Origin of the sequence: Cellvibrio sp. BR (assembly GCF_000263355.1) — a bacterium.
GTDB lineage: Bacteria > Pseudomonadota > Gammaproteobacteria > Pseudomonadales > Cellvibrionaceae > Cellvibrio.
The window spans coordinates 702,509-760,179 of sequence record NZ_JH668201.1; the positions used below are offsets into that span (position 1 = coordinate 702,509).

The following is a 57,671-nucleotide window of genomic DNA, read 5'->3' on the forward strand; positions in this document are numbered from 1 at the left end:
TCAATGCATAACGCGCCATAACATCGACCAACCAATAGGACGGCTGTTCCTGTCTGACATCAATAGGTTCACCCGTTGTACTGACGCTGGCAGCGATGCTGGAGTTGTAATAGGAATCGCTCTGCCACCGCGCACTGGCGCCCAGGGTTAGGCCATCCCAAGTATCCGTAAAGGTATAGCTGTGGGTAATCTTGAACATTTCATTCGGGATGTACGTCTGACGCGGGTTGCCCTCCTTATCTTCTGCTTCGTTATGGGTATAGCCACCACTGATCTTCCATTGTTCGCTCAAGGCGCCGGCAATCTCAATCTCATAACCGTCGGTCTTAATACCATCGATACTTTCGTAGATATAACTGCCATTGGGCAGTCTCCCCAAGTTGGCATATTCAGAAACATTGTCTTTATTGGCGCGATACACCGCCGCAGAAATATTTAAATCATTGTCGAAAAACGCCAGCTTGATACCGGCTTCGGTATTAGTACCCTCGGTAGGTTCCAATATGTTTCCATCCGCACCGTATTGACTGACCGGTAAGAAAATACCGGTGTAGCTAGTGTAAACCGACATAACATCACTCAAGTCATACACTAGTCCGGCATAGGGCGTGACAACATTATTTTCAGAACTACGCTTGGTCGCAGCACTGCCAATCAGATCGGTGTTTTTATAACTCCAGTCGCTTACACGACCACCCACCATTACCTTCAAAGGGTCGGCAAGGTTAAAGCGCACAGTCCCAAAGGTGCCCGATTGAGTGCCCTCTTCAAGGTTGCCGTAACGACGGTGTGATTGTGAGTAATCAGGTGCTGGTGGCGTACTTTCAACATAAAAATTGAGCGACTCGACGTAAGTCGTCGACATATACATAGTGAATTCATTACTGCTGTAGCTGTGCCCTAAAACCACATCGTGATCGCGTTCAAAAAGGACAAAATCACCGTTGACCATCAGATTAAAACTCTGGGTATCGGATTCGCGATCCGATTGCAGTGATGTCGGCCGGGGCGACCAGGGATCAACAAAGGCGCCAGTAACCTTATCGACAAAGGAACCGAAGTTTGCGTTGCTTACGTCTTGCGATGCAGTCGCGTAGCGATAGTTACTTTTGACTGTCCAGCCGTTGCCAAAATCGTGCCTTAGCTCTGGCATCACGCTGCTTTGTTTGATGTTGCGGTGCGCCCATGGCTGGCCAGTGGAGTAAGAAACCTCGTGGTCGATCAGCGTGCCGTCAGTATAAAACGCCGGATTGGAGCTCCAGTTATAAACACCACTGGCGTTGACTTCTGTGTTATCGGCCAATAGCGCGACGGTGGTTTGCTCTGAAAGATCGGCTTCGATAACGCCGTAAATCACCGATTTATCGCGCGTGTAACGGTCAATATAGGAATCGCCATCGAGATAAGCGCCTACAATACGGCCACGCACACTGCCGGACTCGTTTAAAGCGCCCGATATATCGCCCTCGGTGCGATAGTTATCCCAACTTCCGCCCGATACAGAAACAGAGGATTTGAAGTCGCTCGTCGGGCGCTTGCGGATCATATTCACCGTCGCTGACGGCTCACCCTGCCCACCTAAAATACCGGCTGCACCTTTTAATACCTCAATACGCTCAGCAATCACCGGATCAATACTCTGGCTCAGGTCGCCGGAATAAGTTGAATTGGCGGGGGTGGTGATCATGCCATCCACTTGCACGCCGGTATCCAACTGGAAACCGCGCACGAATACCATGCTGTACTCAGAGGCATCGCCCACTTTGCTAACACCGGGAACATGATCAAGCACCTGCTCCATGTCCACCAACGCTTTGTCTTCAATCATCTGGCTGGTCATGATGGTGACAGTTTGCGGGGTCTCACGCAGGCTCATCTCAAGCCCGGTTGCACCGTTCATAGAGCGCGTGGTGTAACTACCGGTCACCATCACCTCTTCAATTGATACGTTACCAGTGCCAGATTTTTTGCTGCCTTTAAGCAACGGTTCGGCTTGCACGTCTGCATCAGCCGCAAGACCCGTGAAGCTAAAACCCAAGCCGAACAGCGTAGCTACTGCCTGCGCCAGTATGCGTTTCGTAAACATTAATGGAGATCCTTATAGCGGGGGGAGAGAAGTTTGTTGGCACGTTTTTCCTTGACGGGGGAAAATCTCGCGACCTAAAATGCGAATGCTAATTATTATCATTATGTTTAACGAAAATATCAACTTCTCTCTCAGGCTCTAAAACCCCCATGAATAAGATTCACTTTCCGTTTTCATTACGAGTAAATACTGTCGCCAAGCATCCATCCAACCGCCATCTAGCAATGACCACTCTCGCATTAACCTTGGGTTTGCCCGCCGGAGCACTTGGGGCTGAAGCTCAGGCTACCGACTTGCCGATGCAACTGGCAGCCGCCAGCCCGGATGTCGAGGAGGTTCAAGTTGACGGCCGCAACCAGGAACGAAAAACCGCTACTCGCCTTCCCTTTGCCCTGCGCGAACTACCGCAATCAATCAGTGAAATATCACAAGAAATGATTGAGCTGACCTCCATGACCGACATGAATGACCTGATGATGAATGTCACCGGTGTCAACGTCACACTCTACGACACCCAGCGCCCACTGTACTTTGCGCGCGGTTTCCAAATCACCGATTTTCAGGTTGATGGCATCCCCACCTACAGCGGCTCTACCAACCAGGAATACGACACGGCACTTTATGAGCGAGTGGAAGTAATTCGCGGTGCCAATGGCCTGCTCTCAGGGGTTGGCACGCCCTCGGCCACTGTGAATCTGGTGCGCAAACGTCCGGGTAAAACGCTGGATGCATCAGCATCTGCCAGTGTGGGCTCATGGGATCGCCAGCGCGGCGTTGTGGATGTCTCAACGCCACTGACCAGCGACGGAAAATTGCGCAGCCGGGTTGTTGTCGCCTATCAGGATTCCGACAGTTTTCGCGACCGCTATCGCGAAGACAAAACTGCGGTATTGGGTGTTGTAGAGGGCGATATTGGTGAAAAAACCACGGTTGCTGTGGGCTATCAAAATCAGGACAACAACCCCGAAGGCACTATTTGGGGAACCATCCCACTGTTCGCGGCTGACGGCTCCAAAGCCAAGCTGCCCGTATCGACCAGTTTTGCCCCCGAGTGGACAACCTGGCAGCGTGAATCCAGCACCTTGTTTGCCGATGTAGAGCACAATTTCAATGAGGACTGGAAACTGCGCTTTGCAGTAAACCGCACTGAAGGCGACGTATTTAGCTTGCGGGTTTATGCCCAAGGTTTCCCTGACCGTGAAACCGGAGAAGGCGTGCGACTGTTAGCCGGTGTTGGCGCCGGTGACGACACCCGTGACAGCATCGATCTTTACCTCACCGGTGATTACCACTGGCTGGGGCGCGAGCACACCTTGATCGTTGGCGCCAATAGTTATGAGATGGAATCCAATACACCCGGTTATACGTCGGTTGCCTCCTGGAGTTATCTGGTACCCGATGCCTGGAACTACGATGGCAAGGCACCGCAGCCCACCTATTCCCGAACAGGCGCATTCCGTATCGCCACAACGGAACAAATGGGTGTTTATACCGCCAACCGTTTTAGCCTTACGGATTCACTCTCTGCCGTAATCGGCGCCCGTGTCACCTCCTGGGAGACAGGAACAGACAACTACAATACCACCGGTGCTTATGTGAATAAGACCGGCACATTTGAGGTCGACAATGAACTGACATCTTATGCAGGGCTGGTGTATGACTTGAGCAAACAATTTTCGCTCTACACCAGCTACACCGATATTTTTAATCCGCAGAACTACAAGGATAAGGACAACAATTTGCTTGAGCCGGTACTTGGCAGCAACGCCGAACTGGGTGTGAAAGGTGAGTTTTTTGATGGCAAGCTGCTCGCATCTACCGCGGTGTTCAAAACCAAACAGGACAACTACGCCGTGCGCGATATGACCCAGCCGGAAAATTCACTGCCGGATGGCAGCTCAGCCTATGTGGGGGTTAATGGCACCGAAAGCGAAGGCATTGAATTGAGCCTGAGCGGGAACCTCAGCGCACAGTGGGTGATTAACGCTGGCTATACCTACGTAGATACCAAGCGCCACACCAATGATCGCATCTGGACCAACCTGCCTGAACACTCGGTGCAATTGTCCAGCCACTACCATTTCTCGGGCGCATTGGCACCGCTGGTTTTGGGTGGCGGCGTTAACTGGCAAAGCGAAACCATCGGCTACGGTGTAACTCATCCGACTCGTACGGATGCAACATTCACCCAGGATTCCTACTTACTTACCAACCTCTATGCCACGTGGAATTTCAACGAAAGCTGGACGGCCTCGCTGAGCGCAACTAACGTGTTCGACGAAATCTATTGGGCAAATATTGATTACGCAAACTACGGCGAGCCGAGAAATGTGTCACTCACCGTGAAGTGGAAGTTGTGATTCTTTGCGGCTTAAACCGCTCAACACTTAATCAGTAAAACATCGCTCACTTAAACATCAGCCACACAAAACACCACCCTCACAAAACCAAAAGGCCCGTAATGGGCCTTTTGGTTTAAGCCAATCATATGGCTCATCTTCAATCCGGATGTTGTGCACACGCAAAAATGTTTAACGGCTCGGCCACACCATCCGCAACAGCTGTGGGCGCCAGCTCAACAGCATACCAACCGACGGCGCCGCTGCCGCCAAGAACATAATCCAAACCAATACCGCCATAGATGGACGGTCGGCGATAAAACACAGCACGGCCGACAAAAATAGGCCGAGACTCCCCAACAACCTGAGCTTAATTCGCACCTGGGTGCTGGGTGCGCTTGTTCCCATCACTTGTTGCCAGTGAGCGTTCATCGCCAACGCCAGCCAGGCAAAACCAACAAGGCAACTGATGCCTGCCAATATCAATACAATCCAGGGTTCAAACATGTTTCATATCCCCAACAAGTTCCAGATCAACCTCTTGCGCAGCAATGTTAGCGACGGGTTGCTCACGTAATTTCAACTTGCGCGCGGCGTAAACCGAGAGCGCCGCGGTAGCCAGCAAACTGAGATCCACTCCCGCAACCGGCCAATAGGTGTGGGTAAACACAGTTTTGACCAAATGATCGCCAGTGGTGAGCCAGTTAAGTACAACGGCTGCAACCGCCAACAAAGCAGCGATCCAACACTGCTCGCGCCAAGCGGGGTTGCGGGCGGCGCGGGCAACGGGTGCACTGCGCCATGCCGCATGTAAAAAGGCCAGTAACCAGGCGAACCAAAAGGCATTGATTTCCCAATCGCCTTTTCCAGCCAGGTCGGCGGGTAATAGGCGATTCGCAACCAGCATGGCGAAACTGGCAATCAACATTCCTGTCACCGTAGTAACCGCCAAAGCATCCACGATACGGCTGCCCTGGCTTTGAGTTTTGGCGTGTTGCTGCTTGCGCTTCTCGACGAAGAAAATAAAACCTGTTGCGATACAAATGCAGCCCAGCAATCCACCGATGACATAAAGCCAGCGCAATAACCAATGCTCAAAGTGCTGCAAGTGCAAACCAGTTAAAAACTCATTGATTTCAGACACCACAGTGCGTGGCGGGTCCTCACGCAACACTTCGCCGGTACTGGCTTTAAAGTGAATGCCCTCACCTACCAAGGCAACCCGGTCGCTGCCCGCGCGATAGATACTGACGTAGCCATTTTGGTCGCCCAAATGATCGGCAAACAGGTAGCCCACCTCGCCTGCCATATCGCGCGCAGCCCAGCGGCGTTTCGCTTCGGCCACCATGGCATCCACCGATGCCATGGGCGCAGCAATACCCGCTGCTTCATGCGGCAACCCCGTGCGCTCCGCCTCCAATACCTCGTGCTGGTCATGCAAAGGTTTGAGCAAGGTATGCGACACAGGAAAGTAAAAGAAGCTGGCAAAAATTACCAAACCGGTAAACGCAAAAAAGAAGTGGAAAGGCAAGGCCACCACACCGGTCATATTGTGCAAATCCAGAGCGCTGCGCTGGGTGCGCTTTTTAGGGCGGAAGGTAAACAACTCCCGGAAAATTTTGCGATGCATAATCACCCCGGTCACCAGCGCCGCCAGCATCACAAAAGCCGCCAGCCCGACTATGTAGTAACCAATATTTTTCCAATGCCAGTTGAGGCTGTAATGCATGGGGTAAAACCAGCGGCTGCCAATTTTTAAGGCATCGTCGGGAATGGCCGCACCGGTGCGCGGATCGATGGTCGCCCAACCATGGACGTGCAGGTGATCGTCGGCTGGATTCAGGGGTTTATTGGGGATACTGAACTCGGCACCAATGGACAATACCGGGTCGCGGTGTGTGGTGTAGGCATAGAGCGATGCCATGGGCATAGTGTCTGGATGGGGTAAATCGCCCACTACCCGCGCTGCGGTTGCGGCCATATCGTCTGGATGTGCACGCAGTTTTTCAAACACCGGTTTAAGTAAATGATCAAACGACGGCATGGGCTGGGGTTCGAAACGGGTGTCAGGAATCGCCCAGCGGTCAATCTCACGATCAAACACCGAGAGCGCGCCAAAGAAGAAACAAATCATGAGCACAAAGCCCAGCACCAGGCCAAACCAGGTGTGTACCCATGTCATTGATAGACGAAAATTGTTAAACATTAAAATCTCCCACCATGAAAACCTCAGCCCAATAAGGTGCGTTGCAGCGCCCAAGCGGCCGAGGTCATTAATACTGCCCCACTACCCAACAAGACCCATACCCGCAGCATACTGGCGGCGGCAAACGCCCAGAGGAATAACCCCAAAAACACCAGAAACGAGAGTAGTAAAACCCCGGTCTCGGCCTCGTGAAAATCCACACCCAGCGCCACCAACCCGGCCATGCCGAGTGCGGTAAAACCCCAGGTAAATGCGTAACCGCCCAAAAGCGCCGCCGCGATACGGTTGATGGTGACCCAATACGTCGTCATAAGAAGTCTCGTCGTATAACACTGAGGTACAACACTCTGTCGCCTCACATTTCTGAAAAGTCACACATGCTTTCATAAATGATACTTATTCGCAATAAGAACCAGCAAAGAAGAAGTGTTAAGACGTGAAAGCATTAATCAAATGAGATTGATTCCCAACTTAAACCCATTAAGATGGCCCCCCTGACACCTACCCTACTGATGAGGACTTATGCAGCGCCTGCTCTTAACCACCTGTCTGTTTCTACCATTGTTGGCCACATCCCATTCGATTAATGCTCAGCCCAACGAGCTGCAAGTTGTTACCCATCGCTTGGAAACCACGGCGCTGGGCAGTGAGTTGGAGCTGAGTGGCACGCTGCGTGCCCTGCGCGATTCCACCTTGTCGGTTTCCGTTAATGCGCTAGTCAAGCGCCTGCATGTAGACCTTGGCAGCCGCGTTAAACAGGGTGATCTGCTGCTGGAGTTGGACGACAGCATCGCCAAACAGGAGCACCAGCGCGCTCTGGCGCAGCTGTCTGCCGCTGAAACTGCCGCCACTGAAGCCGCTCGCCTGCGCGATGAAGCACTGCGCTTAAAACAGCAAAGTCATATTGCCCAGAGTGAAGTGAGCGCACGTGAAAGCGCAGCCAAACTGGCAATGGCACGCTTGCAGGAAGCCCGCGCCGACGCGCGTATCGCCGCCGAACATTTAGCCAAACATCACCTCAAAGCGCCATTTGATGGGGTGATCAGTGCGCGGTGGACTGATCTGGGGCAATGGTTAAACCCGGGCGATCAAGTTTTTACCCTCGTCTCAATGGATTTATTGCGCCTGGATGTCCAGCTGCCGCAGGAACACCTGCCCAGCATCGAGCATATTCAAACCGTGCAGATCCGCCCTGATTCCCAACCCGGCCTGCAGATTCCAGCGCGGATCGACACGCTAGTGCCGGTGGGTGACGCATCGCGCAGCTTCCTGCTGCGCCTCGCGGCAACGGAGGCTTCGCCCGCACTGGTACCGGGCGCCTCTGCCCGTGCACATTTAGTGTTCAAGCAAGCGAAGACTGCTGTGTTATTGCCGCGCGATGCGGTGCTACGCAATGCCGACGGTAACTTCAGTGTCTTTGTGGTGGAAAACGGTAAAGCCAAGCGCCGCCAGATTGCGCTGGGCAACAGCGGGCGCGACGGTTATTTAGTCGAACAAGGGTTAAAAGCCGGAGAGCAGGTGGTAATTCGCGGCAACGAGCTGTTAAGTGATGAGCAATCAGTGACCATTACCGCCGCCCCAACATCCAGCGCGCAGGGCCAAAACGATGATTGAAAAACTGGTTCTTCAAGGGCGCTTGCTGAGCGTTATAGTGCTGATTGTGTGTGTACTCGGCTTGGCAGCAGCCCTGCGCATGCCGGTGCAGATGATTCCCAACCTGGATACCCGCATCATCACCGTTGAAACCGGCTGGCCGGGGGCGACACCGCAAGATATTGAAAAAGAAATCCTGCTGGAACAGGAGCGCTACCTGCGTTCGCTGCCCAACCTCAGCCGCATGGAATCCTTCGCCGAGATGGGCACAGCCGTGATCGAGTTGGAATTCCCCATCGGAGTCGAGGCCAATGAAGCGCTTATCCGGGTTTCCAATGCCCTAAGCCAGGTGCCCAACTACCCCGAAAACGTCGATCAACCGCGCCTGTACAGCGAATCCTTTTCCGAAAATGCGTTCATGTATTTCGCCGTGCTGCCGCAAGTGGGCAACCCACGCGATTTGGATATGGACATGATCAGCGATTTTATCGATGACAACCTACGCCCGCGCATGGAGCGGGTTGCCGGAGTATCGCAAGTCGAGATGAGCAACACCCTGCGCCAGATCCAGATTCAAGTCGACCCAGCGCGGATCGCCCAGCGCAACCTGAGCCTGGAGGATGTGAGCAACGCCATTCGCGCCCGTAACCGCGATGTATCCGCCGGCGACATCAACGAAGGCAAACGCCGTTACTTGCTGCGCACTACCAGCCGCTTCGATGATATTAACGACCTGCAAAACCTGATTATCACCCACAGCGATGGCAGCCATATCCGTTTAGGAGATGTCGCCGAAGTCCGCCTTGATCACTATGAGAAACGCGGCTACTCCATCGTTAACGGCGAGGAAGCACTGACCCTGGCCGTCAAACGCCAGCAGGGTTCCAACGTTATCGATATCAAACGCGCCATGCTCGCGGAGATCGACAAATTGCGCGTTGACCTGCTGGAGCCCAACGGCCTGCGCATTTTGATGATTGGCGACGATGTGCGCTACGTTGAGAGCTCCATCAGCAATGTTTTCTCCAACCTTTGCCTCGGCGCCCTGCTCGCCACTCTGGTGATGTACCTATTCCTGCGTTCGGGCCGCGCTACGCTCATCTGCTTGATGGGGATTCCGGTGTGCACTATCGCCTCCTTCATTGGGCTGGCCGCCTTTGATCGCACCATCAACGTGATCTCCCTCGCCGGTATTGCCTTTGCGATTGGTATGACGGTGGATAACAGTATTGTGGTGCTGGAAAGCATTGAACAGGCGCGGCGACGCGGGTTGGATCGTATCGAAGCCGCCGTCACCGGCGTGCGCGAGGTATGGAGCGCGGTGATTGCATCCAGCGCTACCACCATTTTGGTATTTGCGCCGGTGCTATTTGTTACCGACGAAGCGGGACAACTCTATTCCGATATCGCACTGGCTATCTCTGCCTCTATTTTTGCCTCAATGCTGTTTGCACTGTTTGTGGTGCCCGCCGCCAGTGCCGCCATCGGTGGGCGCATGGACATGGGCGAAGGCTCCAAACGCGAAGCAGCTATCCTGAAAATAACTGACTGGCTGTGCTGCACCCTCAAGCGTCGCTACCTGACGATGGCTCTGACGCTGGTCGGTAGCCTTGGTTTGGCACTGGTATTTATGCCCGCCGCCGAATACCTGCCTGAGGGCGAAGAGCCAAAAGCCTTTAGCAGTATGTTTGCGCCGCCCGGCTATAACATCGAGGAAATGCACAAGATCGGCACTGAAATTCAAACCGAATTGAATCAGGCAACTGCAGAGGACTTCACCACTGAAAACGGTGGTATTCCGCCGCTGAAATACTACTTTCTGCGGATCAGTGCCGGGCAACTCTGGCTGATGAGCGAACCGCGCGACCCCGCCGATATCGATGTCATGATGACCGCACTGGTGAACCGCTTTGAGACCTACCCCGGCATGCGCGCCTTTTCGGCCCGTGGTTCGATTATCTCCAGCAATCAGGGCGGCACCCGCGCGGTGGAGTTAAACATCACCGGCCCTGACCTGGGCGAACTCTACGACACAGCGCGCCACGTGATGCGCCGCGCGGAAGACGTATTTGAAGAACCGCGTATTGATTCATCGCCCTCATCGCTCTCACTCGACCAACCGCTGATTGAAATCCGCCCGCGCTGGGAGCGTTTGGCTGAACTCGGTTTTAGCCCGGAGGAATTCGGCTTTATTGTTGCCGCTTATAGCGATGGCGCTTTTGTGGGTGAATTTATCGATGGCGACGACAAGATCGATATGTTTTTGTTCAGCACCGCAGGCAATCGCCAACAGCTCAGCGAGCTGGCGCAAGTCCCCATCAGCACACCCAACGGGCAAGTCATGCCGCTTTCCGCGCTCGCCGAGCTGCGCGAAACAGTCGATAGCGAAGAGTTGCGCCGCGTGAATGGTCAGCGCACCGTATCGGTTTATATCATTCCTGCCGATGATGTCGCGCTGGAAACGGCGGTGGATAAAATGCGCACCGAATTAATTCCGGCCATGAAACGCGCTGGCGAATTACCCAGCCGCGTCGCGCTCAGTATTACCGGCGCTGCGGACGATCTCGCCTCCACCCGCGCCTCATTACTGAATAACTTCGCCGTCGCCCTGGTGATGATTTACCTATTGTTAGTGGCAATATTTTCGCACTGGGGATACCCGCTCCTGATTATGACGACGGTACCCTTGGGAATCGCCGGTGGCCTGGTGGGCTTGGTAGCAACCAATGCTCTGAGCGCACTGCTGGCAACTATCGGCCTGGGCGGCAGCCATCAGGCGTTCGACATGATTACCATGCTGGGTTTTGTGATTTTGTTGGGGACAGTCGTCAACAACCCCATCCTGATTGTGGAGCAAACCCGCCGCAATCTGGATGAGCGCCAACTGCCTATCGCAGAGGCAGTGCGCGAAGCCGTCGCCAGCCGCCTGCGCCCCATCCTCATGTCCACCGCCACCACCATCTTTGGGCTATTGCCACTGGTACTTATTCCCGGTGCTGGCACGGAGTTGTATCGCGGTGTCGGCATAGTTGTGCTCTGCGGCCTCACCGCTTCCATGCTGCTGACGCTGAGCTTCTTGCCGTGCTTGTTGATAGAAGTATTAAACCCGGAGGCAAGTTGGCGAGATAAATTAACTCGACTTGTGCCGCGTAAAAATGTGACAAGCAAATAAAAAAACGGGCAGAAATTTTTAAAATCTCTGCCCGTTTTTATTGGCAATTGTTTTTTATTGACAATTGCTTTTTATTGACAATTAATATGCGCGCTTCAAGCTCACAGGAATTAGTCTTCAAATACAGGTCACGCACTAAACCTGTTTTTATTGGCCTGCAATGCCTGCCTTATCACCCCGCGATCCGTCCCAAGAACAAACATAGATACCCCCTGCTCCAACCAGGCTTGGTAGTCTTCAGTGGCTCGGGGAATTGCACAAAATTGTGCTGGGCTTGATGCAACAGCCATTGCAATCTTTTTTAATGAATCTTTCACCAAGGGATGTTGTGTTTGCCAGGGCACACCAAGAGATGCAGATAAATCTGCTGCACCCTCCAGAATCACATCTACGCCATCCACACGGGCTAACTCCTGACAATTATCAACACCGTTTTTATCTTCAATCATTAACACCACACAAACACTATCGTTTACATTCTGATTGCGCATGGCAAGTTCATCAGATTGAAAATTCAAATGGCGGTGCACACTTAGCCCCCGATCACCTTCCGGCGCATAGCGACATAAGCGCACGGCCATTCGTGCCTGCTCTGCCGATTGAATACGCGGAAACACTATGCCACTGGCTCCCGCATCGAGTATGGGCAATACCAAATGGGATCGCGCCAACGGAACCCTGACCAATACAGCCAATCCGTGGCTGCGAGCGGTCACAATCATATGATCCAAGGTTTGCATATCCGTGAGGCTATGTTCCAGATCAATGATTACAAAGTCGTAGTTTGCAACAGCAATAAACTCCACTAGCAATGGTGATGGAGTAAAACAAAAAATCCCCGACAGCGGCTCTTTGTTATGAACGCGCGCGCGCAACCCACTATGCATACTCCATTACCTCTTCCACTGAAATAACCAGGGGATTGGGCAGCAATACATAACTCGCATCACTATCGGCATGTTGAAAAAATCGTGTTATCAGGTTGGCTTTGGCAATTAAGGCATCCCCTTTTAATAATCCCCCAATACGCCGTTCAACTAATTCCGAATTAACCGGTTCCGAATTAAGTAGCTTCGAATTAACGCTAGTTGAAAAACGCTCCAAGGTTTTTCGTACCATTTCCCATAACTGCTGTTCATTGAGGCCAAATCGGCAAATCTGATAAATCACTTGCCCGAGATGATTCACAAATAAACAATAATTGAGCCGCTGCCAGGTTTTATTTTCATCGTGTAACACACTGGTCAGGGCTTTTCCTTGCATTCCATGCAGCAGGCTTTGGTCCCACATTCCTTTAATTAATTTTGTACCTTCCAAATCCCGCAGTATGACACCAACAGGCCATCCACTTTCCAATTTTACAACCACATTTTGTAGATGCGGCTCGCACACAACGCCCTGCTCGAAATAGGCAGATAATAGCGGCTGCACAAGATGACTGAGATATAGCGAAAACCATTCAAGGGCAACCTGGTTGCCTTGCGAGGTACCCTTGATTGCGCCCAGGGAGTTAAAACATTTTTCTAACCAGGATTCCCCTTTATGGTTATCTCCAAATAAAGTTGCACTCAACACATTCTGAATGTTTTGTGAAAATTGAAATGGTTTGGCATCACGAAAGATGACACCGAAATGGCTACGCAAATCCGCCTGAACATTTTCATCCGCATGAGGAATATCAGCGGATAACGCAAAAGGCTCCAGTACAAATTCAAAACCCGGAAACTGCTTTTTCATACCAACCACAATAGGCGAAAGAATGTTTGTCAACTTGACCGCTGCATCAAGTTCATAATAAGCGTTCTTTCTCACACTATTGGTGATTCGCATACTCAGTGAACATTTTAAAAAATAGGGGAAATCAGCGTTATACAAGGTGCGGACGGATATGGTGGGCTTAAAATAAATACCCGAAGCGCCAAGGTATTTTACTACTCCCTCTTCAATACTTTTATGAATGGGGGCATGCTGCAATAAATAGTTAGCTTGCCAAGGGTGACAAGGCACAAGGCTCCATCCAGCAGGAATATCATGACGGGACACCTGCGCCATCTGCTCAACTAAAGGTTGTATTTCAAGCTCACTGCTGTTTGCCACCCACTGAACCTGAGGAGACAACGCAAAATAATGCAATTGGAACGCGCTGCCAAATTCCGGGCTATAACGTAAAGATTCTGTTGCAGAGAATCCTTGCCGACATTTAGGCGCAGGATGAAAGCTATGACCATAAATAAGCGCAGATTCTGACTCGATATAAGCGCTGTAGTGTTCTGCGCTGACATCAAAACAACGGGCGACACTTTGTTGAATAAACTCCGTGCTATTTTGTATTTGATCAAGCATTTCCTGCTTTACCTTAGCATTCTGGTAACGCAGGCAAAGCTCCTCTACTATCAGTGTGGATAGGCTTTTCCATGGCAATAATTCAAAAACCGAACCGGCATTAAAATCGGCAATAGACAACGCAGAGGTATAAATATAATTTCCAATCGCAGAGCGATTCGCAACCTTAACTGACAAGCGCTTTCCGAGCTGTGGAAACTTGACAAGCAACATTCCTGCAGGGCCTTTCTCAATTTTATTCGGGATAAATTCCAACAAATCATTTGGTATCGCAATTTCTCTGACATAACAATTGAGTAGCGCTAATGCCGAATAGCGGTAAGCAATCAGGTCAATGGATTCAGGGGCAAATTTATTCATGATGTGAAACTTCCATGATGGGCTGCGAAGAACTAGGGAGTGGCTGGGAAAACAAGGGGTTTTTAACCCGATTAATGCGAACAGAGGATTCATTTTGCAGTCTCCGCTTGGTATGGGCTTCTACAATCACGTACTCAGACTGGAGATTAAACAGTTGGAATTGTTTATATTGCTCAGGAAAATCGCGCTGATAACCCATAATGCAATCGTTGACTAAACACCAAAATGTTGATTCAGCAACCTGGTAGTGAAGGTCAAAAAACAATGCAACCTCTGAAAGGTTCATTGAAAAAAAAGCGCTATACAAAAAATTTTTTACATCTTCGGGCTCGCTGGCACTAATGTAAGAACTGCTATTAAGCGCAAGGTGCTGCCTGGGTGTCGAGCGCAAAATAGTTAAGCATTCACTGTGAGTTACCTGGCCTTGAATAAAACGCACACCATCATGAAAATCCTTAAAGGCTACACGGATTGGCCAGCCATCTTTATGAATAAGAATCATGTTTTGGGCGTGGGACTCCAAGGCAACACCGTGGGCATAAAGCAGCCTAATCAACGGCAGCATACTCACTGTTAATAGCTGCACCAACCACTCGTAAACCCCATAGCGGGCAACCCAATTTTGAATTACCGGTAGTGCATCACGATCCATTTCCGTCAAACCGCTGAATGGGATAGCTCGCTCATCGGCTGTTAAATAGGGGTAAAGACTTTCTCGCCACAGGCATGCGATTTGCCCAGAGGCGATAGCCTCACACGCGGATGAAAAGCTAATTGCCTTAACCTCCCTGAGAATAATTGGATTGAGCTCCTTCGCTAAATAACTATCCTCAGCAACCAAGCGATGCAGCCAGTCACTAATAACCGGTGCATTAGCAATTGTATGTTCCGCTAAACCTCTCGCGGTGGAGGTATTGACAATATTCAACGCGAGCTTTGCGTAATGCACCTCAGGGCGAACAGCATTAGCGAGCGTACGGATAGATTGTTGCGGGCGATATGTTTCAACTCCCTCCCCCAACAAAATAATATTTTTTTGATGAATATCGGCCGTATAAAGCGGCAATAATTGGTTTAACCACTGCCAGGGGTGAACCGGCATAAATACATAATCGTCGGGATTGCATCCATACCCCCTGAGCAAGGTATTAAATTGTATTAACTGATCACCTAACTGCTGCTGGTAAAAATCCAATTCGCTTAGTGAAGGCGAAGCAATCGACAAACAATTTAACTTTCTAACGGCAAGCCAAACCAACTTAATATCCGGTGAAAACTCCGGGCCATAATGAAGATTATCGACAGCATCAAAACCAATACGCGATTTATAACAAGGATGATATGGATGTGCCCTGAGCAAACCGCTTTCGATATCGTCATAGGGCATATTCCTCAGCAATCGAATAGCTTGATTATCGGCACCATATGTATATTGCTCATTGGCATAAAACAAAGCAGCCGTATCATTTGCGAGTGTATGATCTAGCTCTTGAATAAAGCGCTCCATAAACTCTGCAGCTATAGTAAAACTGCCTGCTATTTCACTGAGAAACTCACGCACGGATACAGTTTCACTAACCTGACCGGAGCATGTGCGCAATACTGGTTCAGCACTGAGCTCAACCCGCCCAAAGCTTGCCCTACGGTAGCCTTTGCAGCTATAAATCACTGGCTGTCCATTTTTGGCAACACCCTGCACGCTGAACTCAATAAGGCTGGTTGATAGTTTTTTTTCTGCATACTTAATTGTGTCTTCGTACACCAGCGCCTGTATTAATTGCTTAAACAAACGTCGCCTGCTCTGGATATATTCTTCTGTGTGAAAAAGATGGGCACTGCTTGCATCAATCAAGATTTTGGTTAAAAAATTCATTAATTACCTCTCTCTTCCACACAATGAAAAGGATTTGTCACACTTCCTGTTGCACTTGGCATCCCCATCATACGGGTTCGCTTAATCAAACAAGGCAATAAGATTTGTCGCGATGGCCACAAGTGACTATCTATAATCTCTTTGCGCAGAATGGCTTTTGACATAACCGGCAAATTCATTTCATTGAGAAGGCTTTCAATCACACATTTTAGTTGCCGCCAAAATTCAACCATAGGTATGCCGTAGGCCTGTGACAAAGCATCTGCAATTGCGCGCAAATTCACTTGAACGCCCAAGGTTAAAAAATAACTGAGCAATTGCTGTGGTGATAAACAAATCAAGGAGTTCGGTGTTGACCAATCCATCTGGTAATCAAGCAGGGGAATTTGTTGTTGCTGCAACCACGGAGGAAAGATGCGTAAGGTATCGTGGTCACGCAAGGTTAATTGTTCCACGGCGATGGAATTAAATGTAACCAGAATATTTTGCCCGTGAACTTCGGGCATCACGCCATGACTAAAGCAATGGAATGAAAACTCACAAAACAATCTGGCAATTGCGGTAAATGTATGCAGGGAAAATTCAGCTATTGAATGGTCTGTAACATGCTGACGATACAACCACTCAATGGCAGGCACCTTGCCTTTTGTAGCTACCGCAAGGGCCGACATGGGAATTAAAGCTTTACCATCAGCTTCCGGGTAACGCCGTAACAGACAAGATAGGAATCCGGATCGGTTAGATAGCTCAGACGTATTCTCTGGTAAGAAAGCCAGCCATTGGCTTTCATCACACAAATTTATTTTTCCTCTCTCCGGCATTCGCGCAATTATCGCCACCAACATTTGCTGCGCTTGATAACCGTTAAATAAATAGCGGGACGGCAGGATACGCAATGCGCCCAAACACAATAGCGCTAAGGGCAATTTGGCGTGCACTGCCGATTGGTGATTGGGAATTAGTGATCTACCGGATGCAGTGGGCAAGAAGCTTCCCAGGGATTCTGTCACCAATATTATCTGGCCATCATTAATTTCGGGATCAAACTCCTTTTTTAAATGCATTTTAAAATGCCAGGGGTGAACCGGAATAAGCGTATATTGTGTACAGTCCAGAGCAATGTTTCTGCATGCATTAGATAAAGCGTTTTGTTCTGTTTCGTTAAGCAACTGCTCTGCAATTACCATTCCTTGGAGTTGGGCATTACCTACAAGATAATTATTGTTCACTGCAACCCAGGTTAAACCAAACCCATCACTGGTTTCCGCAGAGTATTGCCGGAAATTCTCTGCACTCCACCCCTTTTTTGACTTTGCCAAGGGGTGGAATGGGCGATCACGCAGAGCCGATAATTGTTCCCAATGATGCAAGGTGACATGATGCTGCCGGCAATTTTCAATGATGATGTCGAGATATTCTGACGACCATGTCGATTGCGCCTGAGCTAAGGCCAAATTTTGCATGAAATCATCCAGCCCACTCAGGTCCGGCAAGGAATCTTCCGTGGCGTATTGCACCAGACATTTCATCAAGGCCAGTGCGTCATTAATTCCGGTTATTGTGCGCGCACCCTGCGCACAAAAAATAATTGGCCCCCGGCTTAAACGGCAGACTTGAACATCAACATCTGTGGTTACGCGCGCGACAAGGCATGCCCCGCTTTGCAGTTCATACGAATAATAATGCTCATTCTCCTGCAGCAAAAAATCAGGTAGCTCTATCGAAAAATTGAGCGCTCGGATGATTGTGAAGCGTTCCTGCAGAGCAAAAATATTTTCCATTACCAAACCGTCAAAAAGCTCTTTTAGCTTCGCTTCTGCAACGAAACTTTCTTTGTGATTTTCAACCGGATTTTCCATATGAATATTCATTGTCATTCCCATCTCATTTAAACTGCCAAGGATACATCGTACTCAGGCGTACAAACTGCAGGCGTTTTTTTGCGGATAAACTGGGGAATAAACTGCGCATCACCCTGTTGCAGAGTTGCTCGCCACTCTGCGTTATAAACCATATCCATATAGCGATCACCACGATCAGGAAAAAGAGTAGCAATACAACTGCCTTTAGGAATATGAGGAATTAATTTCTTGATTGCAGCCACCACAGAGCCTGATGAACCACCGGCAAAAATACCTTCATCCTTAACCAAATCCAGGCAACTTTCACATGACTCCAAATCACTGGCATAAATCACATCATCAATTTCTTCTTTAGCCAGCAATTCAGGCACACGACTCGCACCAATACCCGGTAAAAACCGTTTGCCAGGCTTATTACCAAACAACATTGAACCCAGTGCATCCACACCAATCACTTTTAATTCCGGATAGGCTTCACGCAATCGCCGTGCAATTCCCAATATTGTGCCGGACGTGCTGACACCCATTACCAAGTAATCTGGGCGCTCAGGTAATTGCTTTAGCAATTCTTCACCTTCACCATGGTAATGGCTTTGCCAGTTACGTACATTCGCGTACTGATTGATCCACACACCGTTTTGCTTTTCTTGTAATAGTGATTTAACACGGGCAATTCGCGTTTCCAGATATCCACCACAAGCATCACGCTCAGTCACCATTTCAATATGCGCCCCATAGAGCCTCATAATTTCCAAATTAGTTTTGGAAATATTAGGGTCAACCACACAAGTGAGTTGTAAGTGGTGCACACGAGACATCATTGCCAATGCCACACCCAAATTGCCCGAGGTGCTTTCAATTAAGTGCGCCCCCTTGGGAATACTGCCGTCACGCAACCCTTGCTCAATAATAAATTTCGCTGGCCGATCTTTAACGCTACCACCCGGATTTAATAATTCCAGCTTGGCGTAAACACGGACATCCTGGTTACCGAAAATGCAATTCAATCGGACTATAGGGGTATTTCCGATGCAATTAGCGATGGATAATGAGTTCATTATTTTATCTCCCTGGTTCGTGGGTTACTGGTTTGTGGGTTATTGGGTGTGGGTTATTAGTTCGTGGATTAATTGTTACTGGTGATTACAAACAGCATGAAACCGTAAACCTATGATTGGCTCTGCGTTATGGAGAACCTATTGCACAATGACTTAATTCGCAGCTAATTAGTTTTTTTCTTGTAAGGTCATCTGTGTCGCCCCGGAAAGTAATGTGCTTTTTGTTTGCTTCTCAGTCACACAGAAAGCAACAAACGCAGAAAGTAAAAATAAACCTGAAACCCAGTACAAAATATAAGTCACTGATACCCAGGGAATTAGTATTGCCACTAATAGCGGGCCAACAATTTGCCCAGCCAGCAAATACTGTTTTGCAAGCCCAACGCCCGCCCCCGGCAAGGCATTATTTTTATCGAGTGTCAGCGCATAAAATATGGTTTGTGCGAGCGCGGAAAAACATGCACCTTGAAAAAAACGTAATGCAACAATTAACCAAAGGTCGTGGATAAATGGCAGTACACCGATTGAAATTGCACAACCTAAAGCGGCCAGAAAAAAATTGCGCCGTGGTGAGTAGCGATCATTGGCCCTACCCCACCAGGGACTAAAAAGCATGGTGGCTGCCCAAGCTCCCGCATGGATAACACCCGCCGATGTTGCCAAGGGCAAACCCTGCACTCGACCTTCCAGAAAAAGCACAAATACATTAACCAATGCAAACGCCGCTGCTTGCGATAAACAGGCAGCAATTGCCCAATATTTCAAAGCGGTATTTTTTTGTACGATTTGACCGCTGTTATTGTCGACCAACAATTGAGAAGCACCGGATACTGGCGGTTGTTTTATTTTTATCGGTTCTTCCAGTAGCCAAGGCGCTACGATTGCAGCCATGCCAGCAAAGCTAGCGATTAGAACTAAAAATAAAGGCAGCGACCAAAAATCCATCATGGCACCACCAATTGCCGGCCCGGCTAAAGAGCCTAGTGCTGAAGCACTTTGCAATAAGCCCAGCGATTGCCCCCGCTGTGACGCCAAGCTTGCCGCACAGGAAAATGCCGTTAGCGTTAAGCTCAAACCCGCCGCGCCTAACAATAAACGCCCCATTAAAAAACCGATCATGGACTCACTCAGCGCCATTAAAAACATACTCACTGAAAACCCCGCCAGAGCCATAACCACCATAAAGCGATAGCCATACCTATCGCATGCTGCCCCCATTTTTTTTGAAAATAATATTCCGGTAATGGCTGGCGCTGCGAGTGCAACACTGGACCAATAAGGTTCGTAACCTTTACCTATGGTTTCCAAATATAAGGGCATAATCGGTACCATCGCCATAAGCCCCAATGTCGCTATACATTGGCAACTACAAATGAAGAAAAAATGTCGATGGTAATCCGACCAGAAGCGCATAATTAAATCCTTAGAATAACGACAAAGCAGTGCCGGCTGATTGGCTTCTTGCTAATTCGTAAAAATGGCGCGCACACGCAATATCATCTACTGCCATACCCATTGCATTTAATAAAATAATTTCTTCATTATTTTCACGCCCCACTTTTCTATTGGTGACTAACTCCCCCAACTCAGCGTGTAATTGCTCTTTGGAAAAACGCCCTTCAAGCACTAACTGGTTAATAATTTTCTTTTCGCGATTACACTGCTCCCAATCGTCAACCACAACTTTATCGGCGCGCTCATAAACCTCTTTATGAACATCCATAATGGATACATTACTGATGAATGCCCCTGGCTTTATCCAGTCGTATTCAATGTATGGAGAATCGGTCACCGTACAGGTTACAACCACATCGCCTTGCTTTACGGCGTGTTTGGCGGAATCCATTGCATGGAAATGAATGTGCGGATAATTTTCACCAAACTGACGGGTAAAAATTTCAGCGGCATGAGGGTTAATATCAAATAGATAAATATTTTCGATAGCAGGAAATTGTTCGATCAGTGTAACAATCTGCATTTTAGCTATGGGGCCGCAACCAACACAGGCCACGGATTTGAATCCGGTTTTTGCCAGATACCTGGCTGCGATTGCAGTGACCGCCGCGGTGCGCATACCGCTTATCAAACTCCCTTCTAAAATCGCGATGGGATAATTTGTATTTACATCATTAAGAATGATGACAGCGCTTGCACGGGGCAATCCAAATTTACGGCCATTTGCCTCTCGGCTACCCACCCATTTAATGCCCGCCGCCGGCGTATTGCCGCCAAGATAGCAAGGCATAGCAATAATGCGATCTGCAATATGATTTGCCTCAGGCCAACGCAAATAAGGTTTAATCGGCTGAACCACCTGCCCTTCAGCGTGCTGAATTAAACCCTGGGTAACGGCAGTAATGTAATGATGGCTGGATGCTGCCCCTAGCCCCACCAAATCACTTTGACTTAAATACAAAAGCGGTTCGGGTGAAATTGAAGAAACGGAAAGTAACAAGGCATTATTTTGAGCGGACATTGTTTGTCATCCTTTGAGATATTCACTTTAAACAAATGATAAGTATTTTCATTTGAGAATCTATACCCAACAAAATAATATATCAATGTGTTTTTGCGATTGAAGTGAATTTTGTCGCCCAAAAACAGATTAAAAACAAAAAAATATTTTTAATAAATAAAAATTAAATTAATTCAAACCAGCACAAGATTAATCACCGCTTCTACAACACATAGAGCGACACCGCTAATTTAATTTATGGATTTTTTAGGACCTCACATTCGTGAGCATAAGGAAATAAGAACTCACATTCGCGAGTGTAAGGAAAAGTGTATTTATGGCGCTTCGTGAAATGAAAGTAACTTACTTATTATTTTTATCATTACATAAAAAATATAAATGGCTTAACGAATTGAAGGTTTCAATTCGTTGCGTTTACTGCAGAAACATTTTCAGCTTGTATTGACGATAAGTTTGTTTTATTGAGAGGCGTAGCCAATTAAGGCTGCGCCTTTCTTGTAAAATCGATTACCAGTTATGGGTAAAGCTTAGCTTCAACACCGTTCCACTTGCAGGCAAATGACTGGTATTGCTATCGCTACGAAGAAGTTGACTGTAGAGTGGGTAGTAATAGTGGTTAAGAAGGTTTTCCACACCCATCGCAACACTGCTTTCGTCATCGATTTTCCAGCGGGAAATTAAATCGACTGTGGCATAGCCATTCGTATCCCTGCGGCTGAAACTTGCAACGCCGTTAAGTCGGTAATCTTTTCCTTGAAATGCCGTTGTTTGGAGTTTATGGCTCCAATTTTCTGAAGGCCGATACTCGACATAAGCAGTAAACTTTAACGGGGGAATACGATTGCCTGGCATGTCCTGATACTGACTGGAATTTTGTGGCAACTCCTCGCCTTTCATCCAGGTAATAGTTGAACCAATACTCCAGCGCTCGTCATCGGTAAAATAATCAATGCCGCCCTCAACACCAAAGATTCGCTCTTTGGTGCGGATCAGCCGAAGACCATTATTAAAACTTTGTACACCGCCCAAATCTGATCGGGACTCAAACACACTAAATGTTGCCAGTGAATTATCCCAGCGCCCCCGCCAACCCAATTCGGCAGTATCCGTTTTTACCGCCTGCAAATTTGAACTATTGATATTAAATGCAGGTGTTGCATTGCGAACCTGCAAACCAATATCCGGCAATTGAAAACCTTGGCTAAACGACGCATAAATTTCATGCGCCTTGGTCAAAGAAAACACCGTGCCGGCATTATATGTCCAAGCATCGTAATCGACTGAGCCGCCCACAACCGTTCCGGGATTGGCTAATTTGGATTGTGATAAGGGGATGAAGTCGTCGAAGCTTGCCTTGGCACGGTCGTATCTTGTTCCTGCTTCGATTGACCAGCGTTTATTAACGCGATGCTCCAATTGCGCAAATGCACCTGACGCATTGGTTGTCACTTCCGGCATATAAATAAGTTTTCCTGTTTTTTTGAAAACCAAGCCGCCACTTGCGTCGTAAATCACCGGATCAAAAATATCCAACGGCATATCAGTGACTTCATTGTGAAAATCGCCACCCCACACCAGTTGGGTAGTTTTGCTCTCACCAAGCGGTGATTTGATCGTCAAACGCCCGCCATAGACTTCAGAGTTTTGCATTGACTGATCAACATTCCCGCCACGCACAGCAACTCTACGCGCATCAAATGGCGCAAAGCGGGTGAAAAAATCCCGATAATAAAGTTGTGCCGCAAGTGTATTGCCCGCGATATTGCGGTGTTCGTAATCGACACCAAAAAGTGTATTCTGGACGCGATTTTGCTCTTTCAGATCAAGCCCTTTTATCGAGCGAGCGGGAACACTATTTGGTGGCAGTGAAGCAACAGATGGATCAGTGGCATAGTCAGTATCTTGCTGCACATCGTAATAACTGGCCGACAATTGCAAACGCTGATCTGCATTTATTTTAAAACCGAGTTTTGTCGCGGCACTGTAAATATTTGAATCAAACATATCGCCCTGGCTTGGCTCGGGTGCAATGCGATTTCCTTTTGCATCAAATGATCCACCTACATGACGGGCACCAAGGCTCAGGGTGTAATCCACCGCTTCACTTGCCGCTGAAATGTAATGCTGGACTTCACCACCCAATCCGGAAGTGCCAATTTTTGATAAAGGTATAACACCGGTAATTGTTGTTCGCGCCTGGGTTTCGCCTTCGGGTTTACGCGTGCGAATTGAAATAATCCCACCCGCCGCTCCACTGCCATAAATGGCGCTACTACCACGCAACACTTCTATTTGCTCCACATCGGCAAGGTTGATGTTGGCCAGGTTGCGTGAAGAACCGCGGTTAGTATTCAGCGGCACGCCATCCACTAGCACCAATGTCTCCCTGCCTCGCAATGTCTGCCCATACTCGGTGATGGTGTGGGTCGAATCGCCCATTCCTGCGATTGCTTTTCCAAGCAAGGTGGCAAGGCTGTCCGAACCTTGACGTAAAGTGTCCAGCTCTTCCTTTTCAATAAGCGTCACTGAGCGGGATGGTTCCACAACATTACTGTCGGTACGCGCGGTAACTATTACCGGAGGCAGGGCTTTCACTGCTGGCGGCGCGGGTTTAGTTTCAATGGTGTAATTGCCTTCCTCCAGTTTAACAACGCGCAAATTGGTCTCACTCAATAAGTGCGAGAACCCCTCCTCTACTGAAAATGCGCCCACCAACCCAGCGCTGTTCAGGCCCTGCAAATGATCGCTATTGAGACTTAAATTAACGCCAGACTGACCGGCAAATGCCAGCAAAGCGGATTCCAATGACCCCGCGTCAATGCGATAGGTTTTTACTTCCTGAGCAGAAATATTTTCTTGTGCCCATGCGCTGGGAACCATGGTGACATTGGCGATAGCCAAGCCAGTACAAATAACCAGGGCGGTATGGATCGCTGTATTGCGCGGAGTTAATCGGCGAGCGGGAAAAAGGGTACGGTATTCAAACATCGGTTAGATCCAAGTCAAAAGTCAGTGAACGAAGTTTTCAAAAGACATGACAGGCGAAACGCAAAAACCGGACACCCAAAATGGAATTTTTTAAAATTTATTGGCGAGGGTTGATTGTCACCCAGTAACGGGTGCGCGCATCAATGGCCACAGGCAAGGTATCGGCGAGCAAGCGGAGAACAGTGTCAGTATCCGTGAGCCGGAAAACACCTGTTACTCGCAATTCACCAACAGCGGGATTGCAATGCAGCAAGCCGGGCCGGTATCTGGCCAGCTCTTTAGTGAAATCCGCAAGGCGCATTCCTTGAGCGTAGAGAACGCCATTTCGCCAAGCACCCGCACCGGATTGAATGGGGGTTATTGCATCGATAGACCGGGCTGTGAAGTTCACTTCTTGCCCTGACTCAACAATTATTCTGGATTGACTATGGCGGGTTGTGATCTCGACCGCCCCCTCAAAGACGGACAAGCGCGTGCCTGTGTCGCTGTGCCTGACCACAAACTCCGTACCCAGAGCGCGCATTCGACCATTATCGGTTTCAACCAGAAATGGTCGGCTTGATACGTGAGTATCAGGTGCTGTTCGCACAAAAATTTCGCCGGTTTTATGCTCCAGCAGGCGCTGCACATTATCAAATTTTACATTCAGCTCTGTAGCAGTATTCAATACAACAACACTGCGATCTGCCAAGATAATTTCGCGGCGCTCACCGGTAGCCGTGCGATAAAAGTTCGTTTGATTAGCCTGGTAATACTGGACACCAAACCAAGTAGCGGCAGGAATAAACAGCGATGTGGCAACTGCGCGAAGGAACCTGCGACGGGATGCCAGCTCACGCGGTCGGTCAAGCACAGACATCGCTAATTTAGGTTCAAGGCGATTAAATTGGTCGACAAGTAACTCAGCGTTTTTCCACACACGCTGATGCTCGGCACTCTGCTCCAACCATTGCGACCATGCATTTTTCTCAGCATCCGACAGGTTTTTGCTGTGCATGCGCGCCAACCAATCGGCGGCCTCATCAATCACCCGGGAGGTAAGCTGTTCATCGCTATGATTATCCACTTTCATTGGTCAGTCACTGGCTAACATTAAACGCAAACATTGGCGGAACCCCTGCGCCATATAGCGGGTAACGGTACGCACGTTCACATGTAAACGGGCAGCAATCTCCTCATAAGTGACCCCTTCCAATTGGGACATAAGAAAGGCGGAACGAACTCTGGATGGAAGCTCGGCTAGCAGCACATCCAATTCGTGCAATGTCTCCAACACAATAACCTGCTCTTCAATAGAGGGCACCAAGGGTTCCGGTAATTGCTCAAGCGTCACCATAAACGCCCGCTCGAGCGATTGGCGCTCGTAATAATTGATCATCAATCGCTTGGCGATAGTAGTGAGATAAGCTCGTGGTTCATTGACTTCAGGGGGCTTGTTGGATTGGGATTTAACCCACACCCGGAGAAAAGTGTCATGGGCTAGATCGGCCGCCGTAGCATGATCGCCCAAACGGCGCCGAAGCCACCCTTGCAGCCAGTCATTGTGCGTTGAATACCATGCATCGAATTGCTGGTTTGATACAGCGTCAGGCGGCACTGAGGTTCTCCCATACTAACCAACAATTAAGCAGAGCAATTGTTGATAATGATTATTGTTTACCATCTTAATTAATTATCAAGACGACAACAACCACCTGTTAGCAGGGATTACTTGTCTAATCTAACGAAAGGTACTAATAGAGGCCGATCGGTGTCACCCGAAAGAACAGAGCAGCACCCTTCACCTAAATGAGCTGAAGCTTAGTGAACCTCACAAGCAAAACTGCTCGCCACCTCAATATCACCTGCTTTGTAGATAGCAACACTCGGCCAAGGACATAACGGCCTTGAACGGGTTTTGCTCCAGTCGGCAGGGAGGGATTTATTCTCAGGGTTCACTGTGGCGGTAAGGGTTGCAGGTGCCTCACCTTTTTCCACCCATGCCACCAGTGCACCAAAGGCGTCAAACTGATCTGTCGCCGGGCCGCCACTGCAATGGTTCATACCGGGCACGACAAACAAGCGTGCAAAATCTTGTGCTTGGCCCGCATAATTTTTATTGAGCTTTTCATACCATTCCACAATATCCACCGTGGTAAATACCGGGTCGCTTTGGCCGTGGTAAATAATTAGCTTGCCGTCGTTTTTGTAGAATTTTGTAAGTCGTGGATTATCCACATCGGGCGGGGTCATATATTCCATGGCAGACTTTTTAAATTTGCCGTGAGTCGCGTAAATTTTTGGAGCATCGCGGTCAAAATCAAATTCGCTTAAAAACTGCAGCAACTTCTCGGGCGTACCTTCCACTTCGGTGGCGGGTGTCGTGAACAAATAAGCGAGTGAGCCCGCGCCCATGGTGGCAATTAATGGATGGTTATTCCACGCGGGAATGGGGCTTTCAAATTTCCAAAAACGCCAATCATCATCCGCGATACCTGCGTCATACCACCAATGATTGTAAAGCGATTGACCTTTGCTGTTCTTCGGGCCACTCATCATGCGGGCGAAGGATTTTATTTGTACGTCAGTCAAACAGCTGGCCGTTTTTTGTTTATCACAGCGCAGGCTATTGATATCAAAAACATCCTGACAGTGGCGAACTTTATTGACTAAACCGTCTTTGATGCCATCCAAACCATCGCACATTTCAATGACTTTATTTGCCAACAATTTCATATCACTACGACTAAACGCGTTGCGTAATTGTGGATCAACTTGTTGAGTACTTTGTATATCCCACGCATGTTGCACCGCCGATTTTGGCAAATTAAACCCGGGGGCGCCCACTAAAATCCCATCAAACATATCACCGTAACGGCTGGCCGCGACCATGCCATGACGACCACCGTTAGAACAACCCGCCAGGTATGTGTACTCAGCCGATGCGCCATAAAACGCCTTGATAATATGATGGGCAATAGGTGTCATGGTTGCCGTTGCGGCGTAACCATAATCATCCCGCGCTTGCGGATCCAAACCAAAACGATTACCCGCCGCCAAACCATATTGCTGATTTTCTGCAGCGTTGCCCGAGTGGCCCGCATTGGTACTTAACACCGCATAACCCTGCGCGCGCGCCGAACCACCCTCTGCGGGAACCACAGTGCCGTCATTACCGCCATTCATTTGATACACAAAACGGCCGTTCCACGACAAAGGTAAACGCATTTCAAATTCAATGCCGTAATGTTTACCGTCGATACCAGTACGTGAATTGACAATACCATTCAGCTGACAAAAAGCGTCTGCTTCATTCACTGTTGCATTCTGCACAACCAAGTGCAAAGACGATGGAAACTTATACTCCATTAAAGCAGTACAATTTTTTGCAGATGTAGCAGGTGCGGCCCATGCAGGTGAAATAGATGTTGCAAACAATAAACTGACTAAGATTGCATTGCGATTAAAAGCAAAAAAGCGATGACAAAAAGAATGCTGCATGGAGATCTTCCTTTATAACTTTATAAGAATGCAAAAAATATAATTATTCATTTATATACCCATGAAAAGTAGTATAACCAATCCTGTAGAATCAATGATGTAAAAATTGCACGCGACAAAACACAATTAGATTTCTTATCACCTATCAATGGAGCAATAAATGATTCGACATATTCTGTTAATAAAATTTAAAGCCTCAGTACAATCGTCACAAATAACTGCCGTCAAAACGCTGTTTGAAACCATGCCAGATAAAATTGAAGGTGTTGTGGATGTGGAGTGGGGCCTGAACGATAGCCCTGAAGGAATGAATAAAAACTTCACCCATGCAGTATTAATGACATTTGCCGATGAAGCTGCCCGCGCGCGCTATTTACCGCACCCGCAGCACGAAGCTTTAAAGGAGGAATTTGTACCACTGCTGGACGATATTATTGTATTTGATTATCCGGTGTAACCCGCAACACCAACGACATGGCACCGGGAAGGCGCGCCATGTCGTGGTTGTCTTGAGCCTTCAAAAGCACACTATTGAGCAGATGCATCCAGCGAGTGGATGTAAGCTACAACATCTTTCAGTGCCTGCTCATCCGCCAGAGTTTTGGCAATTGCCGCCATCTGTTGACCAGCAACATCGCGTGGATCTGCACCGCGCGCTCCCGCTCGATATTTTTGCAATTGTTTTAGCAAGTACCAATCCGCCTGCCCCGCAATACGCGGTGCTCCCAGATCAGTATTGCCTTTGCCATCAGCTCCATGACAGGCCACACAGGTTGCAAAATACTGGGCCCCGCGCTGTATATCACCTTTGACCGTCGCTGGTTGTTTCACGCTGGGCAACTTCGCTACATGATGGGACAGGTGCGAAATATTGCGCATACGCTCTAGCTCCGGCTGGAGGAAATCAACAGCGGCGCGCATGGAAATACCATCCACATCCTTAAAGTGCGTACCGCGCAACCCCACCAGAAATTTCTGCAATTGCGTTTGTACATAGGCGTGGTCCAGCCCCGCTAGCGCAGGCGCGCCCAATGCAGCATCGCCACCTGCATCACCGCCGTGACAACTGGCGCAATGCTGGCGATAAAGCACAACGCCACTCTCCGGTGATGCCCACTGCCACACTTGCGGCTTGAACGCATACTGCTCGTAGTACTTGGCGTAGGTCGCCTCATCCACATTATTGTATTTAAGGGCAAGCCCTGAAGCCCGGAGCTTAAATACCATTTGCGATTCGCTATCAAACTGATCAAGTAAGCCCTGCAAAGCCTTTAGCTCTGATGCACTTGGCTCCCGGCGCAGGTCGCGCCAAACTTCCAATAACGCCGTGGCCATTAACGGCAAACGCTGATCTGGCAGGCGCTGCCAGCTGGCGATGGTTTTTGTGAGATCGCCCGATTCGCCCGCAAGCATCTTCCGAGTAAGCATGTATTCCGGCGTTTGTTCCAGTGTGGCGAAGTGTTGGAAAAAACTGCCTTTGACAGCAACATCCGCGCGATTTAGCGCCGCCCAATAATGGTCGCCATGGCGCAAGGTTGCCAGGGTAAAGGCTTGTGCCAGCCATGAGTCGGATGGCAGCTGCGTGCGCAAACGCAATAATTCTTGCGCCGCCACTTTGGATGGTTTTTGTTGTGCGACTGCAATAAGCGCCCAAAGTCGGGTTTTAGCATCTGCATCATCGAGGCTGGCAGCTGCCGCCACCAAGTCAGCGGGAGAACCGCTTTCCAACAAGGCTTTCACCGCATTTTTGCGTGTTGCAGGTGATGGGTGTTGCAATGCGCGCTTGATGGCCGCGACATTTGTTTTGTCCGCCATGGTGAACTGCCCTAAGCCTTGCAAGGTCCAGATAGCATGAATGGATTGCACATCCAAACCGATGGCATCGATTTTGGGTTCAGCCAACAAAATTTTGCGCAGCGCAGACACTGAATCAAACCGCTTTTCTTGTACCAACTTGCGCTGGGCAGTCATCCGCCAAAATAAATTGTCATTCGCCAGGGTTGCAACCAGCCCGGCGGTATCTGCCTTGCTTAAATCCAGTGGCTTATAGGCAGGCGCGCCCTTGGCCACAAGGCGATAAATGCGCCCGTGTTTGCCGTCGCGTAGCGGGTTTTCGTGCGCATTGCCTTTGCCGACTACCGCATCAAAACCGGCAGATTCTTTAGTAGGAATAGGATTATGCTGAATAATAAAGTTGTACCAGTCAGCAACCCATAGCTGGCCATCCGGCCCTACATCGGAATAAACCGGTGACAACCATTCATCGGTGCTGGTTAATAGGGAACCCTGATTGCTCGCGCGGTAGCTACTACCGTTTTCCTCCAGAAAAAACTGCCCTAACAAATGGGCGGTAGGTTCGCCAATAAACGCACTGCGGTTCCAGAAACGCTCGGGAAACGCGCGAGCTGTATAAAGGTTAAAGCCGGAACCGGCGGTGTAACGACCGTGCGAATCCACCTGCAAAAAATTGTGGGTGATTGGGAAAATTTGGGGAAAGTTATCGATTTTAGCGGCCATGCCTGGCGCCAGCTGCTCGTGCTGACCATAGACATATTTCCGCCACAGCGGCGCATGCCATGCAGGTGCATTGTTGGCAGTGGAACCAAACACTTCAAAATCCTCGCTCAACCCCAAACCCCAGGTATTGTTATTGAGCTGGGCGATAGGTTCGATGTTGCGGCCATCCACATCCATGCGATAAAGCATGTTTTGAAACTCACCTTGGGTCTCGCTGCGCCCGCCCGAGTAACCCACCGCGCCCCAGATACGATTGTCGTGACCGTAACGGAGGTTCGACGGACCAGCATGGGTATCTTCTATGCCCCAGACACTGTTTAGCACCTGACGTACATCGGCTTTGCCATCGTCATTGGTATCTTTTAAAAACAGAAAATGCGGCGCCTGGGCAACGATAAAGCCACCATTGACCGCGACTATGCCCGTGGGAATATTCAAACCATCGGCGAATACCGAACAGCGATTAGCGCGACCATCACCATCCGTGTCTTCACACATACTGATGCGATCAGAACCCTTGCCATCGGCGCGTAATTCATTGGGGTAATCCAGTGATTCCACCACAAACAGACGGCCGCGCTCATCCCAGGCAAAGGCCACAGGGTTGGCGATATCTGGCTCAGCCACAAACTGTTGCAGCTCAAAATCCTTTTCAACCATGCTCAAGGCCATGGTTTCCTGCGGTTTGAGTGGATGTTGATATTGTGGCGGCGGAGCCACTTTACGGTAGTTGGGAATAGTGCCTCTGTCCTCATACTTGGCCGTTGGCAGGGATTTGGCGAGCGCACGATTCGCCTTGCGTTTCTCGTCGCCTACGCTCCACAAAATGCCGCGAATCAGCAGATCGTGAAATTCCAACTGCCCCCAAGTCGCTTCGTCATGACCATAAGCGGTGTAAAACACGCGACCTTTGCCCTGCTCGCGCACCCAGGTCCAGGGCTCCTGGTCGCGCAGCATCAATACGGTACGTCCGTCCTCGTTGTGGTCCCGGTGTACATAGGTTTCATCCTTGGTTTCAAAGCCTTTGTAACCACGGAGCACCGGGTGATTTTCTTGCCCCGGCGCAATACGGGTAGTGAAGGTTTCCAAACCATGGCTGTGGAAACGACCACCCACCAACTTCACGTAAGCGTCTGATTTGCTGAAACAGGCGCTGGCGCTGTGTATGGGCAAAAAGGCACCGCCCTGCTCCACAAAGCGCAGCAGGCTGGCCTCTTGTGCAGGCGTAATTTGATCGTAATTGGCGTAGAGCATTACCGCATCAAATTGCGCCAAACCCTCAGCGGTCAGCTGGCTTAAATCCTCATGGTACTCCATGCGAATTTTTTCTCGGCCGAGCGATTGGTTCAACAGGGGAGCATATAAATACGACAGGTGATAGCCCGAGCCTTCACGCTTGTCATGGCCAATAAACAGTAAGTTGATGATGCCTTTTTCGCTGTTTGCCAGAGCGCTATTAAGGGGAAATACGGCGCTGGCAAGCAACAGAATCAAGGTAAACAGTCGTTGGATGGTGTAGTTATTTATAGTTTTCATAGTTATGTCTTTCAGAAAAATAGCGATTACACGATTTACTGCACGAGCGTGAATGCAGGCATGGTCATTAATGTGCCACCCGCAAGCGCAGACTCATGTGCAAGGATTCCCACACAACTGATATTGGCGGACTCTACCGCGTTGGGGTAAGCGTTATGCCCTTCCAATACTGCGCGAATAAACTGATGCACCAAATGTGGATGTGAACCACCGTGTCCGCCCCCTTGGGTAAAGCTCAGGTGCTGATTGCTGTCGGCGTCGTAAACACCACGCCCGGTAAAGTGACGGATGGACTCAGGCAACAAATGGGCGTAATCGGGCACATCTACCCATGCCGGAATTTCTGGCTCGGGTTTACCCAAGGTATGAATGACCGGCTCTTCGCCCTCGACCAGCGGCCATTCGTAGGACTTAAGCGATCCATACACGTTGAAACTCTCGCGATACTGGCGCGCGGTATCAAACAGCGAGCGATGGATTTGCGCCGCCACATCGGAATCCTGCAACTGGATATGGCAAGACTCAACCGCAAACGGCGAACCGTACACTCGCGCCAACTCATCGCGGATACGACCTGAGCCCACACAGGAGACTGCTTTGGCCAACTTGCGCTCCAGCCCCAACACCGGGCCGACACAGTGAGTGGCGTAATGCATGGGCGGCATGCCTTCCCAGTAGCTTGGCCAGCCGTTCATATCCTGCTGGTGACTGGCTTGTAAAAACTGGATTTTGCCCAGTTCCCCCCGCTCATATAGCTCTTTGACAAACAGGAATTCGCGGCTGTAAACCACGGTTTCCATCATCATGTACACCTTGCCGCTATCGCGCGAGGCCTGCACGATACGCTCGCAATCTTCCACCGAAGTCGCCATGGGCACAGTGCAGGCAACGTGTTTGCCCGCCGCCAATGCCATCAAGGTATGGCGCGCATGATCGCCAATGGGGGTATTGATGTGTACTGCATCGACATCAGGGTCGGCGAGCATCTCTTCGTAGTTGGTATAACACTTGGCCGCTATCCCAAACTGCTGTACCAGAGCCTCCATCTTTTGTTGGTTGCGCTGGCAAATAGCCACCACCTCCGCCTGCGGATGAGCCTGATAAATAGGGATAAATTCCGCCCCAAACCCCAACCCGACAAGACCAACTCTCAATTTTTTAGCCGTTAACGTCGCAGACATAGTTCGAATCTCCTGTGATACCTGTTATAGGTTTTTAAAAGTAGCGTTAAGCGCCTGCCCACCACTGGCGCAAAAACGCCTGGCCATCGCGCGCAAAGTCATCCTGAGTGTTGGCAAAGCGGCGCCAAATACACACCGCCTCTGCCAAACTGGAGGCATCCGGTGAAAAACTTTCAATGCCGATAGTGCCGTCATAACCGATCTCGATCAGCCCTGCGCGCAACCCGGCCCAGTCACTATTGCCCTCACCCGGCACACCGCGATGGCTGTCTGATACTTGCAAATGAATCAGTTTTTCACCCGCCAGAGTGATAGCGCGATGGAAATCAGTCTCCTCGATATTCATGTGAAAACTATCCAGTGAAATACCCAGATAGCGGCTGTCCGCCTGCTGCAGAAAACGTTGCGCATCCGCAACGGTATTGATCATGTCGGTTTCAAAGCGGTTGAGCGGCTCCAGCCCCAAATGCACACCACAATTGCCGGCGGTTTGCGCCAATTGTGCAAGGCTCGCGACGGATCTATCCCACTCCGCAGAGCGCAGGGATTCCGTTGCCAGGCGCGCTTTAGCGACCGGCGCGTACAGCGGGCCCACCACACAAGGCGACCCCAGCCCTTCTGCTAGCACAAGACAAGACTCAAAGTAATGAAACGCCTGTTTGCGCGAGGCGAGGCTCTCTGCACTCAGGTCACGCTCTTTGGTAACGGCGGCGCAAATCACCGCCGTTAGGCCCAAGTCCGTTAAGACCGGCTTTAGTTTTTCTACCGAGAAGTGGCTTGGGTCCTCCACTGGCAGCTCGACAAAATCGAACCCCAGCGCAGCAATTTTTTCGAGCAGTGTGATTTGCTGGTCGGTAAAGGGAGAAGTCCACAGCCAGGTACTAGCGCCAAATTTCATGGGATCAACGAACTCCTGCTTCAACAATTATTATGATGTGGCGCCATGCTAGCCTGCCCGCTCCCGCTGGCGCTTGTACCCTACCGTAATAAAATTGTACGATTCCGACATGAACCCTTTTGATGATTGGCTAACCCAGCTAGATCCACGACACTCGCCAGCAGAGCTTTTCGACTACATGCCCAACGTGATGTATTTTGTGAAAGACTGCGAAGGCCGCATCATGACTGGTAATCAGGCGTTTGCGGAACGCTGTGGTTGCCGCTCGCCGGATGAGCTTTTTGGTAAACGTGATGAGGAGCTTTTTCCGCTCTACATGGCAGAGAAATTTCGCCGCGATGACGAACTTTTACTAAAAAATGGCACATCTTTACTAAATTTAATTGAACTGTTTCCGACCCGCGAAGGACTGCCGGAATGGTTTATTACGCAAAAACTTCCGCTCTTTGAGCGCAGCGGAAAAATTCATGGACTTTGCGGCATAGTGCAAAGTTATGAGCGAATGTTGGACCACTCACAAAATCCGCTATTTCAAGTGGTTCAATATATTCGCTCACATTATGCGGAGCATTTGAGCGTCCCCGATATTGCCAAACAATTTGGTTTTTCCGAACGCCAACTTGAACGTCGTTTCGCCGACACCTTTCGCATCAGCCCTTCGCAATATTTAATTCGCTTGCGCGTGCTAATTGCCAGCGATCGCCTGAAATACACCATCGAACCTATTGCCGATATCGCCATCGACTGTGGCTTTTACGATCACAGCAATTTCATTCACCACTTCAAACGTATTTTGGGAATGACGCCGTTGGTGTATCGCAAGCGTTACCGCACTACTGGGTGATCACATCGATCTCTGCATAACCCACTCTGTTATTTGCGGAAGTATTTTGCAGAGCACGTAACAGCCCCAAGTGTAAAACTTTCCCTCTAATCCAGATTATTTCTGGGTTTGAGCCGGCTCAAAATCATGACATAACATTGAAAATCGAGGGGCGCCGCCAAGCACCAGACTGTGGGATAATGCCCAACTCTTATTTGGGCCAAGTCATCAGCGCAGCGAAACCAGTACCTTGCAGCCCGCCAACAATAGAATTATTTATATATAAATCAATTACTTAAAAGACATTTACACAATGAATGCAATAGAGCCAACAGATCAGCACACACCGATGATGCAGCAGTACTTGCGCATCAAAGCCCAGCATAAAGACGAGATAGTGTTTTATCGCATGGGGGATTTTTACGAGCTGTTTTTTGATGATGCAAAGCGCGCATCCCAAATTTTGGACATCACCCTCACCGCGCGCGGCAAGTCCAATGGCGAGCCGATTCCCATGGCGGGCATTCCGTTTCATTCCGCTGATGGCTATCTCGCCAAATTGGTGAAAGAAGGAATTTCCGTCGCCGTGTGCGAACAAATTGGCGATCCGGCCACCAGCAAAGGGCCGGTTGAGCGCAAGGTGATGCGCATTGTGACGCCGGGTACCGTGAGCGATGAAGCGTTGCTGGATTCGCGCCGCGATAATTTATTGGTGGCATTGCATCAATCCGGCGAGACGTTTGGGATCGCCTCACTGGATATGGCCAGTGGCCGCTTTCTGGTATTGGAAGTGGAAGGCTTGGAATCGGCGCTCGGAGAATTACAGCGCTTGAGCCCTGCCGAATTATTGATTAGCGATCACATCACCACACCGGCATTGGTGGAGAATCGCAAAGGCTTGCGCCGCCGCGGCCCCTGGGAATTTGATTTGGAAACCGCCGAGCGGTTGTTGATCCAACAATTCTCTACCAAAGATTTAGCGGGTTTTGGTTGCGATCATTTAACAACCGCGCTTTGCGCCGCTGGCTGCTTATTAAGTTATGCGCGTGAAACCCAACGTACCGCCCTGCCCCATGTACGGAGCCTCGCCCATGAAAACCGCGATGAAGCGGTAATTATGGATGCAGCGACACGCCGCAATTTGGAATTGGATATTAATTTAACCGGTGGCGATGAACATACATTATTTTCGGTGTTGAATCGCGCTGCAACCAGTATGGGAAGCCGCTTGCTGCGCCGCTGGTTAAATCGCCCGCTGCGCGATCTGGATTTATTGGTCGGCCGACAAGATGCGATCGCCGAGCTGCAACACAATTATGCGTTTGAAATTTTTAATGGCATTTTAAAACGTGTCGGTGATATGGAGCGCATTCTCGGTCGCCTTGCATTGCGCTCAGCGCGCCCGCGCGATTTATCGCGCTTGTTGATGTCGATTGGCACCTATCCTGAATTACAGAATGAGTTAGCTCATAAAAATTCATCGCAATTAAAAAATCTCGCGCAGCAAATTTCGACCTTTCCTGATTTGGTAGAGTTGTTATCGCGCGCGATTATTGAAAACCCGCCAGTGGTGATTCGCGATGGCGGTGTTATCGCCGAAGGTTACGATGCCGAGCTGGATGATCTGCGCAATATCAGCACGAATGCTGGCCAGTATTTATTGGATTTGGAAACACGTGAACGCGAGCGCACGGGTATCCCGACATTAAAAGTCGGCTACAACCGTGTGCACGGTTATTTTATTGAGTTGACCACGGCGCAATCGGAAAAAGCGCCTGCAGATTACATCCGTCGCCAGACGCTAAAAAATGCCGAGCGTTACATCACGCCGGAATTAAAAGAATTTGAAGATAAAGCGCTCTCCGCACAAAGCCGCGCGCTTGCGCGTGAAAAAGCACTTTATGAAGAACTGATTGATATTTTGAATGTGCAATTAGTTCCGCTGCAAGATTCCGCTGCGGCCGTTGCTGAATTGGATGTGCTTGCGACTCTGGCAGAGCGCGCCGATGCACTCGGTTTTTGCAAGCCGGAATTATCCTTGCGCGCCGGCATTAATATTATTGGCGGGCGCCATCCGGTGGTTGAGCAAGTGACATCGGCGCCTTTTGTGCCGAACGATCTGGAATTTAATCCACAGCGCCATATGCTCATCATCACCGGCCCAAATATGGGTGGTAAATCCACCTATATGCGGCAGGCAGCGTTGATCACATTGCTCGCGCACATTGGCAGCTTTGTGCCAGCGCAAAAAGCGACGATTGGTATTGTTGACCGCATCTTTACCCGTATCGGTTCAGCGGATGATTTAGCCGGTGGCCGCTCAACCTTTATGGTGGAGATGACGGAGACTGCGAATATTTTGCATAACGCTACCGAGCGCAGTTTGGTATTGATGGATGAAATCGGGCGCGGCACGAGCACCTTCGATGGTTTGTCGCTTGCGTGGGCCTGCGCAAAACATCTCGCCGAAAAAGTGCGCGCGTTTACTTTGTTCGCCACTCACTATTTTGAAATTACGACACTGCCGGAAACCGTGACAGGCATCGCCAACGTGCATTTGAATGCAACCGAGCACAAAGACAATATTGTGTTCCTGCACAAAGTACAGGAAGGGCCTGCCAGCAAAAGTTATGGTTTGCAGGTGGCAAAACTTGCAGGTATTCCCGCGCAAGTATTGGCGGAAGCGCAGCAACAGTTGCATCTGCTGGAGAATGGCGAACATCCGCATTCGATTAAATCATCTTCTTCGGTAGCAGCCCCAAGTATTACAGTGGCAGAGGCTGTACAACAAACTAATGATTTAGTTACTACACTTGTGTCGCCGTTGCAGTCAGGTCTGTTCGATGCATTGCCCAATCCGGCGCTGGCAGCACTGCATAAAATCAATCCCGATAACCTCAGCCCGCGTGAAGCGCTGGAGCAGTTGTATCGCCTGAAAGAACTCTACGCCAAGGGAAAATAGCTGTTAAAAGGAACCATTCTCAACTATCGCTTTTTGCCGCTGTTTTCGCGGCTTTTCTGCTGATTTTCGCCGGCAAAAGCCTACCCAAACCGGTGGATGCTGTTTAGAATGCGCGCTCTTGTTTGAGCGCCATTTTGTTGCGCGCGTTAACTATCGAATTCTGTTACCTGTGGGAGTCTCCTATGACGTTTGTAGTTGGGGAAAATTGCATTAAATGTAAGCACACAGACTGTGTGGAAGTATGCCCGGTAGATTGCTTCTACGAAGGCCCCAATTTTTTGGTGATTCACCCGGACGAGTGTATTGACTGCGCATTGTGTGAGCCTGAGTGCCCAGTTGGCGCCATCTTCTCAGAGGACGAATTGCCGGAAGATCAAGCGGTATTCCTGGAGTTGAACGCCGAGTTGGCGCAGGTATGGCCAAATATCACCGAGATCAAAGACTCTCCCGCTGATGCGGAAGAATGGGATGGTGTCCCCGGTAAGTTGCAATATCTGGAGCGTTAATTGGCTTTTGCTGATACACGACTTAAAAAAAAACCGCGCCAGTCGCGGTTTTTTTTCGCCCGGCAAAACTGGCTATTTAAGCGCCTGTGCTACACTCAATTTGACTTTTTAGACCAAGCAAAACCCAAGTCCAATATGAAGTAACCAATAACGAGGAACATGCTATGGGGATCAATGACAAGGCTTACAGCGAAAAGCGCGATTTTATCCGGATGAAAATCGGTGCTCCACTAAACGCTAAAATTGCCGCCGAATCAGAGGTTATTGACGGCCTATGTCTGGATTTAAGTGGCGGCGGCCTGCAAGTGGAAGCACAACAGGCGCTCGCAATAGGCACCCAGGTAGAAGTAGAAGTCTCCTCAGATCACGGCCACAACCCTACACTGAAAGCCAATGCCAAAGTGGTTCGCTCAGTGCCCTCAGACAATGGCGGGCATTTGTTGGGGTTGGAAATTATTAATATTTTGCCCTGAACGGCTTCACTGAATAAGGGTTCGATACACACCATAAAAAAACGGCTACCAAGTAGCCGTTTTTTTATTGCGAATCAACAGGTTATAAAGCGATAGCTAGAAATCACCTTCAAAATCTTCCTCGCTAAAATCCTCATCACCAAAGTCGTCCGTCACCTCGCCATTGTTAACAAGATATGCACGGCGCTGCAGGTATACATCACGAATAAATACGTAGCGATCTCCGGTGATATTTTTTTCAAGCTCCAACAGGCCAGCGCGTGCGTCAAGAATCGACAATGCTTTCACACTGATTTCGGTGCGCTCGTGGGAAATATAAGTAGTGGGGTCGGTATACCAATTGACGGGCATGCCAGCCGTATCGCGCACTGTACTCGGACCAAGCAGGGGCAATACCAAATATGGTCCCTGCCCTACACCCCAAGTGGCCAAGGTTTGGCCAAAATCTTCCGGGGTATCGGCTGGCAGGTTCATATGCTTGGCAACATCCAGCAAACCACCCAGACCCAAGGTGCTATTCACTAAAAAGCGGCCTGTATCATACCCGGCACCCTTGAGGTCGCCCTGGAGCGCGCCGTTAATAACGTTGGGTACCTCACCTATATTGGAAAATATATTGCTTACGCCCACTTCAATCGGATCGGGAGTAACGGCTTTATACCCTTTAGCCAGCGGTTTCAGGAACCAGCGATCAACGCGGTCATTAAAATTGAAAACCGCACGATTCCACCCCTGCCAAGGGTCTGGATTTTTTTCATCCTGCGCATAACAAACGGCTGAAGGTAAAAGTGTTAACAGCACAAGAGCGATTGGTTTACGGATAGGCGTCATAAAATCCCTGAGTGTCGCCACAGCGACAAAGTCAAAACAGAATTGGAGGGAAGCAGGCTGGAAACTGCTATCGAGGCGCGCCACTTTAGCGAATCGCCGGAAAGCGCTCAACTCAATTAACACTCAAGACCTACCACCCGACCTGTTGGACAACGATTACTGACAAGTGTCACGAGCAACTGCAAAAGATTAAGTGACCCCTCTTAGGTGCATTTCGCGATGCTGCCTATATTCGCCTTGGCACCACAAACAGTTCACTCCCACGCCACCAATGAAATATTTCTGCCATGTTTTCGCAACAAAAGCTTCATCGTTTTGTCGCCCAAGTTTCACATTTGTCATCAAAGATAGCGTCACCTAAGCGCTAGGGACCAAAACAGCGCAACGATTTTCCATACACCCTTGTGACAACTGAGAAGAGAGTGAACTCATGAAACTGAAGAATATTTTTGCACTGAATGTAATGGCGGCAACCTTGGCAGCCTGTGGCGGTGGCGATATTAATTTGAACCCGAGCAACACGGTGATCGACTCTAACAACACCGTTGTTGAAGGTGGCCCAGTTGCTGAAGTTAACCCTTGCGCCAAATACACCGCTGCCGGTCAAGTGTTCCAAGGTATTTTTGCTTCAGGCAACTGTACTTATGCAGCAAGCTTTGTGAGCGACTCTCGCCCTTTGACCGAAGACTTATTTATTCCAGAGTTGGCAAACAACGGCCTGCACATTTTTGAAGATAGCCTCTTTGTTGGTGAAGATGTTAACGCCAGTGCCGCCGCTTCTGGCATCCGCGTACCACAAGACGGTGAAGGCCCAACCCTCACTATTGCGGCTGGAGCCAAACTGGCGTTCTCTGCATCGGAAGATTATGTGCGTATTGCCCGTGGCTCACGCATTGTTGCAGAAGGTACCGCAGCCAAACCTATCGTATTCAGCTCAGTAACTGACCTGCGCGACAATGCGGGCACCGAAGCCGACCGCGGTCTGTGGGGCGGTGTACAAATTAACGGTAACGGCCTCACTAATAAATGTTCAGACGCAGAACGTCAGCCAAGCGGTGCAAACCCTCACAACTGTCACGCCACAGCAGAAGGTCGCCCGGCCGCTTACGGTGGTAACAACAATGCTGAAAACTCTGGCAGCTTGCGTTATGTCGTTATCAAACATGCTGGTTACGAAGTTGTAGAAGGCAGTGAATTGAATGGTTTGACTCTGAATGCTGTTGGTTCAGGCACCCGTATCGAATACGTTCAAACCTACACCACGCAAGATGATGGCTTTGAAATGTTTGGCGGTGCGGTAGACCTGAAACACGTTGTTGGCGTTAACGTGGGTGATGACACTTTTGACTTCTCTGAAGGCTGGACTGGCAATATCCAATTTGCACTTTCAGTAGCAACTTCTGGCGGAAATACCTGTGTGGAAGCCGACAACACCGGTTCAGGCCGTGGTGATGGTATAGCGCCGCTGACCAAAGGCCGTATCTCTAACCTGACCTGCTTAACCTCCAACGTAGATGCTGGCCAAGGTGATCAACCTTCATCTAAAGGCGACTCTGAAGGCCCCGTGTTCCGTGAAGGCGCTTTCTTTGAGATGTACAACTCTATCGTGACCTCAAGTGCTGATGGCATGAGCTCTAACGAGTGTCTGGAAATTATCGACTCTGAAGGCCCAGAGACCATCGCTGGCGCCAAAGCAGGCTGGTCTGTTGCTGCAAGCAACTTCATTGCCTGTACCGAAGCACTGAAACAAGGTGTCAATCCAGCCAATAGTGACTTCTCTTTAGCTACTTGGCTGAACACAGCACCTAACGCTAACAACGTAGTAGTTAACGGTTCGGTTGCTGGTACCTTGCCCGTCACCATCCTCGCAGACCTTGCTACCAACAACCGTGCTTACATTACAGCTGCTGCCTTTGCTGACGGTAATGCCGCTGGAATCAGCATTCCTGCCTACGATGTGACCCGTTTGGAAGACGAGTTTGAGGCTGGCGCAGCACCTGCTCTGGGCAGCGCCGGTAGCAGCAGCTTTTTCACCGCTGTTGATTTCATCGGTGCCGTGAAAGCCGGTAGCGACTGGACCGAAGGTTGGACTGTAGGCCTGAGCGAATAATTCAGGGGAATTGAACCGCTAGGTTGCTGGCAGTGACGAGAGGCGCCTAAGGGCGCCTCTCTTCTTGAAGCCACAGGCGTTTAGCGCCGCTCTCGTTCAGATGAACTGCATTGAAAAAGGTCAGGATCATGCAAACAAATAGTTTACGCAAACACACTTTATTTTTAGCGATTGCTGCTGCCTCTGGCTCTGCTGGCAGCCTTGCGCAGGATAACGAAAACACCGGCATGTCAGCTCCCATGCCCGCAATTGAAGCGCCGGTATTGGAAGAGATGCTAGTGACTGGGCGACTGATGAGCGGTGCCCAATCAGTGGTTGATCAACGCCTGCAAGAACCCTTCGCTGCTGACATTCTTGGCAGTGAACAAATCTCCCGCGTTGGCGATTCAAATGTTGCAACCGCCCTGCTGCGTGTACCCGGTATTACGCTGATCGACAATCAATATGTGTATGTTCGCGGTTTGGGTGAACGCTACTCCAGCGTGCTGCTAAATGGCGCCGCTGTGCCCTCCCCAGAATTAACGCGCAATGTGTTGCCCTTGGATGGCATTCCCGCATCCATCGTGCGCACCCTCAAAGTACAAAAATCCTACTCACCCGACCTACCCGCGCATTTTGGCGGTGGTAATGTGGATATCCGCACCAAAAGCATTCCCGATGAGCTGGTCTTTGAACTCTCCGTCGGTACCGGCATGAACAGCGAAAGCAGCGATGACGGTCTTTCTTACCGCAGCGGCGGATCAACCAGCGGTTTACCAAAAGCAATTGATCAAGCACTCGATATCTATCAGGGTAAAGTCAACGTCAACGGTATTGTCGACATCATCGACACCAACGGCGGCTCACCGACTGCAGAACAATTGACCCAAGCGCGCACTATTAACCGCGAATTAATGCTCAACCTCGATCGCAATATCGAAATCGAAAAGAAATCTATCCCCGTCGACGTCAGCACCAGTGTTGCCTTGGGCAACGCGTGGGACATCGACGATGACTGGAGTATCGGCGCGATGCTGAACGCCAGTTACGATAATGAAACCCGCAATAAAAACCAGCGCCGCCAAGCTATCGGCGACCCGGACCAAATCTATTCTGAAACAGAGCGTACCGTTGAAGAACGCAGTGACCTGGTCGCAGTTAACTTGGGTATCGACTACCAGGGTATGCACAATCTGGAAATGAATGGCTACAAGATTGATAACCGCGAAGATGAAGCGCAGATTGAAACCGGTCACGATGCCAGCAACCGCGCGCAAGACGGTCGTCAAACCGTTGATTACATCACTCGCTATGAGGAGCGCTCACTGGAAGTGTTGCAGTTCTTGGGCGAACACAAACTGGATCAACTCAGCGGCGGCCTGCTGGGTGACGTAATGGTTGATTGGGTGTATTCAGATTCCAGCGCAGAAACCGACATCCCAGGTAAGGCTGCCGTCAAGGGCCTCAATAACATTGACGCGCTCACCGGCGAAGTGACCAATACCCAAATACTGGCTACCTCATCTGCTGCCACCTATTCATTCTTATCACTGGCTGACGATGTAGAAAACTATGGTTTTGATGTTGCTGTGCCGCTGTTGTTCGACAATACCGAAATCACGTTTTCAGGTGGTTATAACTACAACGACAAAGTGCGCGAATACTACGGCTACACCGCTAACATCAACGCCATTGGAGTTTCCTCCAGCGTATTGCAAGGCACACCGGGCAACGTACTGACCGATGCCAAGCTCACTGATTTGAATTCACCGTTTGAATTTACGGTAGGCGGTGGCTTGGGCACCGAAAGTTATATCGCTGCACAAATGACTGACGCGGCTTACGGTATGTTTGACTTGAAATGGAATGAAACCATTCGTGTCACCGGTGGTGCGCGTTACGAGGATTTCCGCCAAGCCTTGTTGCCGGTTGATTTGCTCGATTACAGCGGCGAGAGCATCGACAAAATCATCGATGAAATTCAGGAAGACGACCAGAAGTTTGCCCTGCGCGATGATGGTTGGTATCCATCATTGGCTGTAACCTACATGAACTCCGGTTTTATGGGTGCGCAGGACTTTCAAGTTCGCGCCAGCTTTGCTCAAACACTGGTTCGCCCGGATTTACGTGAAGTCTCGGATGTTTACTACATAGACCCGGAGCTGGGCATTCAGGTACAAGGTAATTCGCGTCTGCAAACATCAGATATAGATCATTTTGATTTACGCAGCGAATGGGTATACGACAATGGCGATAACTTTACCTTGTCGCTGTTTTACAAAGACATCACCAATCCGATTGAACAAAGCCGCGTTCCCGGTTCGGACGATTCAATTTTGCTGACCTTTTACAACGCCGTCTCCGGTGAAATCACCGGCCTGGAATTTGAAGGCTTGAAAGAATTAGGCGCGGGCTTTTTTGTGACCGGTAACCTGACCTTGACCGATTCCGAAATTATTTCACCAGAAGGTGGTGGCTTCACCAATATCAAACGTCAAATGACCGGCCAATCTGATTATATGTTTAACGGTCAGCTGGGTTTTGATTCGGATGACGGCATGCACACAGTCGCCCTAGCCTACAACCTCTTTGGCGAGCGTGTTTACTACGCCTCCAACAACAATGGTCACGACGATGCGTTTGAACAACCGTTTAATTCACTCAATATTGTCTACTCGTTTTATCCCACAGAGTTGTTCACTACCAAGTTGAAAATCGACAATATTCTCGATGAAAAACGTACTTTTGAACAAACCAACTCAAATGGCAACACCGTTACCATTTTGGAACAAGACGTAGGCACCAGTGTCAGTCTGGAAGTGAAATACACTTTCTAAAACAAACGGTTGATTTTACAGGGTACAACAAAGCCACTTGCGAGTGGCTTTGTTGTTTTTAAACATCCCGCTCCAAATAACTAAAAATTTTTATATTTTTTCTGTTTACACCCAAAATTGTCACAAACTATTCACATTGGTGTGCTAGGTGCGGTGCTAATCTAACCATGAAGACGGCGATCTTGACCCACAAGGGTGCAGATAACCGCATTAATGATTCACGAGGAGCACACTATGACCAACACTATTCTTAAAAAAATGATTCGCTCACTGGTAATGTTAGCGGCTATTGCCCCATTAGCGAGCTACGCAGCTGCTTATACTCCCGCAAAATTTGGCAACGCAGAAGAAACCCTGAGCAAACAAATCACATTACCCACCTCCTTTGGTGAAGGTGTACGTACAGTTGCGGTTTACTGCCAGGCAGATGTGCTCACCAGTGGTTTAATTAACAACGTAAATTGTTATGAAAGCAGCCCTAAAGTTTCAATGCAGAAAGTAACAGAGTCAGCACTGAAATCATCAACCTTTGAACCGGCAACTATTGATGGCAAAGCGGTGCCTGTAAGAATGCAGATGCGGGTAGTTTATTCACTGGGCGGCACCCAAGCTCCTATAGTGTTGCTACCTAACCTGGGAACACTGCAAGCCAAATACGGTACCCACTACTACGCTCCGCAAGAAAGGCTCGACACTAGCGACTGGTATGCCCATTACAGTACTAAAGAGCGCGGTGATGGAAAGTTATTTTTTGCTGACGGGAAGATGACACGTGTTATGGCAAATATCGAAGCAGATGGCAAAGTGGAAACCGTAAGCACGCTGGAAGCCGCCATGCGCAAACAATCCGATGCGGCAAATATTGAAAGTGCGCTGAAAAAGTCGAAGTTTATCCCAGGCTTTGTACAAGACACTCCCACCGCTATGCACTACATCGCAGTGGTGAATTACAAAAAATAAGCAACAATCAATGCTCAACAAAAAGGCCGCACTTGTTGCGGCCTTTTTCATTTAAAAATTAATCATTAATCTAAAATCAGATTAAGAATTTACAAACAATGGTATTCCAAGCTCAATTCTATACGTCCCATAGGTAACGGACGATAGGTTTCACCCTGCACATTAAAACCCTTGCTACAACGCTCCATAACCTTTTGTAATAATTGATTTTTAGCCAGTCCAACATTCGCCCACTGCTCTACCTCAACACTCAATACTGTTTTTTCGCGAGACGCAGAAATATTTTCTTCAGCTGCAACCTTACTCGCCGCTTGCTCACCGTTCACTTCAGTGGATGTGTTGAGTACCGCACCCTCGCTGCCTTTTTTAAAGGCTTTTTGCAAAAAGCCATTTAATCCTTTATCACTATAATCACAGTCTTTTTGATTTACATTCATTGAATCGGCGGCATCAACGGCATTCGCACATTCCTCTTCAGCAAATGCCGCTGATATGCCACCAGTAGCCAGCCAGATTACTAACAGGGAGCAGCATAATTTTTTCATTGTTTAACCTCGATTTTGTATATCTTTCAAAAACAACAAAGGGTGCCGAAGCACCCTTTGTTTGAATCAAGCAAGATTTAGAATTTGTAATCCATGCCAATACCAACGTAACTATCATCGCGGAAATTATCACGATCAGCATCAGTAATTGGAGCTTCGGGAATAACATCCATCACACCATTTTGAACTTGGGTGTAATAACCATAAAGAGTCGCGCTCTTGGTCATTTTGTAGTCCACACCGATACTGGCCGCCTCGCCATCAATCCAGCGTACATCGGAATCACCGTATTGGGTTTTCAGGGCCCACTTGTCGTTGATGTTCCAAAGCGCAGAGACTAATGCTCCATCTTCATCTAGATCACGATAGCAAGGAGCTGTCGCGCCGCCGACACAAGTAACTTGTCTCTTATCGGCGTAGTCTTCTACCAAAACACCAAACTGGAACGCACCAAGGTTCAAACGACCAACCAATCGGATCAGATCAACCCCTTTAGCTTCAACGTCTTGATCCATAGCAACGCCAACGTAGAACACGGGTGATGTATAACCAAAGGATGCGGAAGCACCCGCAGTTTCTTCACCATCTTTTTTGGTAGTTCCATCATTTTCTTCCGTTACATAAGCAACCGAACCTGCAAAACCGCCACCAAAAGTTGGGGTTGTGTATTGCACAATATTGCTTGCACGAATTTCACCTTTGAAAATGTTGGTGATATCCCCTTCCAAATCATTGAACAGGTCTATTTTTTCCTGGGCAACTTTGGTGGGAGTATCAAAGTGACCACCCATAATAGTACCCGCAGTACCTTGTAAACCGAGGTAAATATTGCGCTGGCTAAAAGTGCCACCACTACCTGAACCATCATCAACTTCCGTTTGGTATTCAAACTGATAAATAACTTTCAGGCTGGAATTAACCGCTTCGCCGCCTTTAACTCCAATTCTTGAAGCGTTGCTGACTAATTCTACTCGTGTACCGTCAGCATTATTTCCGTTTGCGGTGGAGTACTCTGCTTCATCTACGCTCTGAAGTGAAACATTCGCCTTACCGTAAACAATAACGTCGGCAACTGCAGCCATTGGGAAAAGAGAGGCCACTGCAAAGGCCAGTAATGATTTTTTCATGGAGTCGTCTCCTAGAGATGATGATGTGTTCAAATCCTGAACACTGGTCGTTAGTCAAAAATGACACTTGTGTGTCACTGTTGTTGCCATTATGTGAATCTAAGATTACAGAATTATGACAGCGCGCAATAATAGCCGATTACACCACTGGGTGAACTACGCCCAGTTCGCATAACTCTTTCACAAGCGACCCAGCATCAGACGTAAATTGCTCCGGATGAGGATGAGATAACTCACCGGCAATTATTGTCAATAGTTCGCTCAAAGAAGAGCCTTGGTTAACCTGCATTAGATAAAGTAAACGCAAAGTCATGGGATTAACAGCCATAAAGCAAACTTTATCGCTGCTGTTACGGTAGACAACCAAATCTACCGGTTCAGGTAGTATCGGTTTAAAACGCGGGGAAATTTTATGGACGGGGTACTGATAATGCAATGCAATCGCCAAGGGAGACACACAAAAACTGGCGGCAAAAATATCATTTGTAGCTAATTTGTACTCTGGCAGTTGCGCTTCACTAATATCCAGTGCCAATTCAACCCATTCGTAATGCGCCAATTCACATATAAAAGGCAATTCAGGATACAAATGGGCGGACTGGGTAAGGAACTGTAAAAACTCTTCGCTGATTTCTAAAAAATAAGGGGTTTGACAGCGGTGATGTTGGATAAATTGCCGTACCAAGCCATGCCATTGCTCATCATTCAGCAATGAGCGCAATACCGGAAATACGCCGGCGACTAAATTTTCAATATTGTTGTAAATCAGATCGCGATAAATTTCCATGCGTCGCGCTTCCATCGCGGCGGGTATTGCGTATTCATCCGGTGCGCGCAAATAGCGGGCGAAATCCATTTGAGTTTGCTGAAAGGATTTCATGTTACAAACATTGTGACTGGCGCTGTTTGATGAAATCCAATTCACTCATCAATTCAGGTAAAGGTGGAATATTAAAATCGCGTTCGAGCAGGGTGGGCTTTACACCAAAGAGCGCATAACTTTTTTCAAGCAGCGCCCATACAGGGTCAATGACTGCTGTGCCGTGTGTATCTACCCGTAAATCTTCAGCCTCCTCATAATGCCCTGCGATGTGAATATACGCTGTGCGCTCACCAGGTAAACTGGCCAGAAACTCAAAGGGATCATAGCGATGATTGATACTGTTCACGTAGATATTATTAACATCCAGCAACAGCGCACAATCCGCTTTTTTAATTACCGCATTAATAAATTCACTCTCACTCATCTCTTGTTGCGGTGCGCAATAATAGGATGAATTTTCTATCGCAATACGTTGCCCCAAAATATCCTGCGCTTGCTGAATGCGTGCAGCAACATAATCGACAGCCTCTTCCGTAAATGGAATAGGCAACAAATCGTATAGCTGACCATCGTCAGAGCAATAACTTAAATGTTCGCTGTAATAACGAATACCATGTTCTTGCATCAACTTTTTTATAGCGTGCAATAGTTCGGTATTTAGCGGTGCAGGTGAACCAATAGAAAGCGATAAGCCATGGCACACAAACGGAAAACGTTCAGTATAACGGCGGAATTTTTTACCCAGACGCCCACCAAGATTAATCCAATTTTCCGGTGCAACTTCCATAAATTGGATGTCATCAGGCGTGGATTGCTCAAGGGTATCAAGCAAACTCCGGCGCAGGCCCAAACCTGCACCGGAGATGGGAGCCACATAATTTGTGGGTAACAACTGGCTCATTACTCTGCTTTTTTATCCGCGCCGCATTTACCTTCGCCGCACTTGCCTTCACCTGCAGCTTTTTTATCGGCACCGCACTTACCTTCACCGCACTTACCTTCGCCACATTTGCCTTCACCGTCTGCTTTTTTATGCTCGGCGCCGCACTTGCCCTCACCGCATTTGCCTTCACCATCGGCTTTTTTATGCTCAGCACCACACTTTGCTTCGCCGCACTTGTGCTCACCCTCGGTTTTACCCGCATGGTTATCAGCCAAGGTATAACCGGCATTGAGTGAAGTGGCGGTAAAGCTGGTATTCGCAGAAGCCAGGGGTGAAAGCGTGGCAGAAGCAGCAAATGCAACACCCATTAATGCAGACATAGAAGATATTTTGTTATTCATAAAAAGACTCCGTTGTATTAATACCTGGATAAAAGTGGCAATAACCGGAATGGACAATCACCAAATGAACTAACCAACTCTAGCGACTGGTTGCACTATAGAATCCGCTACCGCGAATTTGTTACAGATTTTTTTGGTGCACCCCTTGGTTAACCCTGAGCCACAAGCATAGCCTGCTCCCACTGTTTATCCAAACGCTTATCTGAGACCGGTATCTGGGTTTTCAGGGTCTGTGCAAAAAGCGAAATACGCAGCTCCTCGATCCACCAGCGGTAATCCAGAAGCTCGCTATTCTGCGCGAGGCGATAATCCCCCTCCTTGGCTAAATAATCCACCAGCCGCTGCCAATGGGGCCCCACCTCGGCCAATTGCAGTTTGTCTTTTTGCGGGTTGAGTGCCGCCTTTTCCAACCGCTGCTGGATCCCCCGCATATATTTGGGGTATTGGTGCAGCCACAGTGCCGGGGTTTTATATACCAAACCGGGATAAAACAACTGGGTTAATTGGTGATTGATATCGCTGATGGTGAATGCCAGCATTAGCATATTTTTTTGCTGTTTAAGCTGCTTTTTAATTTCCACCAATAACTTCAAACTGGCGATTAATTGGCTGGCGAGTTCTTGTGCTTGCAGGATGAGTTTATCCTTGACGAGATTTACCGCCACCTCAAACGCCGCGTGACTACGGGGCAAATGTTGTTGATCGGCGAGCGCTAATTGTTTAATTGCCGCCATGATTAAATCATCCGCTACCTGATCGCGATTACCAATGCCCGCTAGCGTGAGCGCAACCTCTTGCCCTTTTAATAATTCTTTCTGCAAGTATTTAACAGTTTGGTTCAGCGCTAAAAAAATCAACCGCGTTATGCCGCGCTGGGTTAAATCCAGTGCTTGCAAAGGGTTATCCAGTACCTGCAGCGCCACCGAAGTTTGTTTATCAACTAATGCAGGATAAGCGCGAATACTAATGCCACCGCGCGGCAGCTGAATAGCTTGCGGAAGTTCGGCGAAATCCCACGCAATAATTCCATCGCGTTCGATATCGGTGGCGGCCGATTGAATATTTTGTTGCACTCGCTCGCGGTATTTATCGCGCAGCGGTGTCAAGTCACGCCCACTGGCAATAATTTTTCCCTTGTCGTCCACCACGTGGATATTAAAGCGGTAGTAATCGTCCACACTGGTTTCTAACCAAGCTTCTTTGGGTATATCAACACCGGTTAGCCGTTTTAACTGCTGTGTGAGCGCTTCGCTGAGTGGTTTGTTATCAGGCGCAAGTGTGGCGAGAATTTTATCCACCACATCGGGTACCGGTACAAAATGTTTACGCAGGTTTTTGGGCAGGGATTTAATCAAACCAATACATTTTTCACGCAGCATACCCGGCACTAACCATTCCAAGCGCTGCTCTGGCACTTGATGCAAAACACTCATCGGCACATGGATGCTTACACCATCAAACGCATGATTAGGTTCAAAGTGATAGCTCAATGGAAATACCATGCCGCGCCATTCCAATTCATTGGGAAATTGGGCTTGGGTGATATCGCCCGCGCCGTGGCGCATGAGTATTTCGCGGGTGAGAAATAATAGCTTGGGTTTTTCCTGCTCCGCTTTTTTGCGCCATGCCTCAAACCCAGCAAGGTTAACTACATGAACAGGAATTCGCTCATTGTAAAAATCAAAAATCACCTGCTCATCTACCACAATATCGCGACGACGCGCTTTGGATTCCAGCTCTTCCAATTCGGCCAGTAATTGTAATTGATGCGCAAAAAAATCGGTTTCAGGATTTTTATTGCGCAGGCTTTTGCGTTTGGGGTGTTGATCGTATTGCCCTTCCACCAGCGCGGCACGAATAAACACCTCGCGGCATTGCGCAGGGTCTATATGGCTATAGCTGACGGACTTTTTCTCCACAATGGTTAAACCATAGAGCGTGATTTTTTCAAACACCATCACCTGCCCGCTACGGCTGTCGTAGTGCGGTTCAAAATGTTGGCGTTTGATTAAATGCTCGGCCGCCGCCGTGATCCACTCAGGCTCTATTTTGGCAACGGTATGCGCAAATAACTTGGAGGTTTCAATCAGTTCCGCAGCCATAATCCATTTGGGCGTTTTTTTCACTAAGGACGAACCGGGGAAAATAGAAAACTTTCGATTGCGCGCGCCTAAATATTCGCGCTCCTCGTGATTAAAACCAAGGTTGCCGAGCAAACCCGTTAACAACGCTTTATGAATGGACTCATAGTTTGCAGGCTCGCTATTCACACGAATTCCCAAATCCTTAACCGCCACGCACAATTGGTGATGCACATCGCGCCATTCACGCAAGCGTAAGTAAGAAAGGAATTCTTTCTTACACAGTTTGCGCAACTGGTTTTGTGAGAGTTCCTGCCGCTGGGTTTCAAAATAATCCCACACCCCTACAAATCCAAGAAAGTCCGAATGTTCAGCCCAAAACCGGCGATGCATTTGATCAGCCGCTTGCTGTTTTTCTGACGGGCGCTCGCGCGGATCTTGCACGGAAAGCGCACTGGCGATAATCAATAACTCACGCACACAGGACTGCTCCTGTGCGGATAACAGCATGCGCGCCAAACGTGGATCAAGCGGCAATTTGCTCAGCTGTTGCCCCACGGGTGTTAATTGATTTTTGGTGTTTACCGCATGCAACTCTTCCAGCAGTTTAAAACCATCGCTAATCAAACGATGATCCGGCGCATCAATAAAGGGAAACTTATGAATATCGCCCATACGCAATTGCAGCATTTGCAAAATAACAGCAGCGAGGTTGGTGCGCAGAATTTCTGCATCGGTAAACGCTGGGCGCGAATTAAAATCCTCCTCGCTGTACAGGCGAATACAAATACCTTCTGCGACACGACCACAGCGACCTTTGCGCTGATTGGCACTCGCTTGCGAGACGGGTTCAATCGGTAATCGCTGTACTTTAGTGCGATACGAATAGCGGCTGATACGCGCAAAACCCGGGTCAATCACATAGCGAATTCCCGGCACAGTGATCGAGGTTTCCGCCACGTTAGTCGCCAACACAATTCGGCGCCCAGTGTGCGGTGCAAATACTTTTTGCTGCTCGGCCAAACTTAAACGCGCATAAAAGGGAATCACTTCCATGTGCGCAAATTGTGCTTTGCGCAACGCTTCCGCCGCTTCGCGAATTTCGCGTTCGCCGCTCAAAAATATCAGTATGTCGCCACCACGTGCGCCTGATCCGGTTTTTTCATGCAGTTCAATTTCGTGCACCGCATCAACAATCGCGGCGTATTGATCCGGTTCGTTTTCACTCTCATCGCTGCCCTCAAATTCATAGAGTGGGCGATACCAAACTTCAACCGGATAAGTGCGGCCAGAAACCTCAATGATGGGTGCATTGTTGAAATGTTGCGAGAAGCGTTCGAGATCGATAGTCGCTGAGGTGATAATTAATTTTAAATCGGGGCGTTTCGGTAACAGTTGTTTTAAATAACCGAGCAGAAAATCGATATTCAAACTGCGCTCATGGGCTTCGTCGATAATGAGCGTGTCGTATTTATTAAGAAAAGGATCATGCTGGATTTCGGCCAACAAAATCCCGTCCGTCATGACTTTGATCAGGGTATTTTCATTGGACTGATCGCTGAAGCGAACCTGATAGCCCACCTTCTCACCGAGGGTGGTTTTTAGTTCTTCCGCAATGCGATTTGCAACTGTATTCGCTGCAATGCGACGCGGCTGGGTGTGACCAATCAAACCTTTTACACCACGACCAATTGTCAAACAAATTTTGGGGATTTGGGTGGTTTTGCCCGAACCGGTTTCACCAGCGAGCACTACCACCTGATTATTGGCAATAATCTGCGCGATTTCCTCGCGTTTTTCACAAACCGGTAAATTGGGGAACTCAATTTGTTCAGGCACCAGTGTTTTGCGGCGCTGCACAGTGGCTTGCGAGCGGGCTAATTGAGCCTGCCATTTCTCCAGCGATTCGGCGTAGGGTTTTTCCGCGCGGGCGAGTTTTTCAATTTCATTGAGGCGGCGAACCAGTTTGTACTGGTCCGGCCCCATGACATCAACAATAGATTGTTTATAACTTGACCAAATATTCGACATATTAACTCAGCGCACTGCACTTCCTGCTAGCTGACGCGACGTGGATTCAGCGCGTCAGTAAATAAGCAGTGGATAATACAGCGCTGCTGGTTAACGATTCAAACGATTGATCAGCCAGGCGCGCAATTGGCGGGATTTGAGATCATCCACCGGGGCCAACAACCCCTGTACAGCAGGTGGAATATTTTCCCGCGGGCGGTCGTTATCGCCAAAAATATAAAAATCGAACAGTGCTTTCCACGCCGCTTTTTCGCGCTCGGGCAAATCGCGAATGCTCAAAATAGCGTGTTTTAACACGTTGACGGCAGGGCCAACAAAGTCCGGCGCGGTTCGCCACCAGTAATTCACCAGCACATTCAGCGAGCTCTGCCCTTCTATATGGTGCCACCACATACTGGGAAGGTAGAGCGCATCACCCGGTTCAAGTTCCGCCACCTGCCCGGCCGCCATGGCGTCGCGAAAGCGCGGAAACTTCTCAAAGTCGGGGTTTACAAAATCTACCAGGCTAATTTGCTGCCCAGCGGGATTAAAATCCAACGGGCCCGGGTAAAGATTCTCCACTTGCTCCGGCGGAAAAACAGTAAACCGACGATTGCCCACCACATTACAGGCCAGATTATCGGGTGCATCAAAATGGCAGGAAATACGCGATTTATTGCCAATCCAGATACTCACGAGTGGATTATCTTCCTGCGGGATCTTTAAATCGTTTTGCGCACGAAAACCCGGTAAACAGACATCCACCGTAGTTGACCCTACATAAAATGTAGGCGGCAAAGCGTCATCTTTGTGGGCAAGAATATTGTCAAGCACAGTATCCAGCCGCACGCGGTCAGCCACATAATTCAGCGCCGTCATATCCTGATTGTAAAAATAATGGCCTTGAATTTCCGGCGGACCAAAAAACGCGCCTACGGTTTTACCGCTGTAAAACGGGCGCAGATAGGCGTCAGCCGCCTCGTGGGACTTCAAACCAGCCTGCACCAGAGGCCAGTCGCGCGCAATACCCTTGAGAACGAGGGGCTGGTTACCGCTGAGCAACTCTGCAGGTATATTGTTTGGGTCTATACCCTGAACTTCTTTTACTGTCGTTGGGATGTCGAGCATGGTCAATTCTTCTTGTTAGTTACAACTGGCGAATAGGTTTGATAAGCCGTTTTATCAACCGCGGTTATTGTAATAGCACAGCGAATTTGACCACTAATAGTCGCCAAACACAATTGATATGGATCATGGGCGCCCCTCGACATTAAGGGATGGCCACTATTTGCAGTAGATGAAACTGGTCAGGGTCAAACGCCCGGCAAGGGGATTAGCCGTAAAATTGAAATTAGGTGCTATGGAGGCGGAATGTAAAACATCGCCAGAATAGATAATCAGGCGATTAAAATTCGCCTCGTAGTAGGCAATCTCCTCGTAGTAGTCATTAGTCCCGCAAATGTATCGCTTTTGCCAAACGGGGTCTTGCTCTTCCTTCGCCAAAAAATCGCTGTAGAGCGGCATTCGCGTTTCATCCAAGCGCTCAAAACCGGTGGCTTTGTGGCGATATAACGAGGTTCCACCCTTGTCCGGAGTACACAAGTAATGCACAGCAGCGAGTTTAGTGGACTTGATACTATCCACATGCGGGCGCGCTTGCGGTACGCTCAGGTGCTCCGGTGGCGTCATCACCATGGAATAAATAGATTGGGAATATTCGATTTGTTCCGGCGAGAGGTTAAAGCAATCACTAATAATATCGCGCAAATGTGTGGCAAGCGCGGCAGCATAAAATTCCGGCACCTTTGACTGAATACCGGGATAAAAATCAACACCAGGGCGAAACTGGCCGTATTTCACCGCAAAACCCACCAAGGCTTCTGCTTGGTGTAAAAAATTATCCACAACCAATACCGGGCGCTTTTCATTGCCAACATGATCGATGCGATAACGGAAATTAGCGTGCAACGGCGGTAAAAAATTATCGGTCGTCATAGTATTCCGTATTGTTTCGCCTCATTATTCACACGCATCACCCCACACAGCAGCTTTACAGTAATACTGCAAATAATCATGGTGCCCTGGCATTTTTTGAACGCTGTGTTTTACCTGACTTCTGATATCACTTAAAAACGTTTTCAGCTCAGCGTCTGTCATCTCATTTGCCACCGCATGATAGCGCTCCGGCACCAACCCCTGACCCACCATTACTTGCAACCAGGATGACTCCGCAAAAAGTTTATAGGGTGATTCAACAAATAATTTCCCGGTTTCCCTAAACAAACGTATGCGATGCTCAAGCGATTCCGGGATAGGCATATTTTTACAGTAACGCCAGAATCCACTGTCTTCGCGCTCGGTTAAATGGTAATGCATTATCACAAAATCCCTGATTGTTAATATTTCTGTTTTCATCTGGTTATTATATTCATCCATATCACACGCACGAATACCATCATACGGGAACATTTGAATGAGACGGGTAATACCACGCTGGATAAGATGAATGCTTGTGGACTCCAGCGGCTCGATAAAACCACTCGCCAACCCCAAGGCCACACAATTTTTATTCCAGTGTTTGAGGCGTTGGCCCGTTTTAAATTTTATGACTCGCGGCTCTGAGATCAATTGTCCATCAATTTTTTCCAGCAACAGAGTTCTGGCGTCTTCATCACTCATATATTGGCTGCAATAAACAAAACCATTGCCAACGCGATGCTGCAACGGAATTTGCCACTGCCAGCCAGCGTGATGCGCAATCGCACGTGTATAAGGAACCGGTTCACGCACTGATTCGGTTTGCACGGCTATCGCGCTATCGCAGGGCAACCAATGCGACCAATCTTCATAACCCGTATGCAATGCCTCTTCAATCAACAAACCACGAAAGCCAGAACAGTCGATAAAAAAATCACCTTCAACGACAGTACCGGATGCGAGACGAATATTTTTGATGTACCCGGAATCGTCCAAAACCACGTTTTCTACTTTGCCTTCAATGCGGAGAGCGCCCGCATTTTCAGCGATACGACGCAAAAATTTAGCGTAAAAACCGGCATCAATATGGTAGGCATAGGTCAACGGTGGGTTCGACATATGGGCAAATTTATTGTGCAATGCAGCTGCATATTCCAGGGAATAATCACCCAATGGATCATCCACGCCAATATCCAATCCTCTGCGCCAGAAATGCTGAAAGCTCGCAGCCCACGTATCTTTGCCGGTATGACCAAAGGAGTGAATATAGCGGTCGTTTATGTTTTTCCAATTTTCAAATGAGATGCCTAACTTGATCGTACCTTTAACGAAGGTCAACAATTCCTGTTCATTTATACCCAGATAACGATTCAATAAAATCAGCGGAGGTACCGTAGCTTCTCCCACGCCGACGGTGGAGATCTCATCGGATTCAACCAATATAACCGCGACACTTTTCCCTAGCAGCTTGGCAAAGGATGCAGCAGCCATCCAGCCCGCTGTACCACCACCGACAATAACTACTTTTTTTACTTTTGTTAGATAATTCATCGCGTGTACCACAGTGCATCGATTATTGATTCTGAAGCCGGGTTTCAAGACGTGCGATTAACTTCATCACGTTGGAATGGGAAGCCAATAGCATATAGATAAACTCCAGATAACCTTTACTGTGTAACTCAGCCACAACACTCCCGTTCAATGCGCTCAACTTTTCTTCATTAATTGTATACAGGCCAGTCAAATTATTACGCTCACCGTTTTTTAAAGTGATATCAAGAGTCACCACTTCAAGCAAATCGTAATTCAATAATTCAGTGATAAAAAGTTCACTCAAATCTGTGCCATATTGAATGTATTCCAACACAGCAACCATTTTTTCCAAAAAAAGTGAGTAGCCACCGTGCGGTAAAAAAACCCGCTCACCCTGGGTTTCACTGACCCGCGGGCTATCCATATCTACATACATCATCCGGCTTGGCTGGTTATCATCTTGATCTGGCCTGGGAGGCTGTATTCCAATCAGAAATGGCCGTCTTTTTACCGATGCTGGAATATATTGTGCATCCCATCCACTATCAGACAAAAAAAGATTTTCATTTTGGCGCAAGCCAAGCAATGCCACGGTGAGAAACTTTCCAGTCTCAGGATTTTTCCGGAAGAAAATGGGATATTCATTTTGAATGGCGCGAAACTCCTGCGGAAAAGTGACTGCGGACATTTCGTTGTCGCCATAGTGCGGAGCATAGTCTCGAATAACACAGAGATTTTTATGGGCGACATTATTAAGCAATACAAAATTAGGCATACGTAATCCCCGTCATTATTTTTTCCAGTGACTCGATAAATCCAGTAAAAAAAGCCGCTGTTACCAG

The 57,671-nt window shown here is 48.8% G+C and carries 40 protein-coding genes (1 of these 40 cut by a window edge); 11 read left to right on the top strand and 29 right to left on the bottom strand.

From position 1 onward, the window contains the following. A protein-coding gene (locus O59_RS08290; RefSeq protein WP_007641475.1) for a TonB-dependent siderophore receptor crosses the window boundary here: on the bottom strand, positions 1-2,086 show its 5' portion. Its footprint begins 128 nt before the window's first position; the window shows 2,086 of its 2,214 coding nt (coding positions 1-2,086); its start codon is at positions 2,084-2,086; its stop codon lies off the left edge, out of view. Positions 2,087-2,235: 149 nt separating this feature from the next. Between O59_RS08290 and O59_RS08295 the strand changes: the two genes are divergently transcribed. After that, positions 2,236-4,446 (top strand): TonB-dependent siderophore receptor, encoded by a 2,211-nt coding sequence (locus O59_RS08295; protein ID WP_198284774.1) that lies wholly within the window; start codon positions 2,236-2,238, stop codon positions 4,444-4,446. 171 nt (positions 4,447-4,617) lie between these two features. Here the strand turns inward: O59_RS08295 and O59_RS08300 are convergent, their stop codons facing one another. The 3 genes from O59_RS08300 to O59_RS08310 are packed head-to-tail and all read right to left on the bottom strand — an operon-like array spanning position 4,618 to position 6,942. Further along, the gene (locus tag O59_RS08300) at positions 4,618-4,932 is read right to left on the bottom strand and encodes a DUF3325 domain-containing protein (protein ID WP_007641479.1); all 315 of its coding nucleotides are present in this window, start codon (positions 4,930-4,932) and stop codon (positions 4,618-4,620) included. Continuing rightward, entirely contained in the window at positions 4,925-6,631 is a 1,707-nt protein-coding gene (locus O59_RS08305) for a PepSY domain-containing protein (protein ID WP_007641480.1), read from the bottom strand. Before O59_RS08305 ends, O59_RS08300 begins: the two co-directional genes overlap by 8 nt. Before the next feature lie 23 nt (positions 6,632-6,654). After that, positions 6,655-6,942 carry a hypothetical protein gene (locus tag O59_RS08310; protein ID WP_007641482.1) on the bottom strand — a complete coding sequence of 96 codons (288 nt, stop codon included), beginning with the start codon at positions 6,940-6,942 and terminating at the stop codon, positions 6,655-6,657. A gap of 211 nt (positions 6,943-7,153) precedes the next feature. Here O59_RS08310 and O59_RS08315 point away from each other — a divergent pair, with 211 nt between their 5' ends. Beyond that, positions 7,154-8,245, top strand: coding sequence for an efflux RND transporter periplasmic adaptor subunit (locus O59_RS08315; protein WP_007641484.1), 1,092 nt, complete (start codon positions 7,154-7,156; stop codon positions 8,243-8,245). Next, complete coding sequence (locus O59_RS08320) at positions 8,238-11,396, top strand: efflux RND transporter permease subunit (protein WP_007641486.1); 3,159 nt, start codon at positions 8,238-8,240, stop codon at positions 11,394-11,396. Before O59_RS08315 ends, O59_RS08320 begins: the two co-directional genes overlap by 8 nt. A gap of 128 nt (positions 11,397-11,524) precedes the next feature. Here the strand turns inward: O59_RS08320 and O59_RS08325 are convergent, their stop codons facing one another. From O59_RS08325 to O59_RS08375, 11 genes are all read right to left on the bottom strand, one after another. Beyond that, positions 11,525-12,283 carry an HpcH/HpaI aldolase/citrate lyase family protein gene (locus O59_RS08325; RefSeq protein ID WP_007641488.1) on the bottom strand — a complete coding sequence of 253 codons (759 nt, stop codon included), beginning with the start codon at positions 12,281-12,283 and terminating at the stop codon, positions 11,525-11,527. After that, positions 12,276-14,099, bottom strand: a complete 1,824-nt coding sequence (locus O59_RS08330) for an IucA/IucC family siderophore biosynthesis protein (RefSeq protein ID WP_007641490.1) — start codon at positions 14,097-14,099, stop codon at positions 12,276-12,278. Before O59_RS08330 ends, O59_RS08325 begins: the two co-directional genes overlap by 8 nt. Beyond that, positions 14,092-15,951 (bottom strand): IucA/IucC family siderophore biosynthesis protein, encoded by a 1,860-nt coding sequence (locus O59_RS08335; protein WP_198284775.1) that lies wholly within the window; start codon positions 15,949-15,951, stop codon positions 14,092-14,094. The genes O59_RS08330 and O59_RS08335 overlap by 8 nt, the downstream gene beginning before the upstream one ends. 20 nt (positions 15,952-15,971) lie before the next feature. Then, positions 15,972-17,849: an IucA/IucC family protein gene (locus tag O59_RS08340; protein WP_040391756.1), complete on the bottom strand. Its 1,878-nt coding sequence runs from the start codon at positions 17,847-17,849 to the stop codon at positions 15,972-15,974. Between the two features lie 11 nt (positions 17,850-17,860). Continuing rightward, entirely contained in the window at positions 17,861-18,892 is a 1,032-nt protein-coding gene (gene sbnA, locus O59_RS08345; protein ID WP_050977001.1) for a 2,3-diaminopropionate biosynthesis protein SbnA, read from the bottom strand. Positions 18,893-19,060: 168 nt separating this feature from the next. Further along, a complete protein-coding gene (locus O59_RS08350; protein WP_081489673.1) occupies positions 19,061-20,305 on the bottom strand; it encodes an MFS transporter in 1,245 nt (414 codons plus the stop codon). A 10-nt stretch (positions 20,306-20,315) separates the two neighbouring features. After that, positions 20,316-21,368, bottom strand: coding sequence for a 2,3-diaminopropionate biosynthesis protein SbnB (sbnB, locus tag O59_RS08355; RefSeq protein ID WP_007641505.1), 1,053 nt, complete (start codon positions 21,366-21,368; stop codon positions 20,316-20,318). A gap of 507 nt (positions 21,369-21,875) precedes the next feature. Further along, positions 21,876-24,356: a TonB-dependent receptor gene (locus O59_RS08360; RefSeq protein WP_007641508.1), complete on the bottom strand. Its 2,481-nt coding sequence runs from the start codon at positions 24,354-24,356 to the stop codon at positions 21,876-21,878. A 97-nt stretch (positions 24,357-24,453) separates the two neighbouring features. Next, positions 24,454-25,428, bottom strand: a complete 975-nt coding sequence (locus tag O59_RS08365; protein ID WP_007641510.1) for a FecR domain-containing protein — start codon at positions 25,426-25,428, stop codon at positions 24,454-24,456. A 3-nt stretch (positions 25,429-25,431) separates the two neighbouring features. Then, positions 25,432-25,953: a sigma-70 family RNA polymerase sigma factor gene (locus O59_RS08370; RefSeq protein WP_040391758.1), complete on the bottom strand. Its 522-nt coding sequence runs from the start codon at positions 25,951-25,953 to the stop codon at positions 25,432-25,434. A gap of 203 nt (positions 25,954-26,156) precedes the next feature. Further along, positions 26,157-27,836: a tannase/feruloyl esterase family alpha/beta hydrolase gene (locus O59_RS08375; RefSeq protein WP_007641521.1), complete on the bottom strand. Its 1,680-nt coding sequence runs from the start codon at positions 27,834-27,836 to the stop codon at positions 26,157-26,159. Positions 27,837-27,996: 160 nt separating this feature from the next. On the opposite strand from O59_RS08375, the gene O59_RS08380 reads away from it, so the two are divergent. Beyond that, a complete protein-coding gene (locus O59_RS08380; RefSeq protein ID WP_007641522.1) occupies positions 27,997-28,293 on the top strand; it encodes a Dabb family protein in 297 nt (98 codons plus the stop codon). Between the two features lie 71 nt (positions 28,294-28,364). On the opposite strand, the gene O59_RS08385 is transcribed toward O59_RS08380, so the two are convergent. Genes O59_RS08385 through O59_RS08395 form a run of 3 tightly spaced genes read right to left on the bottom strand, consistent with a single transcriptional unit; the run spans position 28,365 to position 33,968 of the window. Then, the gene (locus tag O59_RS08385; RefSeq protein ID WP_007641524.1) at positions 28,365-31,889 is read right to left on the bottom strand and encodes a PVC-type heme-binding CxxCH protein; all 3,525 of its coding nucleotides are present in this window, start codon (positions 31,887-31,889) and stop codon (positions 28,365-28,367) included. Between the two features lie 35 nt (positions 31,890-31,924). After that, positions 31,925-33,070: a Gfo/Idh/MocA family protein gene (locus O59_RS08390; RefSeq protein ID WP_007641525.1), complete on the bottom strand. Its 1,146-nt coding sequence runs from the start codon at positions 33,068-33,070 to the stop codon at positions 31,925-31,927. Positions 33,071-33,116: 46 nt separating this feature from the next. Beyond that, positions 33,117-33,968 carry a sugar phosphate isomerase/epimerase gene (locus O59_RS08395; protein WP_007641526.1) on the bottom strand — a complete coding sequence of 284 codons (852 nt, stop codon included), beginning with the start codon at positions 33,966-33,968 and terminating at the stop codon, positions 33,117-33,119. A 109-nt stretch (positions 33,969-34,077) separates the two neighbouring features. On the opposite strand from O59_RS08395, the gene O59_RS08400 reads away from it, so the two are divergent. The 4 genes from O59_RS08400 (at position 34,078) to O59_RS08415 (ending at position 38,732) form a co-directional block, all read left to right on the top strand. Continuing rightward, positions 34,078-34,812: an AraC family transcriptional regulator gene (locus tag O59_RS08400; protein ID WP_007641527.1), complete on the top strand. Its 735-nt coding sequence runs from the start codon at positions 34,078-34,080 to the stop codon at positions 34,810-34,812. Positions 34,813-35,104: 292 nt separating this feature from the next. Next, entirely contained in the window at positions 35,105-37,753 is a 2,649-nt protein-coding gene (gene mutS / locus O59_RS08405) for a DNA mismatch repair protein MutS (protein WP_007641528.1), read from the top strand. 182 nt (positions 37,754-37,935) lie between these two features. After that, a complete protein-coding gene (gene fdxA, locus O59_RS08410; RefSeq protein ID WP_040391760.1) occupies positions 37,936-38,259 on the top strand; it encodes a ferredoxin FdxA in 324 nt (107 codons plus the stop codon). Between the two features lie 164 nt (positions 38,260-38,423). Further along, positions 38,424-38,732, top strand: coding sequence for a PilZ domain-containing protein (locus O59_RS08415; RefSeq protein WP_007641530.1), 309 nt, complete (start codon positions 38,424-38,426; stop codon positions 38,730-38,732). Between the two features lie 96 nt (positions 38,733-38,828). Here the strand turns inward: O59_RS08415 and O59_RS08420 are convergent, their stop codons facing one another. Beyond that, entirely contained in the window at positions 38,829-39,563 is a 735-nt protein-coding gene (locus tag O59_RS08420) for a VacJ family lipoprotein (protein ID WP_040392053.1), read from the bottom strand. Between the two features lie 430 nt (positions 39,564-39,993). Between O59_RS08420 and O59_RS08425 the strand changes: the two genes are divergently transcribed. From O59_RS08425 to O59_RS08435, 3 genes are all read left to right on the top strand, one after another. Further along, the gene (locus tag O59_RS08425) at positions 39,994-41,673 is read left to right on the top strand and encodes a hypothetical protein (protein WP_007641535.1); all 1,680 of its coding nucleotides are present in this window, start codon (positions 39,994-39,996) and stop codon (positions 41,671-41,673) included. Between the two features lie 128 nt (positions 41,674-41,801). Next, on the top strand, positions 41,802-44,489 hold the full coding sequence (locus O59_RS08430; protein ID WP_007641536.1) for a TonB-dependent receptor domain-containing protein: 2,688 nt from the start codon (positions 41,802-41,804) through the stop codon (positions 44,487-44,489). Between the two features lie 234 nt (positions 44,490-44,723). Further along, positions 44,724-45,449 carry an energy transducer TonB gene (locus tag O59_RS08435; protein ID WP_040391763.1) on the top strand — a complete coding sequence of 242 codons (726 nt, stop codon included), beginning with the start codon at positions 44,724-44,726 and terminating at the stop codon, positions 45,447-45,449. 89 nt (positions 45,450-45,538) lie between these two features. On the opposite strand, the gene O59_RS08440 is transcribed toward O59_RS08435, so the two are convergent. The 10 genes from O59_RS08440 to O59_RS08485 all read right to left on the bottom strand — a co-directional run bounded on the left by O59_RS08440 (position 45,539) and on the right by O59_RS08485 (position 57,604). Further along, the gene (locus O59_RS08440) at positions 45,539-45,994 is read right to left on the bottom strand and encodes a hypothetical protein (RefSeq protein WP_007641539.1); all 456 of its coding nucleotides are present in this window, start codon (positions 45,992-45,994) and stop codon (positions 45,539-45,541) included. A 77-nt stretch (positions 45,995-46,071) separates the two neighbouring features. Then, complete coding sequence (locus O59_RS08445; RefSeq protein ID WP_007641541.1) at positions 46,072-47,121, bottom strand: porin; 1,050 nt, start codon at positions 47,119-47,121, stop codon at positions 46,072-46,074. A 139-nt stretch (positions 47,122-47,260) separates the two neighbouring features. Beyond that, on the bottom strand, positions 47,261-48,001 hold the full coding sequence (locus O59_RS08450; RefSeq protein ID WP_007641543.1) for a DUF2063 domain-containing protein: 741 nt from the start codon (positions 47,999-48,001) through the stop codon (positions 47,261-47,263). A 1-nt stretch (position 48,002) separates the two neighbouring features. Then, positions 48,003-48,845: a DUF692 domain-containing protein gene (locus O59_RS08455; protein ID WP_007641545.1), complete on the bottom strand. Its 843-nt coding sequence runs from the start codon at positions 48,843-48,845 to the stop codon at positions 48,003-48,005. Further along, complete coding sequence (locus O59_RS08460) at positions 48,845-49,228, bottom strand: hypothetical protein (RefSeq protein WP_040391766.1); 384 nt, start codon at positions 49,226-49,228, stop codon at positions 48,845-48,847. Before O59_RS08460 ends, O59_RS08455 begins: the two co-directional genes overlap by 1 nt. 149 nt (positions 49,229-49,377) lie before the next feature. Then, on the bottom strand, positions 49,378-53,340 hold the full coding sequence (hrpA, locus tag O59_RS08465; RefSeq protein ID WP_007641549.1) for an ATP-dependent RNA helicase HrpA: 3,963 nt from the start codon (positions 53,338-53,340) through the stop codon (positions 49,378-49,380). Positions 53,341-53,430: 90 nt separating this feature from the next. Beyond that, positions 53,431-54,447, bottom strand: a complete 1,017-nt coding sequence (locus tag O59_RS08470) for a cupin-like domain-containing protein (RefSeq protein WP_007641551.1) — start codon at positions 54,445-54,447, stop codon at positions 53,431-53,433. A gap of 156 nt (positions 54,448-54,603) precedes the next feature. Further along, entirely contained in the window at positions 54,604-55,314 is a 711-nt protein-coding gene (locus O59_RS08475; RefSeq protein WP_007641553.1) for a DUF6445 family protein, read from the bottom strand. Positions 55,315-55,338: 24 nt separating this feature from the next. Beyond that, positions 55,339-56,847, bottom strand: a complete 1,509-nt coding sequence (locus tag O59_RS08480; protein ID WP_040391768.1) for a tryptophan halogenase family protein — start codon at positions 56,845-56,847, stop codon at positions 55,339-55,341. A 22-nt stretch (positions 56,848-56,869) separates the two neighbouring features. Continuing rightward, positions 56,870-57,604 (bottom strand): SapC family protein, encoded by a 735-nt coding sequence (locus tag O59_RS08485; RefSeq protein WP_007641562.1) that lies wholly within the window; start codon positions 57,602-57,604, stop codon positions 56,870-56,872. Positions 57,605-57,671: the final 67 nt, after the last annotated feature.

What these genes read in the sequence shown, in the direction of transcription:
- O59_RS08295 (WP_198284774.1), top strand. Translation starts at nt 2,236, where the DNA reads ATGAATAAGATTCACTTTCCGTTTTCATTACGAGTAAATACTGTCGCC.
- O59_RS08300 (WP_007641479.1), bottom strand. Translation starts at nt 4,932, where the DNA reads ATGTTTGAACCCTGGATTGTATTGATATTGGCAGGCATCAGTTGCCTT.
- O59_RS08305 (WP_007641480.1), bottom strand. Translation starts at nt 6,631, where the DNA reads ATGTTTAACAATTTTCGTCTATCAATGACATGGGTACACACCTGGTTT.
- O59_RS08310 (WP_007641482.1), bottom strand. Translation starts at nt 6,942, where the DNA reads ATGACGACGTATTGGGTCACCATCAACCGTATCGCGGCGGCGCTTTTG.
- O59_RS08315 (WP_007641484.1), top strand. Translation starts at nt 7,154, where the DNA reads ATGCAGCGCCTGCTCTTAACCACCTGTCTGTTTCTACCATTGTTGGCC.
- O59_RS08320 (WP_007641486.1), top strand. Translation starts at nt 8,238, where the DNA reads ATGATTGAAAAACTGGTTCTTCAAGGGCGCTTGCTGAGCGTTATAGTG.
- O59_RS08325 (WP_007641488.1), bottom strand. Translation starts at nt 12,283, where the DNA reads ATGCATAGTGGGTTGCGCGCGCGCGTTCATAACAAAGAGCCGCTGTCG.
- O59_RS08330 (WP_007641490.1), bottom strand. Translation starts at nt 14,099, where the DNA reads ATGAATAAATTTGCCCCTGAATCCATTGACCTGATTGCTTACCGCTAT.
- O59_RS08340 (WP_040391756.1), bottom strand. Translation starts at nt 17,849, where the DNA reads ATGACAATGAATATTCATATGGAAAATCCGGTTGAAAATCACAAAGAA.
- sbnA (WP_050977001.1), bottom strand. Translation starts at nt 18,892, where the DNA reads ATGAACTCATTATCCATCGCTAATTGCATCGGAAATACCCCTATAGTC.
- O59_RS08350 (WP_081489673.1), bottom strand. Translation starts at nt 20,305, where the DNA reads ATGCGCTTCTGGTCGGATTACCATCGACATTTTTTCTTCATTTGTAGT.
- sbnB (WP_007641505.1), bottom strand. Translation starts at nt 21,368, where the DNA reads ATGTCCGCTCAAAATAATGCCTTGTTACTTTCCGTTTCTTCAATTTCA.
- O59_RS08360 (WP_007641508.1), bottom strand. Translation starts at nt 24,356, where the DNA reads ATGTTTGAATACCGTACCCTTTTTCCCGCTCGCCGATTAACTCCGCGC.
- O59_RS08365 (WP_007641510.1), bottom strand. Translation starts at nt 25,428, where the DNA reads ATGAAAGTGGATAATCATAGCGATGAACAGCTTACCTCCCGGGTGATT.
- O59_RS08375 (WP_007641521.1), bottom strand. Translation starts at nt 27,836, where the DNA reads ATGCAGCATTCTTTTTGTCATCGCTTTTTTGCTTTTAATCGCAATGCA.
- O59_RS08380 (WP_007641522.1), top strand. Translation starts at nt 27,997, where the DNA reads ATGATTCGACATATTCTGTTAATAAAATTTAAAGCCTCAGTACAATCG.
- O59_RS08385 (WP_007641524.1), bottom strand. Translation starts at nt 31,889, where the DNA reads ATGAAAACTATAAATAACTACACCATCCAACGACTGTTTACCTTGATT.
- O59_RS08390 (WP_007641525.1), bottom strand. Translation starts at nt 33,070, where the DNA reads ATGTCTGCGACGTTAACGGCTAAAAAATTGAGAGTTGGTCTTGTCGGG.
- O59_RS08395 (WP_007641526.1), bottom strand. Translation starts at nt 33,968, where the DNA reads ATGAAATTTGGCGCTAGTACCTGGCTGTGGACTTCTCCCTTTACCGAC.
- O59_RS08400 (WP_007641527.1), top strand. Translation starts at nt 34,078, where the DNA reads ATGAACCCTTTTGATGATTGGCTAACCCAGCTAGATCCACGACACTCG.
- mutS (WP_007641528.1), top strand. Translation starts at nt 35,105, where the DNA reads ATGAATGCAATAGAGCCAACAGATCAGCACACACCGATGATGCAGCAG.
- fdxA (WP_040391760.1), top strand. Translation starts at nt 37,936, where the DNA reads ATGACGTTTGTAGTTGGGGAAAATTGCATTAAATGTAAGCACACAGAC.
- O59_RS08415 (WP_007641530.1), top strand. Translation starts at nt 38,424, where the DNA reads ATGGGGATCAATGACAAGGCTTACAGCGAAAAGCGCGATTTTATCCGG.
- O59_RS08420 (WP_040392053.1), bottom strand. Translation starts at nt 39,563, where the DNA reads ATGACGCCTATCCGTAAACCAATCGCTCTTGTGCTGTTAACACTTTTA.
- O59_RS08425 (WP_007641535.1), top strand. Translation starts at nt 39,994, where the DNA reads ATGAAACTGAAGAATATTTTTGCACTGAATGTAATGGCGGCAACCTTG.
- O59_RS08430 (WP_007641536.1), top strand. Translation starts at nt 41,802, where the DNA reads ATGCAAACAAATAGTTTACGCAAACACACTTTATTTTTAGCGATTGCT.
- O59_RS08435 (WP_040391763.1), top strand. Translation starts at nt 44,724, where the DNA reads ATGACCAACACTATTCTTAAAAAAATGATTCGCTCACTGGTAATGTTA.
- O59_RS08440 (WP_007641539.1), bottom strand. Translation starts at nt 45,994, where the DNA reads ATGAAAAAATTATGCTGCTCCCTGTTAGTAATCTGGCTGGCTACTGGT.
- O59_RS08445 (WP_007641541.1), bottom strand. Translation starts at nt 47,121, where the DNA reads ATGAAAAAATCATTACTGGCCTTTGCAGTGGCCTCTCTTTTCCCAATG.
- O59_RS08450 (WP_007641543.1), bottom strand. Translation starts at nt 48,001, where the DNA reads ATGAAATCCTTTCAGCAAACTCAAATGGATTTCGCCCGCTATTTGCGC.
- O59_RS08455 (WP_007641545.1), bottom strand. Translation starts at nt 48,845, where the DNA reads ATGAGCCAGTTGTTACCCACAAATTATGTGGCTCCCATCTCCGGTGCA.
- O59_RS08460 (WP_040391766.1), bottom strand. Translation starts at nt 49,228, where the DNA reads ATGAATAACAAAATATCTTCTATGTCTGCATTAATGGGTGTTGCATTT.
- hrpA (WP_007641549.1), bottom strand. Translation starts at nt 53,340, where the DNA reads ATGTCGAATATTTGGTCAAGTTATAAACAATCTATTGTTGATGTCATG.
- O59_RS08470 (WP_007641551.1), bottom strand. Translation starts at nt 54,447, where the DNA reads ATGCTCGACATCCCAACGACAGTAAAAGAAGTTCAGGGTATAGACCCA.
- O59_RS08475 (WP_007641553.1), bottom strand. Translation starts at nt 55,314, where the DNA reads ATGACGACCGATAATTTTTTACCGCCGTTGCACGCTAATTTCCGTTAT.
- O59_RS08480 (WP_040391768.1), bottom strand. Translation starts at nt 56,847, where the DNA reads ATGAATTATCTAACAAAAGTAAAAAAAGTAGTTATTGTCGGTGGTGGT.
- O59_RS08485 (WP_007641562.1), bottom strand. Translation starts at nt 57,604, where the DNA reads ATGCCTAATTTTGTATTGCTTAATAATGTCGCCCATAAAAATCTCTGT.